The organism is Mesorhizobium sp. 131-3-5 (genome assembly GCF_016756575.1).
GTDB classification, from domain to species: domain Bacteria; phylum Pseudomonadota; class Alphaproteobacteria; order Rhizobiales; family Rhizobiaceae; genus Mesorhizobium; species Mesorhizobium jarvisii.
In genome coordinates, this window is the sequence record NZ_AP023254.1 from 1772672 (window position 1) to 1822500 (window position 49829).

Sequence of the window (49829 nt, forward strand, 5' to 3'; positions counted from 1 at the left end):
TGAACCGTTGTTGTCGTGGGTATCGCCGATCGCTTGAGCCGGTTCAGGACACATAAACATACATGACTCGCCTTGAGAATTTCATCAGCAGGATGACCGCACAGCGCGACATTCTCGACCAAGTCTGCGTCGAGGTGGCGAAGATGGAGGGGCTCGTGCTCGAGCTCGGCCTCGGCAATGGCCGGACTTTCCATCATCTGCGCGAGCGCCTGCCCGGACGCCGGATCGTGGTGTTCGACCGCGAAGTTGGCGCACATGCCAGCTCAATTCCCGAAGCTGAAAACCTCGTGCTTGGCGAGATACGCGAGACGGCGAAGAGGTTCATCGGCATCGAAGCCGCTCTTGTTCATGCCGACATCGGCACTGGCTATGACGATCGCGATGCAGTGACCTCTACCTGGCTTCCCGATCTGATTGCGCGCCTGCTTCGCGTCGGCGGCTTCGCGGTCAGCGGCACACCGCTCGATCACCCGCAGTTGCAACGCCTCCCTCCGCCGACCTTAGAGCCCGTTGATCGTTATTTCCTCTCCAGGCGCGTGTGAGGGTAGAGACGAGTCATCAGGGACCAAGTCTTCAAGGAATCGTATATATTGCTATTTCTCGCTCGATGCCACGCAGCGAGACTTCGTGGGGCACGGGCGTCAGCGCGTTCCTGCGCAACAGGTCGGCGGTGAGATTGTCGTCGACCACCGTATGCGTGGCGAAGATCGCCTGTGCGTCGGCAAGGTTCTGGACCCGCGAGGCAATGTTGACCGTCTGTCCGAAATAGTCCTGTCGCTCGTTCATGGATACCGCGATGCAGGGGCCGGCATGGACCCCGATCTTGAGCAGAAGATCCTCCCGCCCACTCTTGTCGTTGAGCGCACGCATGGCATCGCGCATTCTGAGGGCCGCAGCTATTGCGCGGTCCGGCGTCGCGAAGGTCGCCATGACCGCATCGCCGATCGTCTTCACCACTGCGCCTGCCTCCGCCGCGACGATCTCGTGCAGAACCTGAAAATGCGCGCGGACGAGATCGAAGGCCGAAAGGTCGCCCACCCGCTCGTAAAGCGCGGTCGATCCGCGCAGGTCGGTGAACAGGAAGGTCAGGCTGGTGATCTGCAGGCGCTGGTTGATGTCGAGAGTATCAGTGCGATAGAGATCGCGGAACGTCTGGTTGGAGAGCAGGCGCTTGGCGGTGAGGAAGGGCCGGCGTTTACCGAGGAGATCATGCAATTCCTGGCCGGCGATGAAGACCGTCGGCAGCACGCGGGTGTCGGTCCTGTTTTCCAGCATAATGCGCAACGGGCCTGGTTGCATCTCCAGCGTCTGATTCTGGACATGGTCGCGGTCGAAGACCAAGGAAAGGCTTCGGCGCTCCTTTGTTGGTTCGCCCCTCACGTCGATGAACTGCGCTGAGTGGGTGACAGGCTCGAACACGATGATGAACTTGGACGGAAGCTGTATGGGCAGAACCGCCTTTTCACCTGGCGCAAGCTCGATATCCTCCAGCGAAAACGCTTCGATCTTTTTTGCGAAATCCTCATCCGGCAGATCGACGCCGGACCCCCAGTAGATCTGGCGGAAATATTCCACCAGCGGCAGTTCGTGTGGATTGTGGGCGGCAATCCTGCGCATGCGGGGACTGACGGTGAATGTCACCTCGACCATCTCGTCGAGGGTCGGTGAATAGCCCTCGGCGCACAGCGCGCAGGTGTATTCGTCCTTCTGCATGGTTTTCAGCGTCGCGTTGGTGTCGAGCACGCCGCCACAGCCAGGACACAGAACATTCCAGGAAATGTCAAAGATGCCCACCCGCGCCGCATGGAGAAAAGCGCCTATGGTGCGTTCCTCGTCGAGGCCATGCTTGCCGGCAAAGGCTGGCGCGTTGATTCGGCAAAGTTCGCGGTCCTTGCCCTCCGCGATTGTTCGCCTGATCGCGTCGATTGCCTGTGGATCGACATCGGTCGATTGCCGCAGAAGCGAGAACAGATCCTGAGCTTCATTCATCGTGCAGGCTCCGGAAAATGCGCCCCCGCGGCATGTTCACCGGACCGCTCTTTGATCCGAGTTTTCTATTTTACTGCGAAACGGGCCATATGGCCATTCGAGTAGATGAGCCCGGTGACAGTTCATTTCCATTCGGCCGATTTTCAGCGGCCGCGAGTGGCACTATCATGGGTCATGGGGCATTCATCTTTGGGACCTTCTCCCATGCCGACATCCGACAACCCGCCATTTCCCGCGGCTCTGCGCCTTTTCTCGGCAGGGGTTATCATCGTCCTGATCGTAGGCGCAGGCCTGTTTTTCGCGCCGGCACTGGTCAAGCCGCGCTGGCCCTGGCCCGTCACGCCATTCAGTGCCCGCTTCCTCGGCGGCTTCTACACCGCCGAAATGGCGGTAATGGCGGCGCTCTTGTTCTGGAATCGCTGGTCGCCCGGCAGGCTGGTGCTCGTCATGGCTTTCATATTCACCGTCATCGTGTCGGCGGTTTCGTTGATCAATCTCGGCTATTTCGACTTCGAGCGAAAAGCGACCTGGCTCTGGTTCCTGGTCTATCTTGCCTCCGCCGCGGTATCCGGCCTGTTCCTGTGGCAGGCCAGGGCCCGTCCTTTAGCAAAAGGTGTGACCTTGAATCCCCCATGGCGCGCATACATGGTGATGGAAACGGCGATCCTTGGGCTCTATGGCGTCGGCATGCTGCTGTTTCCCCGGATGGTCAGCAGCTCCTGGCCCTGGTCGGTCGATCCCTTCCACGCCCAAGTCTACAGCGCCATCTTCCTCGCTGGCGCTGGCGGCATCTATCTCGTCTGGAAAAGCGCGCCGCGCGAGGAACTGCTGGTGCTCGGCCTGGCGCAGTTTCTGGTTGGCCTGCTTGCCATCCTTGGCCTCGTCATCACCGACGCCGCGGTGCATCGGATCGACTGGACGGCGACCGGGACATTGTGCTGGATCGCCCTATTCGGCTGGATCGGCGTCAGCGGCGCCTTCAAACTCTATGCCGCCTTCCGGTCTTTCAGCTCGCAATCGGCATCATAGGCTGTAGAGACGGCTGGATTTTCAGGTGAAGTCCGGTGCATCGTGCCGTGCCGATCGCCTTCGCCGGGAACGCCATGACCAGCACCACCTCGCCATCCCCCGAGAAAATCCAGCCGCAGATCCGGTCCATCCGGCCAAGCGATGCGGAGGCGCTTTGCGCCATGTTCAACATGCCGGGCTTCCGCGGGGGCACGCTGAGGATGCCCTTCGAGAGGGTGGAGCAGGTGGAGCGTCGCATCGCCAAGTCCGGCCAGGAAACCACCTGGATCGTTGCGGAATTGGACGGCAGGGTCGTCGGCCATGGCAGCCTGGTCGTGCAGGGTTCGCCGCGCCGTTCGCATATTGGCGAGATCAATATCGGCCTTGACGATGCCTTTGTGGGCAAGGGGATTGGCTCGGCCATTCTTGGCGCATTGCTTGATGTGGCCGACAATTGGCGCGCCCTGAAGCGGGTCGAATTGACCGTCTATGCCGACAACGAACCGGCCATCCGTCTCTACGCAAGCCAGGGCTTCGAGGTCGAAGGCAGGCATGTGAAGGCCGGATTTACCGACGGGCAATATCACGACCTCCTGAGCATGGCCCGGCTGCGGTTCTGATGACCGCCTTCTTTGACCCAACCCCTTCGCCTCCGGTGGAAGTTCTCGCTGCGCTGTCGCTGCTTTGCCCCGGAGTCGTGCGCGACATCGAGCTGAACTGGAATGCACCGGTTTCCGATTACGCCCGCCATCTGTGGCGCCCGGTGGCAAGGCCTGCATCGGGCCTGACGGTCGCTGCCCGCTCGATCATGCGCGAAGTCCTGCATCAGCGCCTTGGTGTGATCATGCAGCCTGAAGAGATCGGCAAGGTCCTCGACGAATTCGAGCACAGACCGGTGATCCAGTCCGGCCTGCACTGCCTGCTCCTGATGGACCGGATCACCTTCGATGCGCTCCTGCTTGCCTGGCTCGGCGCGGTCGAAAACGGACTGTCGGCCTTCTTCGCTTTCATGGGAACGACGATGACCATGGAGACCATTGGGCGTGAAGGGCCGGGATGGCTCGATGTCGGCGAAGACAAGGTCAACCTGTTTGGCATGGGCCGCCACAAACTGTGTCGCAAAAGCACCTGCGTGGCCGGTCCCGTCTCCCTCAACAAACGCGCACTCGAAGCGGTGGGTGATGAAACGGACGCCAGCCGCTGGCTGGGCACACTGCTTGCCAGTCAGGACAAGGTGTTTAAAACCGCCGCCGATGCGTTGACCTCCCTCAACGAGGATCTGGTCGCCGATTGGGATCACTCCGGCATGGCCCTGCCGATTTTCATCGATGATCGGCTCGCCGCTTCTGCCGTGGCGCGTCATCTGGAATATGACGGCAGCCTTCTTTCCAGACTGCTCCTCGAGCCCGCAAGACGCCAGCGTCTCGAACATGCGTTGGAAGAGGCCGCATCGGGACCATTCGGCAGATTCCTGCCCAATGCCACGGACTATTTCTGGGGCATTCGCGAGGAGCGCGTGCGCAAGCTCGTCCTCGACAACGGCCACCTGATCGAGCCTGACAGGCCGCATGGTCTTTCCATCCCGTTCGAGCGGCCGCATCTCAGGCAGGCGCTGCTGGACGGCGTGCTGTTGCCGAACTTGTTCCTGACGTTCCTCGTCCTTGCCATATTGCCGCGCGTGCGGGTTGTGGGCGGCCTGAGACAGATTGGCTATGTCGCGCTTTTCCATCAGGTCCTGCTGGCTGCGCTGGATCAAAACGCGCCGGAGGAGCGCGATCTGGCCGCGGAGCTGCAGGTTCGGGAAAATGCCTGGGGCACACGGGTCATCGATGAAAAGATCTCGGTCCGCGAGCAGCTTGCCGGCCTGCCGGAAGGGGCGGTCTTCCCGAACCTGCTCCGGCGATACCGGTTGCGGACATTTGCCGAGACGACCGACAACCTGAAGCTGGTTCGCGAAAACGCCCGATGGCGCAAGATTGGCCAGGCAGGGATCAAGGCGGGTTGAGCCTCACCTACACAAGGCCGGCCCTTCGGAGCCCGTCGACCACCAGATCGAAGTCGTCTGGGTTCTTGTAGGGCAAGACTTTACGACGGTATTCCAGAGAATAGTCAGGGTTGACACGGAACACTTCCTGCCATTGCTCGCGCGCCTCCGCGAAGCGGCCCAAATGCCCATAGCTCGCCGCCAGGAGCACACGTGAAACGTCGGTGTCAGGGTTACGAACAAGTCGCCGCTTAAGAGGAACGACGGCCTCTTCGTACTTGCCCAACTGGAACATCGCTTGTGCCTGGAAGTGCAGGAACATGTCCGGATAATACGGGTTCAGGGCTATTGCCCGGTCAAAACACCCAAGCGCCTCCTCGGACCTGCCCGAATAGTGCAGTATGTTGCCAAGGCTTTCGTGGCCCTCCGCAAGATTTGGGGCAAGCGAGATCGAACGTTCAGCCTCGCGGATAGCTATATCATGCCGTCTCAAATGCAGACTGATGATGCCCAGCGCCCAATGCGCGTAAGGATTTCGATCATCGAGCGCCACTGCACGTGTCGCAAACTTTTCCGCTTGTTCGATTGATGTCGACGGGGACCTGCTCCATCGGTTTATGTAGTCCAGCCCGTGTGCGATAGCTAGGATCGCGTAGGCGGAAGCGAATTTCGGGTCCAGCTCGATAGCACGTTCCAATAGTTCCCGACTTTGCGTGTTTTGCTCTCTCTTGAACCGCCACAGCTGCTCTCGGCCTCGCAGAAAGCAGTCGTACGCTTCCAAATTGTCGGTATGCTCGGTCGCTATCCGCTGCTGATCACGCTCCGTCAGATTGAGCGCCAGCGCATCGACGATCTGCTGCGTCACGTCGTCCTGCACAGCGAATATGTCGGTCAGGTCGCGATCGAACCGCTCCGCCCAAACATGGCCGCCCGTGGTTGCATCGATGAGCTGGGCGGTGATGCGCACCTTGTTCCCCGACTTGCGGACGCTACCCTCGAGGACATGCCGCACGCCGAGCTTCGTGCCCACCTCCTGCACATGGACGTTCTGGCCCTTGAAGGTGAACGACGAATTGCGCGCGATGACGAAGAGCTGCGACAGTTTGGACAGCGCCGTGATGATGTCTTCTGAGATGCCGTCGGCGAAGTAGTCCTGTTCGGCGTCACCGCTCATGTTGGCGAACGGCAGGACGGCGATTGACAGCTTCGGCGGCGGCGCAGCCGGCCGGCTCGTCGCGGTTTCCGAGGTCGCGGCCGCCTTGGTCCCGACGCTGCCGACTTGCAGCGAATAGACGCGGATCGGCTCGGCGATGTTCTTGAGTTGCGTGCTGCCGAGATCGCTGACCGAGAGGTCGAGCCTCGCCCTGACCTGGCGATAGGCATCCTCGGACAAGCAGATGGCGCCGGGCGCCGCGACGCCCTCCAAACGCGAGGCGATATTGACGCCGTCGCCCATCAAGTCGCCGTCGCTTTCTTCGACCACATCCCCCAGATGAATGCCGATCCTGAACTCTATGCGGCGGTCCTGCGGCACGCCGGCATTGCGCTCGACCATGCCATTCTGAACCTCAATGGCGCAGCGCACGGCATCCACCACACTGCGGAACTCAACCAGCGCCCCATCCCCGGTGCGCTTGATCACACGGCCGTTGTGCACTGCGATGATTGGATCGATCAGATCGCTGCGCAGTGCCCTCAACCTCGCCAAAGTACGATCTTCGTCCGCGCTTGCGAGCCGGCTGTATCCAACCACATCTGCAGCCAGGATTGCCGCCAGCTTACGATTCTCGCTCAAGGGTCCGTCTCCACATCCCCACGATAGCAGGAAGACGGCAGCAAGAGGGAACTTTCGCAAACGACGCCACGCACCGCCGGCAGCGCTCCGCCACAGGACCACACCGCGCTTGCCGGTCGACGGCTATCGGTTCATCCTTGCAAATACCCTGGCCGTGAAGTGCGTGGCGAGATCGCGCCGACACGGCCCCTAGAGCCGGATGATTTCAGGTCGAATCGACCTGAAATCTGAATCCGCCTCTAAGTCAAAGAGATAGGGCATGATGTGTCCGAAAACCGCTTCACACTTTTCGGCATCATGCTCTAGTGAGGTCTTGTCCTATGGATTGCTCGGGCTGCGGTTTCGAGGTTGATGGCGGCTTCGCTTTCTGTCCGAGGTGTGGCAGGCGCCAGCCCGTGCCATGCGCCAGTTGCGGCTACCTCTGCGCGCCGGATTTCGAGTTCTGTCCAAAGTGTGGGGCAAGCGTCGGCGCGCCCGCAAAAGCCGTCGAACGGCCTGCTCCGACAGCAAGCCGGACCATTGTGCCGCCTTCTCGAACTCCGTCGCTGCTTGCGAACATCGAAATCGAAGATGGGCTGCATCCCATCTCTGACGCCGATCGCCGGACGGTAACGGTCCTGTTCGCCGACCTTTGCGGCTTCACGACGCTCAGCGAGCAGCTCGACCCCGAGGTCATGCAAGCGCTGCAGAACGAACTGTTCAAGGAATTGACGGCGGCCGTGCGAAGCTTTGGTGGTTTCGTCGACAAATTCATCGGCGATGCGCTGCTCGCTTTGTTCGGTGCGCCGGTCGCGCATGAGGACGATCCGGAACGTGCGCTTCGCGCGGCTCTCGACATGATCGCCCGCACGGCGCGGCTCGGCGAGAGTGCCCCCCAATCCGGGACGCCTCTGCTGCTCCACATCGGCATAAACACCGGTCCAGTCGTCACTGGCGGATTGGGCATCGGCACCGCCAAATCCTATTCGGTGACCGGCGACACGGTGAATACGGCGCAGCGCCTGCAATCGCTGGCCGCACCGGGTGAGGTGCTGGTAGGCGAGCTCACGCACAGGCTGACCCGCCATGCCTTCTCTTACGAACCGCTGGGCGATGTCGTGCTTCGCGGGAAGGCTGGCAGTGTGCTCGTCCATCGACTGGATGCACCGCTTGCGGCGCCGCGTGCAGCGCGTGGGCTTGAGGCGCTTGGCCTTAGCGCGCCGATAATAGGTCGCGGTGCGGAGCTTCACAGAATGCTGGCGAGCCTTGACCAGGCGTGCGGCGGCTCGGCACAACTTGTGCGCCTCGTCGGAGAAGCCGGCATCGGGAAATCGCGGCTGGTGAAAGAGTTCGTCGCCCGCGTCGGCGACGATGATCGCTTTCGCAACGTCGCCGTGCGGCAGGCCACGTGCTCACCCCTGGGCGAACAATCATTCGGCGCTCTGGGCGCGGTGGTGCGCAGCGCTGCCGGGATGATGCAAAACGACAATGGAGATGAAATGCGGGGGAAGCTCGCAGGCTTGCTTACCGATCTCGGCCTGCAAGGGGAGGAAGCGAAGCGGCTGATGCCATTGCTCTACCACGTGCTTGGCCTTGGCGACCCTGATGGCACCTTGCAGCATGTCGAGCCAGAGCAGCTGCGGCGGCAAATTCTCTACGCGGTCCGCACAATCATCGAACGGCGGCTTGCGTTGTCGCCGCTGTTGATCGTCGTCGAAGACCTGCATTGGGCCGACGCCGTGTCGCTCGAGGCACTGCGTTTCGTGATGGACAGGTTGGAGCGCACGCGGTTGATGTTGCTGGTCACGCATCGTCCAGCGCCGGACAATGGCCAGCTCGATTCAAGTCGGGTCAGTCACACAGCGCTCAGGCTTTCGCCGCTCAACCGTGATGACGGACGCAGCCTGCTGGCGGCGCTTTTCGGCGAGGGTTGGGTAAACTCCGCAAGTGGGCTTCTCGACCAGATCCTCGAGCGCGCGGGCGGCAACCCGCTTTTTGTAGAGGAGATCGTTCGCGGCCTTATCGATCGCGGTTTACTAATGCGTGAGGGCCAGCGGTGGCGGACTGCGGCGGGCGAAGTCGCAACCGGCATTCCCGCCACCATCCAGGCAATGTTGCTTGCTCGCGTCGACCGGCTGCCCCAGGAGGTGCGCCGGTTGGCCCAGGAAGCCGCGGTAATCGGCCCGCGCTTCGATGCCACACTTCTAAAAACCGTGACAGCCGACCCCGGCCGGCTGGAAGCCGGCTGCGAACTGCTTTGCGATGCGGAGATCATCGAGGAAGTTGCCGGATCAGGCTCGGCCTCATCGCAGAGCTACCGCTTTAAGCAAACATTGCTGCAGGACGTGATCTACCAGAATCTGCTCCTGCAACGCCGGACCGACATCCACGGGCGGGTCGGTGTCGCCTTGGAGCACCTGTACGGCGACAAGCCGGAACGACTCGAGGATTTGACCGTGCTCGGTCATCATTTCGCACTGAGCGCAGAGCGGGAGAGAGGCGCTCATTACCTGCAGGAGGCAGGCGATCGCGCTCGCACAATATACGCCAACGACGACGCCCTTCGTTTCTACGAGCGCGCACTGACTGCGTTGGGCGCGATCGGGCAGACACCGCTCAAACTGGCAATAGCAGAGCGCATTGCCGATTTGAGCGGCCCGGCAGGCCGCCGCGAGATTGCGCACCAGCACTACGAGACGGTGCTGCAGGCATATCGCGAGTCAGCCGATCGTGTCGCTTCGGCGCGCGTTATGCGCAAGATCGGTCGGCTGCTCTGGGACGTCGGCAAGCGGGACAACGCAGAATCCCGCTATGCTGAAGCGGCAGCGCTTCTGGATGGAGCGGATGCCCCGATCGAGCAGGCACATCTGTGGCAAGAACGTGGCCGACAGGCATTCCGGAACGGAGATCACGCTCTCGCGGCAAAATGGGCAGACGCGGCGTTGGATTGCGTAGGCGCTCTGACAACGGAGCAGGTCTCCGAGGTGGGGGCTGATGCCACTCTTGTGACCGCCGAGGCACTCAATACCAAGGCTGTCGCTCTGGCTCGCCTCGGGCGAAACCATGAGGCCGTGCGTCAGGTCGAGCGCAGCATCGAATTGGCCGAAGCCGCCGGTCTGCTGGGCGCGGCCTGCCGTGGCTACACCAATCTCGGCGTGCTTTACACGACCATCGATCCGGCACGGGCGATCGAAGTCTGTCGGCGCGGTCTCGAAGTGGCGCGCCGTATCGGTGATTTGGGCTTCCAGGCGCGCCTGCTGGCCAATCTGGCGGTCGCTTGTTGTACTTTCACGGATCGGTGTCCGACAGAGGGCGTGCCTGCCGCAGAGAAGGCCATCGAGATCGATCGGGCACTCGACCAGCGCGAGCACCTGCCGGTGCCGTTGATCGTTCTGGGGCAGATCCACCAATGCAACGGCCGTCCGGAACTGGCGGTTGGGTTGTTCCACGACGCGCTGGACGTGGCCCGTGAAACGGGCGAACCCCAACTGCTGTTTCCATGCTATGATGGCTTGGCAACGCTTAATCTCGACCTCGACAACCTGGCCGAGGCCGAACGCTACTTTTCCCTGGCGCAGGATATATGCGCCCAGCACGGGCTCGACCCGGAATCGCTCGTGGTACTGCCTTTTCTCGACTAGCCGGGATTGGAGGTTGAAATGTCCGCGCCTAGTGATTTGGTACCGCTTCAACCGGGTGACCGCGCGCCGAACGTGATACTCGACGCCATTACCCAGGAAGGCAAGATCGCGCTTGACGACTTTCGTGGGCAAAAGCCGGTGCTGGTGGGCCTGTTTCGAGGTCTGCATTGCGCGTTTTGCCGGCGCCATATCGCCGCCCAAGCGCGGCTCGATCCGGAGCTGCGCGAAAGAGGCGTGGAGAGCCTGACGGTGGTCAACACGCCGATCGAACGGGCGCGCCTTTATTTCCGCTACCACCCGATGCCCAATCTGCTTGCAGCCTCCGATCCCGAACGCGCCTCACATCGTGCTTTTGGACTGCCCAACCTCGAATTCACCGAAAAAGAGACGAACTGGCCGTACAAGGTCTCGATGGCCGCGGCGAAGGACATGCGGGTCGACATGCCAGGCGAGTTGCCCGGTCCAATGGATCCTATGGCGGCCGGCGAAATCCTCGACAAGAAGGACCATTACGAACTGACTGAAGCCGACAAGCAGATGATGGCAACGGGATACGGACAATTGGTCGGTCAGTTCCTTCTGGACCGGCAAGGGATCGTCCGCTGGAGCTTCACGGAGGTTCCGGAGGGTGGGCGATACATGTTTGGGGCGCCAAACCCCCGGGAGCTGATGTCGGCCGTGTCGCAAGTCGCCCAATAGACAAGTTCACCGCTGCTTGAGCACGGCCTCGACAGTGGCAGCAAAGTCATCGAGCGAGCGATCCCCACGAATCTCGATGCGCGGAAGGTCGATGGGATCGCAATCAAGGTCCGCCGGCCCGTGTTTGGCGCCGAAGCCGATCCGATAGCCGCACTCCTTGGCCAGCCGGCCAAGCCGTCGGTCAGTGACCGAGAAGGGCGCCGTGAATGCCGTGGTTGGCCGACCGGTCCAGCGTTCGATGAACATACGGGAGCGCAGGAGTTCGGCGGCCAGGTCAGAGCTCGACAGACCATCGATCGCGCGATGTGTCGCCAGATGGCTTCCGAAGAAGGCACCTTCGGCGGCGAGGCGTCGCACCGTCCCGGCGTCCATAAGCGGCGTCGGCGGACCGCTGTCGGCGTCCCACCGTGCACTTTCACCCACCAAGTCCGTCACCAGGAACACTTCCGCGGTCAGGTCGTTGGCGCGCAAGATCGGCCAGGCATGGTCGGCAAAGTTCTGGAAGCCGTCATCGAAGGTGATGAGCACTGGGCGGCCAGTGAAAGGTTGACGGTTGGCGATGAACTGTTCCAGCAGCTCTGAACTAATCGCGTGAAACCCATTGGCGCGCAGCCACGCCATCTGGCTGGCGAATGCGGCGAGCGTGAGCCGGAAACGGGCGAGGGCGGCCGGACCATCATCGCAGACGCTGTGATACATGAGGACAGGGATATGCTGCCGCCGTTCGTTGCGCGCGACGTCGCGGCGCAAGGCCCGCGCCCCACCCCAGATGATATTTCGCGCGACCCCGATTTCGATGGGCGCGCGGATTGGCACATGATCGATCATCGGTTCCGGCACCAAATCGTCTGGCGACAGGCGAAGGAAGCGGTCTATGCGGTAGAGCTCCGTCTGGATCGATTGCGCGAGCACGAGGCCCTCGGTCGCTGCCAGCGTGTCCGAGATCGCTTGGGCACCGAATGTGTTCCAGTCGAAGCCCGTCCTTTCAACATTGTCACGTAGCACGAACGCGTGTGCGCTGATGAAACTGCCGCCAGGCGCCAACGCCTCAGCGAATTTTTTGGTGATGCGCCGCAACTCCGCGAGATCATCCAGATAGTAGAGCACTTCCGAACAAAAGATCAGATCCATCTCACCCGGCAGCGTGTCCGCAGCGAAATCCAGCACGCCGAACTCAATGTTAGGCTGATCACTGCATCGCGCACGAGCCCGTTCGATGGCTATGGCGGAGATGTCGGTTGCGGTCAAATGGCCCACACGCAGCGCCAGCTGTCGCGTGAAGTGGCCCTCCGCGCAGGCCAGCTCAAGCGCCCGTCCGATAGGACCGGCGGGCAGGATCTCGAGCTGCCGCTGATATTTTTCCTGCTCATAGAGCGAGCCGTAGTTCCACGGATCCTCGGTAGCGAAATAGCTGTTCCAGAACGCCGTGCGATCATTCCTGTCCGCGGACCGTGCTCGGCGCGGCGTGGCAGGAGGCTGTGCTGGTTCGGCGCTCGACCGGACCAGCTCCCGCGCTTCAGCGGCCAATTGGGCGAGCTTGCCGAAGTGACTGTCCGGATCGGACGGGCGTTCGGCTGGGGACAACAACGCCTCGGCTGCAAGCGTGTTTAATGTGTCGGCACCGGCGCCCCCTTGCGGCACAGTTGATCTTCCTGCAAGCCTTGCCGCACTGTCAGTAAGCCGCTCAGCGGGCACGACATTCTGGATCAACTCAATCAAATGATCCCTTGTCACTGTCCCGAGCGCGCCAAACTGCACGACAGCCTCGATCTGGCCGTCGATCATCAGATAGGCATAAATTCGATCGATGCCTTCCGGGAGTTCGATCGCGGTCGGATTGCGAGCGTCGACGCCAATTCCAAGTGTCCGCGCCAGCTTGCGCGGCGCGGCAAGATCGTCGGCATCGAGAAGCATTTGCTCAAGCTGATACTGGACGCGGCGAGCTGCTGCGGGATTGTCCCAGACCTTGCCGAGTTCGATGATCAACTCGGTGATGGCCCCGCCGAACCTGTCCCACCTGGCAGCCAATTGCGCCGGCACCGACACGCTTCCGGCCATAAGGCCGTCGAAGACCACCTTGGCGATCTCATATATCCACTTACGTCCTGCCGGGAGCGCGCGCAGGGACTGCGGATCGATCGAGCGCGAGCCGCGGCCGCAATCCGACGCGGTGTTCCGCAACGCGGTCCACGCAAAGGCTTCAGAAGCGGTACCGCCGTCACTATCGTTGGCCATCGAGCTTTCGTTTTCTTCGGCAAGAGTCGGCGAATGTCAAAATCGGATGACGGCATCGGATGGCAGCACCGCTCTGTCAAGGTCGGTGCGGATTAGAGGCAGGCAAAAAGGCTTGGCGACAGGCTGAATAGCAAGCGCTCATGCCCCTCGTGTATGGCCTGGGATCCTGGTGCCGGCGTTCTGTGCCCAGAATCACCGATGCCCGTTCATGGAAACGCCCGGAGGCCCGAGACGAGGTCGAAATACCTCCCCTGGCGGCTAGTAGACACCGCCAAGTACCCGGCGCAACGGTCTAGCCCGCACCGATGACGCCTTGCGCCACAACATTGGCTTGTTGAAGTTAGTGTCAACGACGGACATAGATGTCGTTGCTTGCCGATTTGACCGGAAGGTTACAGCACGATGCCACGCATGATTCGACGATTGGGAGCCAGGAATCTGGCACGCCGGGCACGACGTCTCGGATATCTGACTGCGATGTTTGTCCTGATTGCCGGGCCGCTCGTCTGGGGTATCGCCCTCATGCTGGCCGGTCCGGCGCAGGCGCAGGCAGCGGCGAGCGTCCCGCCTGAAAGGGTCAAACAGCTGTTCGAGCTTCTCGACGATCCGTCAGTGAAGGCCTGGGTGGCCGAACAACGAAAACAGGACGCCGGGCCAACGGCAACGCCTGCCGCGGCAGGCGCTTCGCCAGCCGACGCATCGTCCGGCGCCGTGGCCGCACCAGCCCAGATGAATACGATGGCATCCTCGACGCTCGATCGGATCAAGCATCATATCGAAAGAATCGTGCGAACTTTGCCCTCGCTGCCAGGCCAGTTCGCGCGCGTTCGGGAAGCGACCATGGAGGATATGTCCAGCAGGGGGCCAGCCGGCATATTTCTGCTGATTGCGATTTTCATCGCCGCCGGCCTGGCGCTGACCTGGGCCACGTACAAACTCACCCGTCCATTTCGTCTTTGGATTATCGCACAACGGAAGGATACGCCCATCGGGCGGGCCAAGAAGATTGGTGGTCGACTGCTTTATTCCAGCCTGCTGATTGTCTCGTTCGCGGTCGGCAGCGCCGGCGCGTTCATGTTGTTCGACTGGCCAGTGCTCATCCGTGAGATTGTGCTGACATTTCTGATGGCTGCCGTCGTTACATGGGGTGTGCGCACGTACGTCATAGCCCTGCTCGTCCCTTCCTTCATGCGTGTCGAGAACGCCGTCGAGGTTCGTGCCTTGCCGATCACCAACGGGACGGCCGACCATTGGTCCTATTGGCTATCGCGGATCGTCGGCGTCTTCGCCTTCTTCGCAGCCGCTTTTGTCCTCCTGCCCGGTCTCGGCATCGATCGGGACGGAATGATGGTCCTGTTTCTGGGCGCCGATTTCGTGCTCCTGTTTCTGTGGCTGCTTGCTGTCTGGCGCCGGCCAAGAATGCGGCGGGACGATGGGCACGGTCACACGGCAGCAACATGGTTGTTGACTGCTTATTTCGTCGCTCTGTTTGTGGAGCGTATCGCCGGCCTGTACACATGGTTCTGGTTTACTTTGGCCGCATTCGTCCTGCCTTTGGCAATCGTGCTGACGCAGCGCGGGGTCAATTTCGTCCTACGGCCGGGTTCGGAAGATGTCGGCCGGCCTACCATCCCGGCGGTGACGATTGCGGTCATCGATCGCGGAATCCGGATGATGTTGATCCTGGCGGCGGCCTACTTCCTCGCGCGTGTCTGGGGCCTGGACATGCAATCCATGCGCGACAGCGATACGACGACGACGTTCATATTGCGCGGCTTGATCAACGTCGTGGTCATTGCCCTCGCAGCTGATTTCGGCTGGTCGATCATCAAGGCTTTGATCGAACGAAAGCTGGGCATCGAAATGCCGCACCCTGTGATCAGCGAGGAGGACGTTCCGATCCTCGATGCGCAGCAGGCACGGCTGCACACGCTCTTGCCGATCCTCCAGAACATGCTGCTCGCATTGATCATCGTGATGGCGGTGCTGATGATGCTCGCCTCTCTGGGTATCCAGATCGGCCCGCTGATCGCCGGCGCTGGCGTTGTCGGCGTCGCTGTGGGCTTTGGCGCACAAACAGTCGTCAAGGACGTCATTTCGGGCGTGTTTTTTCTGCTCGATGATGCGTTTCGTGTCGGGGAATATATTTCCTCGGGCAATTACAAGGGTACGGTGGAAAGCTTCTCGCTGCGCTCGGTGAAGCTGCGCCACCATCGTGGTCCGCTGTTCACCATACCGTTCGGCGAACTCGGGGCCGTCCAGAACCAGAGCCGTGACTGGGTTATCGACAAATTCAACATCACCGTCGGCTATGACACCGATATCGACTTCGCCCGCAAGCTGATCAAGCGGATCGGCCTCGAACTGGCGGAAGATCCCGAGTTCAAACACTGGGTGCTCGACCCGATCAAGATGCAGGGCGTACAGGAATTCGGCGAGTACGGCATCGTGTTGAGAGTCAAGGCCATGACCAGACCCGGAGGCGCCTTCGGTATGAAACGCAAATTCTATGTACGCATCCGCCAAGCCTTCAAGGAGCAGGGCATCGAACTGCCATTTCCGACCGTCCACGTCCAGGGCCTCCAGAACCCACACGAGGCAGAGAATGCGCCGTTGGAGATCCCACCCGAGTTGCAAATGGCCGTCGCCCAGTCGCACACCAATCGGCGCAGAAAAAAAGCTGGCACTACGGAGTAGGAAAGCTGTGACACCTGCCGGTCACAACGCGGCTTTTCGCGCATCGGCCGTGACCGGGAACTCTCTTATCTTCAACCGATTGAGATGAAGAAAGTGCCGTCACGAACCTCACTGGCCCCGACGGTACTTTGAAATGTTCGGCCGGGAGTATGCCGGAGGTCCGTTGGACGTGACGTTGGTGTCAAACTGTACGTGCCGACAGATGCCGAACGCCAGCGAACGGATTTATTCAATGCTTTGTGGCGCACATTCTGAAAGTCAGGTTGAGTGGCCTTGATCACGCCCCTGCGATGCGGTCTATTTCGTCGCAGCCGCGGTAAGCGCCGTTTGGTTAGTAGAACACGGCGTCTTCGTGGATTGCGGCTAGCTCACGACTCTCGCTCAAGGTCCGTCTCCTCATCTCCACCGATAACAGGAACACGCAGTGTAGGAGGGGACTTTCGCAAACGACGGCGATGCAGCCGCCCGGACCGGCAGCGCTCTTGCACAGGATCCACATGCACAAGATCGCGCAACGCTGCGCAATCTGGAGGCCAAGTTCGGTGACCGGAGAACGGCATCCGCCGCTCGCTGAGGTCATTCGGCCTCCGCTTGGGCGAGGTCGGACGCGGGGCCTTCGAGCAGGTGGAGCGCCGGGCGATCCGCTGCCGGCCGAACTGATAGACGCCATGCTGTCGGCGCGCGCGGCACTGTGGAGGCAGTATTTGCTGGGCTCACGAAATCGTGTTTAAGATCCTTGGGCGTATTGGCTGATGTGCAAGTGCCATCGGTGGTCAGGAATACAATAGCCGACGTCCGCGACGCTTCCGCTTGCGCTTCGGCCTTTTCCATTCAGATGCAGGGAACCAAAAACCCAGCTTCAACACTTCGTCGACGCTTGTGCCACTCAGAACGGGTGAAAGCGGGCTGAGACCATGGCCAGAATTCGAGAGGACCGTTGATCCTCCCCGATAGTCACCTTTGCCCTGACGCTTCGGCACCCCACTCCCCCAAGCCAACAAGATTGCAATATTAGCGCAGGCTTGAGGGATGAACCAGACGCGCCAAGCACCTTTTCATGGCGGAGGGCAGCATCGAGGGCGAAAAGGTCGCGAACTGGTAGTCGCGAACACGTTGTGCTTGGTGCGAAGCTATGTGGCACCAAAGCGAAGGAAGTCATTGATTGACAGCCGGATTGAATACGCGAAACAGCCCGCCTTCGGAGCCACTTGTCGGTGGCACGGGGCGGGCTGCGGAAGCTTTGGAGTGTCCGAGCTCGTCTGAAATGCTTGCTTCCTGCCGCGCAAACTTCACAAGAGCGAGCTTGTTCCATCAGCCTTTGCTGAGAGTTGCGGAAACATGCTTCTGAATATCAGGTACCGCTTATGAAGCAAAAATGCCCGCCAGCTTTTGGTAGCGGCAAGCTCCAACAGAAACATTGCACTGAATGCGAAAAGTGCAGCGCCGGAAGCGATTGGGCGCGCTGTGTCCCACAGACACGCTATATGCCGACACACCTTGGTATGAATCCGTAAATTGTCTTGAAGGGGCAGGCTTTAAGGCACATAGTTCTTAGCGCCGGTCTCTCCTTCCCTGGACTGGTCCGGTGCATGGCCCGGCCTGCGAAATGCTCTCCTTTTCATTGCGCAGGCCGAGGTCCCCGTACACTTGCCCGCACCGTGTTAGGCCCGAGCGTCTCCTGGAGGCTTGCTCTGGCCCCGATGCAGCACAGAAGGCCGGCGTTGATTGAGGGACTGGTGCAACTGCGTCCGCGGCGGCGCGGCCGAGTGCCGACCCCGTTCGCCGTCCTAGGGGAGGACTTGCTAGCCTGCCACGCGAACAAGGGCAGCTAGACGGCCGGCGAATTTGCGCCGGCCGGACCCATGACTGCTTGATAGCCCATAGTTGGGGCAGGGCGAGCGTTGATACGTGGAGCGTCGGCTGCTCGGCGCCTGATGTCGGCCGTTAAAGTCGTATGAGGGCGAAGCTCCGGGAGATCAAGGACCGGCTGCGATGGTTGAGAAACCAGCCAATTCGCGAACAGCCGAAATGGCTCAGGCAGGTCGTCCGCGGATACTCTGACTATCACGCGGTGCCCGCCAACCTGCGATCACTTCGGGCATTTCGGGAGCATGTCATCTTCCTCTGGAAGCTGGCTCTGAGACACCGTGGCCAAATGGACACGACGTCGACATCCCGAGTGGAAAAGCTCGCAGCGCAATAGCGAAGACGCGGGTCGAGCAAATCCCGCCGAAGACGAAGAAGCGGCTAGGGCCTTTGCCGTCACCACATCCTAGTTGATTCTGCAAGGAAGTGCATATTGTTTCACATATGCGATGATCTCATCTGCTTCGTCTATCGGGTATTGCTTAGGCAACTCCGCCCTATCGCTAGGTTCTGATGGCGGCATCGACCGCTGGAGCGTGAGAAGTTCTGGACGGCACTCGGACACGATCTCGCGTACGATTAGGTCCGGGCGCTCACAAAGATCCTTGAATTTACTTTCCGCGATCGCCAGGCAGACTTCATACGTCTCCTTCGGCGTCTCGGCTGTTGCAGTGCCGATAGGTATTGCCGCGACAACTAAGAGATAGACCGCTGCTCTCATGATGCAGCATCGCGCGCAAGCTTCGCCCCCGCAAGGGAGCGCTTGACGATTGAGGCGAATGAGAGCGTCGCTTTACTTCTTGGCCACTATTCCATCCGAGAAATAATCCTACTCGGGGTCCACCGACATGTTTGTGAAAGGAAGCACCGCCACCGATGGCTTGAACGGGAGCGGCAAATGCTCCGCTGGTCGGCAATCCCCCGCGTTCGACATCACTCCTTAATTGCGCCGCGAAGGAAACGACCGAGGACGCTCGGGTACAATAGCGTGTTACTGCGTAAAAGGGGCGGTGGCTGGGGTCTTTTGATCTTTTTGAACTTTCTGGGGCGCACCTCAGCCCGAATTACGAGTGGGACACTAGATTCGGTTTTTGGATAGCTTTGAGGGCATCGACTTCTGGCACATGAGCCTGATAGCGCATCAGCACGAACCCCCACTGGTAGAGGGCCACGAACCCGAAACCAACCTTCTCCGGCTTAGGAGGTCGCGCGACGTTAATCGAACCCGATTTCCTCGGCCTTGATGTGAATGGCAGGTTCGCGCCGCATGTCTGCCGCAGGGACAGGTTTAGCCTGCCCTGACGCATACACCTTCTGGACGACACGGGAGGCCGTGAGTGGCCCGAAGCGTCAAAATGAACTTCAGGTCACCAAATAAATGGTGCTAAGGCTCTTTGATGTATGAGATTCTTCTAATATACTATTGGTGGAAGGGATCAAATCGCAAATGCGCGACGGGATGCTTTCTTGCTCTATTTACTCGATAGCTCGACTCATGCGCGGGGAGGGAACATGGGCAGCTTGGACATCGCAAAGGAGGGCTACGAAGCATTTTCGCGTGGAGACATGGCCAAGTTCATGGCCCTCTGCGACGACGACATCGAATGGATCTACTACGGATCCGTGCCTTGGCCGGGCTCTTTCCGAGGCCACGGCGAGGTCATGCGTTTCTTCGGAATTCTGGCTGGCGCTATCGAAATCAGTGCGTTTGGACCTGACGAATTCATTGTGAGCGAAGATGATGTAGCTGTCACAGGGCGCACATCAGCGCGGATCCAGTCGTCCCGCGCCCTTTATGAGAACCGCTGGGCTCACTTCATGAAAATGCGTAACGGCAAATTGGCGCGCTGAAGGAAGCTGTCGAGCAGCTCGATCGCGCGCTGGCCTTCATCGAAGCCGACCCAGAATGTGCAGACGAACCGACGCTTGCCGAGGTCGTCGTCGACCGCATGCTTGTCTGCTGCTGGGAGGCCGACTTCGCCGGCATGATCCGCCACGCGGAGCGCTGGCTGCCGCAGATCGAAAAACTCGGGCCGAGCCGCGCGCTTTCGCGGACGCTCGCCTGGCTGGGCGAGGGCTATCTGAACGCGGATCGGTTCGAGGAAGCCGAGGCGGCGCTCGACCGCGCCCTGCAGATCGGAACGACGATTGGGGACCGGGAGAGCATCGCCTACGCGAAATGGGATCAGCTCTGGCTCGAGGAATTGCGCCCCGATGGCAGGGCGTCCGAGACTTTCGATGAGACCGCAAATGAAATCCTGGCCACCGCTGACGCGCTCGGCGATGCCTACCTCGAGACCCTGACCTGTTATCTCGCAGGTACGAGGGCGCTGCAGTTTGGCGACATTGCCACGACCCTCGCCTGGGCGAACCGCTCGCTCGCGCTCGGCGAGCGGGCCCATTATCCGCCGGCCCGGTCCATGGGCCATATGCTTACGAGTTTCGCTTTGGCAGTGGCGGGCAACGGCGCCGGCGCTCTCGCTAGCGCCGAAGCGGCTTCCTTCGCCTCCGGTGGCCGCACCGAACAGATGGGCGCGGCGGCCGCGACCGCCCTCGCGCTGTTGACACTTGGCCGTTTCGCCGAAGCGAACGAAACCTTCACTCGCCTCTATGAAGACATCGACAAGGCGGGTTTCCGCGCATTGCTGCCAGCGGTGGAGGTGCCGAAATGGGCTGCGATCGCCGCGATCGGGCGCGTCCGAGAGGCGATCGCGGGTCTCGAAAGCGCCATTGCTTTGTTTACGAGGTGGCGCAATTCCCGGCTGGTCGCCTGGGCTCACCTTATGCTCGGCGATCTTCACAAGATCATGGTCGAAATGCCGACGCCGCCAATCTCGGCGGCGTTCCGCGATCCGATCCTGGCGTTCATCTTCATGACCGCGCGCGCGAGGGCCCGGCGCCATTACGAACGCGCCGCTGACATAGCGCGCAGTGCAGCGACGCGGGGATTTCTCATGCAGGCGCTTATGGGAGCCGCTCTGCCGCCGATCGGGAGAGGTGACAAGAGCGATCCGAGGCTCAAGGAGGCGCGCTTAATTGCGGAAGCTCTCGGCGCTTCCACTGCGATCACTCGGATTGACCAGGTCACTCAATAACGTCGCGAGATCGTTCAGAGCCCGAGGGCGTTGCTCTTGGATCGCTTACGTGCCACAGGCCTTGCAGGCTGTATCGGGATGTGCGTAGTCCAGGACGAGTTCTCATCTTTGTCTTCTCCGGATCCCCAATTTCAACATGAATATCAAATATTAGTTGATGATCATTTTGGCGAGTGTCCCCATGCTTTTCGCGCGGAAGCACCACGGAAGCACAAGAGGTCGGACCAATTTCGATGCGATAATCCTTGGGCGTATAAACCGGAATTGCCACGCGCGGGGGGCAGCCAAAGCGCGTCAACCGACAATAACCGCTCACTACCGAAACACCTTACATTTAGTAGCTCAGAAACACCCCTTGCCAGCAATCCCGCCATCGGTAGGCTTGGCGGAATTTTGAAGCCTCAGACGTTGCCCTCGTCAAAGCCATGGCGGGTAGCTGGGGGATTTTTTTGATTTGGTCTTTGGCACCGGCTAAATTCCCGAGCACAGCGAACTGAAGCAATGGCCCAGGGGCGGACCTGCCCTCAACCAGCTCATTTTCCGGGCTTCATATTCAGGGTTGTTGCTTCACTCTCCTCATGGCCTGCCGACATTCGAGCACCAGTCGCGGCTATTTGGGCCTCTATCCGATGGACAAGCGCGACATAATGGGGATGAGCGCGGAGCGAGTCGAGGTCACTATCCCGACGCATCCAAGGCATGCGCAAAATGAGGTAGGCATGTGATGCAGTTAGCTGACGTTCCAGGCAATCGATAGCCTGCTCCGTCTTGCCCAGCTTCGCATAAAAACAGCCTATGTTGTACTGAACCGCAATGTTGTCTCCGGCGAACATTTCAGCACGGGAGGCCCACGACAGGGCGTGTTCAATCTCGCCAATTTCCGCCAGCATTGTGGCGCCGTAACATAGCGCGGTGGCATTGTCGGGGTGCGCTTTGACTTCCTTTTCCACTCCCAGCACACCTTGCCTTGCTGCTTCCTTGGCGTCGTCGCCGCGGCCAAGTGAGAAACATAGACCATCCCTAGATTGGTCCAGACCCGATAGTCATCAGGTGACAACGATGCGGCACGCTGGTACAGAGCGGCAGCTTTCTCGTATTGACCTTGAATGAAACAATTCCGGCCGTAAGAGAAATAGGTATCGGAAGAACTGGCGTCTAACTCTAAAGCTCGCTCGAACTCCACTTCCGCCTCGGCATACCGGCCACTTACGAACAAGGCCCCGCCACGTGATGCGTGCGCGACCGCGCGACCGCAGCGAGAAGGATTGAACGATGCGCGCTCGCCGTCCGTCGACGAGCCATCGCGGTGCGCCCGGGCCGCTTCGTGCTGCCCGGCGCATAGCTCTGCTCCTCCTTTGCGGCCTGTCCGTTGCGACCGTCATACCTGCGGCGACAGCGGCGCAGGACTTGGCCATCGCACGATCGTCGCAGCGCGATCCGTTCGGCGCGCACATCAGCGAAGCCTCGCAGCGCTTCGGCGTTCCGACCGCGTTGATACGCGCCATCATGCGCAAGGAGAGTGCGGACGATGTGCGCGCCGTCTCCAGCGCGGGCGCCCGCGGCTTGATGCAGATCATGCCCGGCACATGGGACTATCTGCGCGCCCGCTGGTCGCTTGGCCGCGATCCGTTCGATCCCCGGGACAACATCCTGGCAGGAACGGCGTATCTGCGAACTGCACGATCGCTTCGGCTCGCCGGGGTTTCTGGCCGCCTACAACGCGGGACCTGCACGCTACGAAGCCTACCTCGCTGGGCGTCCGTTAACGGTCGAGACCCGCGCCTATGTCGCGACGCTCGCACCCCTGATCGGTGAAAGCGAGGGTATACGCCCTTTCGCCGTTACGCCTGTCGAGGCCATTCCTTGGAAGCACAGCTCGCTCTTCGTAGGTCAGCTGGATCACATACAAGCTGTCGGTCTCGTGCCGACGAGCCACCACCAAATGACGCGAAGTCTGCACCCATCGTGCGCGATGTCTCCGCCATCGTGCCGCTGTCCGAAGTCCTCTTCGTAGCGCGAGCGGGCGAAGGGATCCAGCCATGAGCGCGTATGGGCGTTTTCGCGCAACCGCAAGCTCCAGCGCACCGTGGCGTGGGTGGAGGCGGAGGGTGGGCAGAATGACCGGAAGATTGCCGCCCGTAATCGGGGCGAGCGCCTTGCCGAGCAGCAAAACTGTGCGTCGGCCGCGGGTCAACTGGCGATCGCCGGCGACTCGGCGGCAGAATCTGCTCCTGTGAAGCAACGCAGGAGGCGAACGATGGAATTCTTTTGCGGACTGGACGTAGCGATGGACGAGACAGCGGTGTGCGTCGTCGACGATCATGGCGTGGTGCATCTTGAGACGACAGCCGTGACTGATCCCGACGCGCTGTTTGGCGCGTTGAAGCCGTTTCTGCCGCGCTTGCGGCGTGTAGGCCACGAGGCTGGCGCGCTGTCGCCCTGGCTGCATCCCGAGCTCAAGAAACTTGGCCTTCCGGCCGTCTGCCTGGAGACGCAACACGTGCGCGCCGCACTGTCGGCGCAGCGCAACAAGACCGACAAGGCCGATGCGCTCGGCATCGCCCACATCATGCGCACCGGCTGGTTCCGGCAGGCCCATATCAAGTCGGAAGGCTGCTACCGGACGAAGCTTTTGCTGACGCACCGGCGCAATCTGAAGGCCAAGTTCTTCGACCTGGAGAACGCCATCCGCCATTCGCTGAAGGCATTCGGCATCCGCTTAGGCAAGGTCGGACGAGGAGCCTTCGAGCAGGCAGTGCGCACCGCGGTGGCCGACGATCCGATGACCAGCGAGCTGATGGACGCCATGCTGTTGGCGCGCGCAGCGCTGTGGAGGCAGTATTGCCGGCTGCACGATCTCGTCGTCAAAATGGTGGCACGTAGCGAGCTGTGCCGACGCTTCATGGCAATCCCCGGCGTCGGCCCCGTCACGGCACTTTCGTTCATGACGGCCATCGATGATCCGTCGCGCTTCCGCCGCTCACGCGACGTCGCGGCCTACTTCGGGCTGACCTCGCGGCGTTGGCAGTCGGGCACCTCGATCGACGTTCAGGGTCGCATATCAAAGGCCGGCGACGCTGATGTGCGACGCTCGCTTTACGAGGCGGCTTCGGGGCTGATGACGCGCTTCAAAGGCTCCGACAAGGTCAAGAGCTGGGGCCAGGCGATCGCCAAACGTTCCTGCCACCGCAAGGCCTGTGTCGCCGTGGCGCGTAAGCTGGCGGTGATCATGCACGCGATCTGGACCGACGGAACGTTCTATGTCGGCGATCCGGCGGCAAGCCAGGCGGAAGCCGGCCGGCGTGCCCATCACAAGGATCGCAAGCTGCTCGGAGCGCATCGATGAGCAGAAGACCGAGAGTTGAAACGCATGGCGCCGGCACGCTGACGGGCGCCATCTGACACAAGGAATCCGCTCCGGCGGATGAGAACCGATGCAGACCAGGAACGACGGAACGCACGTTATCTTATGGGATGGCCCGCCCCTCCGGTTGCGGACAAACTGCTAGTCCGTGTCAGAAGGAGGAAGGAAAATGAACATCGTCGTACTCGGAATCGATCTTGGAAAGACGCTCTGCAGCATGGTCGGTCTCGATCGTGAAGGAGCGGTTGTGCTGCGTCGTCGGATACGCCGTGCGTCGCTTGCTGCATTCGTCGAAAAGCAATCGCACTGCATCATTGGCATGGAGGCGTGCTGTGGTGCTCATCACTTCGCTCGTCAGTTTGCCTCGCTCGGACACAATGTCCGGCTAATGCCACCAGAGTATGTGAAACCGTACGTGAAATCGCACAAGAAGGATGATCGCGATGCGGAGGCAATCGCCGAGGCGGCGACACGGCCGACAATGCGCTTCGTGCCGATCAAGTCGGAAGAGCAACTCGATGTGCAGACTTTGCACCGTGCGCGCGAGCGGCTGGTCGGCACTCGGACGGCGCTGATCAATCAACTGCGCGGTGTGCTTTTCGATCGCGGCATCGTCATCGCCAAGGGGCGCCCAAAGCTGAACCTGTGGCTGCGCGAGAACCTACCGGACAACACGCTCCTAACCACCAGGATGCGGCAACTCGTTGATGACATGGTCGACGAATTGCACGCGCTCGATCGTCGGATCAAGCAGCTCGATCAAGAGTTCGAAGCGCTCGCGAAGAGCGATCAACGGGCTCGTCTGTTGCGCAGCGTGCCAGGCATTGGCGCGCTCAACGCAACGGCGCTGGCGGCAGCGGTTGGCGACGTGTCGGCGTTTGCAAAAGGGCGTGACTTTGCTGCCTGGCTGGGGCTTGTTCCGCGTCAGATCACGACCGGCGGCAAGCCGCGGCTGACGGGGATCAGCAAGCGCGGGAGCACCTACATGCGCGTTCTGTTGATCCATGGCGCGCGAGCGGCACTGCCATATCTGGCGCGAATGGACACCCAGCTCGGCGCCTGGTTGCAAGCGCTGCTCCAGCGCGCCAAGCGCAACGTGGTGGTGGTTGCACTCGCCAATAAGCTGGCCCGGATCGCCTGGGCCGTGATGTCGAACCAGCGCCCCTACGAAGCCGTCGTGGCCTCGAAGGGGTAACGAGTTTGGCCGAGCAGGAGCGTCCCGGCTACTGCTCGGCCGCATGAAGTCTGCGGGAGGATGTGCAGAGAGATGGCCCAACGGTTGATCGGCGTTCGGCAGACCTGTCGGCAGGCAGCGGCCCTTTCGAGGTCGTGTATCTTGTTAGGAGCCGGGCGCGCGAATCTCCATCTTGGCAGGGCGTCCAAAACGCCGAGGCCGGATACATTGGTGCAGACCGAGTGTGCCTCTCAAAACATTCCGCTTGCAGACGGGGCGGGCCATACATTGCCTGCGGCCGCGCCGATCGCAAGACGGCCGGACCGCGCCGGATTGCCTGTGACGATGCTCCGTCACTCCGATGGAAAAGTGCGCCACGACGGTTCCCGTGCTGCAAATAAGCAGCGCTGCTACCCCGTCGCAGAGCGCGGAAGACTGCACGGCGCATCGGAACTCGACCTCGGAATTCCGGATCGTGACGCAGAGAATAGATTCGTATATTGTCGCACTATAGAAGAGGAACGACGATGTTACAGAGGTCTCACGAAGCACAACCGATTAAGACGGCAAGATAAAAGGCCGCACGTTGTGCGGCGATCGGTTGGTTGTTTTTGCTGGCGTTTTCGCCATTTCTCGCACGTTGTGAGCCTTTGCTGCAATGTGCGATTTTATAATATGTTATTGATTTAGTGTGAGAATCTACAAGGTGCCAAGCGTATCCGCTGGCTATACCGGCTTCCCCTCTTGTCTTTCAAACGTCTGCACCGGGGCCGCAAGCGGTCCTTCAGCTTACCGGATCATGTTGTTTGGAAGCGGCCGTTCCGTCTGCGGGCCCCTATCGGTGATTTTCGTACTCGTCAGTCCGAAATAAACGTTCGCTGACCACAAACGATCTGTTTGCGATTATGGTCGCTTCCTGAGAATCGCTACGAGGTTTCCCAGCATGGACAGACTGGCATGCGACCGGATGTTCGTCGCGGTCGTCGAGCGCCGTAGCCTGTCCGGCGCGGCGCAAAAGCTCGGCGTGAGTTCGGGGCAGGCGTCCAAGCTGGTTTCCCGGTTGGAGGAAGAATTGGGCGTGCAGCTGCTCCACCGCACCACCCGCTCCGTATCGCCCACCGAGGCCGGGCGCGCCTATTTCGAGCGTATCAAAAGCCTGCTCGAGGAACTGGATGAACTGGATTCCACCATACGCAGCGTTTCAGGGGAAGCACGAGGCCGGCTTGTCATATCCGTGCCGATTACCTTCGGCACCCAGGTCCTCGCACCACTCTTGGCCGAGTTCGCGCAGGCGCATCCGCTGATCGAACTCGACGTGTCGTTCTCCGATCGTGTGGTCAACCTGGTGGAGGAAGGTTTCGATCTCGCCCTGCGCATCGGCACCTTGCGCGACAGCAGCCTCATTGCGCGAAAGCTCTGCCCGATCCGCCTGGTGACAACGGCAGCGCCATCCTATCTCACCGCATTCGGGGTTCCGCATCGTCCCGAGGACGTGACAGAACATGCCTGCATCCTCGACACCAACCTCGCCGACGGGGCCAGCTGGCGTTTTGCCCGCGGCTTGTCGGTGCCAATCCGTGGCCGGCTGCGATTCTCCAACGCCGAGGCCTGCGCGGCCGCGGCTGCGATTGGCTTGGGTCTGGTGCAAGGTCCAAGCTTCGTCGCCGGCGAGCGCATTCGGACCCGCCAGCTCATTCCTGTGCTAGCCGATCACGAGGCCGACCCGATGGCTCTCTGGGCCATCTACACCACCGGCCGGCACCTGGCGGCCAAGGTGCGTGTGATGGTGGATTTCCTGGTCTCGCATTTCCAGGACAGTCCGCCTTGGGATCAAGATTGGTAGACTTTCCAATTTGGAAGGTGTCTTCTGCATTTTGACTGGATAGTTGTCGATGTGGAACAAGTCCATATTCCCGTCATCGCCGCAAGGCAAACGATAGGAGTACAGAAAATGACCCTCGCAATCATCGGTACCGGCAATATGGCCAAAGGCCTCGCCACAGTATTTTCGACCGGCGGCAACGCCATCGTCCTCGGTTCGCGCGATCCCTCGGAAGCCGCCTCGGTCGCCGGCAGCTTCGGCGACGCCGTCTCCGCCGCTTCGATCCCGGATGCCGTCGCCAAGGCCGACATCATCTTCCTCGCCGTGCCCTACGATGCCGCCGCCGAAGTCTTGAAGGCGGCTGGCGACCTGGCGGGCAAGATCGTCGTTGACCTGACCAACCCAATGAAGGCCGATTTTTCCGGCTTGGCCATCGGCTTTTCAACCAGCGCTGCGGAAGAAATTGCGCGGCTCGCCCCGCGGGCCAAGGTGGTGAAGGGCTTCAACACGCTGTTTGCGTCGGTGCTGCAGAATGGCGGCCAGGTTGCCGAAATCCCGGCAACGGTGCTGTTGGCCGGCGACGACGCAGACGCTGTCGCCGAGGTCGAGGCCCTGGTGAAGTCAGCCGGCCTCAAGGCCATCGTCGTCGGTCCTCTCACCGCCTCGCGCAACATCGAGGCCGTGGCCGCTCTCAACATCGGCCTCGGATATGGCCAGGGCAAAGGCACCAATATCGCTCCGACCTGGGTCGGCATCTAACCCAGGAATTCATCGCTCTGTGGCTTCGGTGGCTGGGGAGCGACATGGACGAACAAATCGGCAAGCAGCAACGCGTCACTTGATATCGGTTGATATCGGTCAAGTGGCGCGCCGCTGCGCCCTTGGCCAAGACCTGGCGATTGCAGTGAAGGACGAAGCGATGCTCATCGAAGGAAGATGGACGGCCAACTGGCAACCCGTGCAGGCAACCGATGCTAAAGGTGGCTTCGTCAGGCAGATTTCCGGCTTTCGCAACTGGGTGACGCCCGACGGCTGCGCCGGGCCGACGGGTGATGCCGGGTTCGCCGCCGAAGCGGGCCGCTATCATCTTTATGTCGCGCTCATCTGCCCCTGGGCATCCCGCACACTGATCGCGCGCAAGCTCAAGCGGCTCGAGAACGCCATTTCCGTCAGCATCGTCAACCCGCGCCTGGATGATGAAGGCTGGGTGTTCGGCGGTTATCCCGGCACTGTGCCAGACGGCATAAATGGTGCCCGCCACCTGCATGAAATCTACACCAAGGCCGACCCGCTCCATACCGGGCGTGCCACCGTGCCGGTGCTTTGGGACAAGCAGCTTGGCACGATCGTCAACAATGAGAGCGCCGATATCGTACGCATGTTCAACTCGGGCTTCGGCGACCTCGCAAGCGGACCGGATCTCTATCCCGTACAGCTACGGGCCGAGATCGACGCGCTCAACGCGGAAATCTATCCACGGCTAAACAACGGCGTTTATCGCGCCGGCTTTGCCACCACGCAAATCGCCTATGAAGAAGCCTTCGACGACGTGTTCTCGATGCTCGACACCCTTGAGGTCCGCCTCGGCAAGCATGGGCCTTTCCTCCTGGGCGATGCCCTGACCGAGGCCGACATCAGGCATTTCGTCACCTTGGTGCGGTTTGACGCCGCCTATCACGGCCTGTTCAAGTGCAATCTGCGGCGCATCGCCGATTATCCGGCGCTGAGTGCCTACATGGCTGCGATGCTTGCGGTGCCTGGGATCGCTGAAACCGTCAGCATCGAGCACATCAAGGCCGGCTACTACTCTATCAAGACGCTCAACCCTAACGGCACGTGCCGAAAGGACCCGACTTGCCGGGCCTCGTCCCCGTCTTCGTGAAAGGACTGTGCTGATGGATCGCGGCTTGGTCATTCTCTTGCATGGCGTCGGTAGCAACGGCGCCAACATGGCAGCGCTCGGGCGGGCACTCGCACCCTCACTGCCCGCCCTCGAATTCGAGAGCCCTGATGCGCCACATGGCAGCGGCCCGCACCGCGAGTGGTTCAGTGTCATCGGCATTACCGAGGCAAATCGGCCAGGGCGCGTCGTTGCGGCGCGGCCTGGCTTTGACGCCGTTATCGCAAAGCTGATCGAGGAGCACGGATTTTCGAATGCCCTCGACCGCGTCGTGCTGCTGGGGTTTTCTCAGGGCTCGATCATGGCACTCGACGCGCTTGCCAGCGGGCGCTGGCACGTTGGCGCAGTGGTCGCCTTCTCGGGACGTCTGGCATCGCCAATGCCACTGGCCCCTGCAATGGACACCCGATTGCTCCTGGTGCACGGCGACGCCGATCCGATCATGCCTCCGGGTGAGAGTGTGCGGGCGGCAGAGCTGCTGACGGCGGCCGGTGTTCGGGTTAGGATCTCAATTGAGCCAGGACTCGGCCATCAGGTTTCAACCACCGGCCTAGCCGAGGCGGCCAAGTTCCTCAATAGCGCGCTTGCCTGACTGTCTTGGTCGCGTAGGGTCAGAGCGCCAGATAGTTCGATTATGTCGGAAAGTGAGGCCACGGCCAGTGCTCCATTCAGGATGTCCATGATCGATGCGCATCAGCCTCCCTTAATCGCTATATTGGTGAGCACTTTTATCATCTGAATAGGGGCGAGAAAAACTATGGCGAGAGAATTGGAAGGGAAGGTTGCCGTTGTAACCGGGGCGGCTTCCGGCATTGGATGGGCCAGTGCAGAAGCGATGCTGGCTGCAGGTGCGCGGGTTGTTATGGTCGACCGCGATCAGGCTGCGATGGAGCAACTCTGCAGCAAGTACGATTCCCTTGTCCCACTCGTCATCAACCTGCTTGACCCCAAGGACTGTGCTACACTTGTTCCAAAAGCTCTGGAGAAGGCAGGCCAGATCGACATCTTTCATGCCAATGCAGGCACGTATGTGGGCGGCGAACTAATCGATGCCGACACCGGGGCCATCGACCGCATGATGAATTTGAACGTGAATGTCGTAATGAAGAATTTGCACGACGTGCTGCCTCACATGATCGAGCGGCAGACGGGCGACATCATCGTAACGAGTTCCTTGGCAGCTCATTTTCCGACGCCATGGGAACCGGTCTATGCGTCCTCCAAGTGGGCAATCAACTGCTTTGTCCAGACTGTGCGCCGACAGGTGTTCAAGCACGGTATTCGCGTGGGCTCGATATCGCCCGGCCCTGTCATAAGCGCACTGCTGGCGGACTGGCCTGCAGAAAAGCTCAAGGAAGCGAGAGACACTGGCAGCCTGCTCGAGGCAAGCGACGTGGCCAATGTCGTGATCTTCATGCTGACGCGGCCGCGCGGTATGACAATCCGCGACGTTGTGATGCTACCCACCAACTTCGATCTCTGAACCGCTCAACTGTCGGTGCTAGCCGCCGACGTCCCATCGTCTCTTTAGCCAAATCAACTCTTTCGAAATGCAGTCGGCGTGCCACCGGCATGTTGACGATATACCCGGCTAAAATGCCCGGGATTTGGAAAGCCACACCTGTAAGCAATTTCACCGATTTGCAGGTCGCTAGTCCCTAGTAGCGTTTTCGCATACTGCAAACGCAGCGCAAGATACGCGGCCATAGGGCTGATTTGTATTTCTGTAGCAAACAATCGCTCAAGCTGACGACGTGAGATGCCAAGTTTGCTCGCTACCTCGGTTACAGTGATTTTTTCTTGCAGATTACTCTCCATTAGGAGTAACGCACGCCTGATGTGGCGGCTTGTAGCCTTGGGAAACAGCGCTCCGTTAGGCTGCGCGTCACGGCCGGTTCTAATTCTATCGAGAACCAAGATCTTAGAAGCTTTCTCCGCAGCCTTGTTATCAACATGCTTGGACACAAAGTAACTCGCCAAGTCGGCTGCTCCGGCACCTCCGGCGCAGGTGGCCCTATTTCCGTCGATTGAAAACAACGTGTCTGCGTGCGCACGAACGTGCGGGAATGCGTGTCGAAATTCCTTGATGTGAAACCAGCTCACGCAGGCTCGATAGTTGTCGAGCAGACCATAATGCGCCAACACGAAACTCCCAGTGCATAAAGCCGTAAGAGGCACATCTCGCTGTGATGCCCGTCGCACAAAGGCCTCCTTTTCCCCACTGAGGTACTGGGTGCCGTTTAGCAGTCCACCGACAACAACGATGTTGTCGTAGTCCTGTGGGTCAGTGATTTGCTTCGTGGGCAGTAACTCCACACCGCAGCTTGAGCGGATTGGAAGGCCGCGCTCACCAATTATCTGCCAGTCGAACCGCCCTCTCCGGCTGCGGTCGCCGTCATCGCCCGCAAGGCGCAGTGTATCGATGAAAAGCGACATTGGAGAAAGTGTGAAATTTCGGGCGAGCAGGAATCCGAACCGCACAGCCAGCGCTCCTATTCCCCAGGCAGGATATGGCTCGCATCGGCGCGCCAAGACATCCAGATCTTGGCGCCGGGCGTCAAATTCAGCCGCTCCAGTTCGTCATGGCTCTTCTGCGCCTTGAGCTCCAATCCCTCGGCGCCCTCAAGGTGGATGACGGCCGTGGCGCCGACAAACTCCTCTCCGACCACCGAGGCCTGCATGCCGTTGACACCACCGGCAGGCTTCTCGTTGGTCAGCTGCACGCGGTCGCCGGAGACGACGAAGGTCGCCTTGTCGCCTTTGACAAGCGCCTTGGCCGGATTGCGGGCGACATCGAACTCGCCTGACGGCGTGACAATCTTGATGGCGTCGCCGTTCGCCGCCGAAACCTTGCCGGCGAACACATTGGATGAGCCTAGAAATTCCGCGACGAACCGCGTTCGTGGCGCACGATAAATCTCCTGTGGGTTGCCGATCTGCTCGATGCGGCCACGGCTCATGATGACGACACGGTCGGCCATCGAAAAGGCTTCCGACTGGCTGTGCGTGACATAGACGAAGGTGATCCCGAGCTCTTTCTGGAGATTGGACAACACGGTCTGCATGCGCACCTTGAGATGCGCGTCGAGCGCTGACAGTGGCTCGTCGAGCAGGAGGATTTCGGGTTCAGTCACCAGCGAACGGGCGAGCGCCACGCGCTGGCGCTGGCCGCCGGAAAGATGGGCCACGTTGCGATCGGCGAATTCGGTGATCTGCATGCGCTCGAGCCACTTGTCGACGCGTTTCCTGCGTTCGGCCTTTTCGACGCCGCGCATGCGCAAGCTGAACTCGACATTCTCGCGCACCGTCAGGAACGGGAACAGCGCCAAGCTCTGCCACACCATCGGCGTGTCGCGCCGCCAGGTCGGCAAGTCGTTGATGCGCTTGCCGGCAAGGCGGATCTCGCCTTCGGTAGGTGCTTCGAGGCCGGCCAGCATGCGCAGCGTTGTCGTCTTGCCGCAGCCGCTCGATCCCATGATGGCGAGAAATTCGCCCTTGCGGATTTCGAGGTCCATGCGTTCGACGGCGTTGAAATTGCCGAAGCGTTTGACGACGCCGTCGAAGACGACGAGGGCTTGATCGGTCATGGAACCAACTCCGGCGCGTTACTACCTGCCTTCGGCAAGGCGCTGCGCTTCATCAGAAGAATCTGGGCGAGGATCACCAGCGTCATCGATGCAAGAAAGACGAAGGTGCCGATGACGTTGATGCGCGGGCTGACCTGCCCCTGCAGGAAGCCGAGCACTTTGACTGGCAGCGTTTCGTGCAGTCCCGACACGAACCAGGAAACCGCGAATTCGTCGAAAGACACCGCCATTGTGATGAACAGCGCCGCGAAGATTGCGGGCCGGCAGAACGGGACGATGACATGCCGCATCGCCATCCATTCCGACGCCCCGAGATTCCAAGCCGCGGCTTCCAGCGATGGATCCATCTGCGACAGGCGCAGCCTGCAGATCGCCATGGCGAAGGGAGCACACATCACCACATGCGCGATGATGACTGAATGGACTTCGCCCGACAGGCTGACATTGGACAAGAATGCGAGCATCGCCAGGCCGAGGATGACGACCGGAATGGTCGGAGGCAATAGCGCCAGCGCCAGGTAGAATGGCTTGCCGAAGAATTTGTAGCGGAAGTCGGTGTAGGCGGCGCCAAAGCCGAGCGCCGTGGCGACGACCGAGACGACGGCGCCGACAACCAGGGTGTTGCGCAAGCCCTCCCAGACACGCGGATCGGCATAGACGGCCTCGTACCAGACGGTCGAGAAACCGCCTAGCGGCAGCGAGGGAAAACGGTCGACGTTGAGCGAAAAGACGAAGCTTGCCGCGATCGGCGCGAAGATGAAGGCGAAGGCCAGCACAATGTAGAGCCTGAGCGCCCAGTCGATCAGCGGATTGCGGTTGAACTCGTTCATCGCCCGCGCTCCCTATAGGCGTAGCTCACTGCCGCGAACGCGACCGCCAGCAGGGTCCCGATCATTGTCAGCGCGATCACCGCCGCGCGCGGCCATTGCTGGCCCGACTTGGTGGTGTCGGTGATGAGGATCGACAACGTCGGCGGGTCTCCGCCGCCGAGATAGAGCGGACTGACGAAATCGCCAAACGTCAGGATGAAGCAGAACAGTGCCGCGATCACCAGTCCGACCTTGGCCGCCGGCACCACAACCTCGAACACTGTGCGCAGCCGGCTGCAGCGCAAATTGTGCGCCGCTTCGATCAGCGTGCGGTCGACAAACATCAGGCTGAACAACTGCAGCAGAACGACTAGCGGAAAGCTGAGTGTCAGATAGCCCACCATGATGCCGAACACTGAATTCAGCATGCCGAACGGCCCTATCCCGATTTTTGCCAGCAGCGCATTGATGATGCCGTTGTCGGAAAGGAAAATCTGCCATGAATAGACGCGCACCAAGTAGCTGGTGAAGAACGGGATGACCATCAGGAACACAGCCCAGCGCCGCGCCGTTTCCGACAGCTTGAACGCAATGGCGTAGGCACAGGGGAATGCCAGCGCGCTGGTGAGGACGGTAGCGGCGGTGGACAAGAGCAGCGTGCGGAGATACGCGTCCCAGAACACGCCCCGGCTAAGCATCTTTGTCCAATTGCTTGGATTGAAATCTGGTTCCACACGGAAGTTTCTGACCGTCCAGAAGCTCAGGGCGGTTAGGAAGACCAACGGGGCGAGGAAGAACATCGCCTGCCACACCAGCATCGGCAGCGAGAAGGTAAGTCCGTAAAGTGTGATCGACTTTCGCATTGAAACAGGCCCGCCCGCGCAACCACGGCTTGGTTCATCGGCCGCCTCGGGGGCTCGCCGTGATGAAAGGGCGGGCGCAGTGTCCCGCCCCAAAATCCGAACCTAGCGATGCGGAATTCTACGATCCTTTGTAATCGGACCAGAAATCGTTCCAGTCCTCGAGGGTCTGCTGGACCGGCAACTGCCGGTATTTGATCCGTCCGGCGCGGATCATGTCCATGACATTGCTCTCATTGAGCAACATGCCCTGGCGTTTAGCCTCTTCAGGGGTTTCCTTGGCCAGGAGCTCCCAGCCCTTGCGGTTCGGGATCAGGGCCGGATAAGCCACCATGTTGGCAGACTTGACCTGGCCCTTGGCCGAAGTGATGTACTGGATCCACTTCTTGGCCAGGTCGGCCTTGGACGACCCCTTGCCGATGGAGAAGGATTCAGTCCACTGCAGGCCACCTTCTTCCGGGATGACACTTCGCACTTTGGCACCGCTCTTTTCAAGCACACCCGTGATCCAGTCACCGATACCCGCCATGGCCAGCATCTGGCCATTTTGAAGTGACGAGAAGGTGCCACCGTAGTCGAAGAAGCCCCCGATCTGCGGACGCAGGGATTTCGTTTTTACCTGTAATGCGCTCCAAGCCGACGCGTTGATGTCGTAGGGAGAAGCATTGCCGTTCAGCAAGCTAACCTGGCCAAGATTGGGCAAATGCCAATCGAAATGGCCGACTTTACCCTTGAGTTTGTCTGCCCAGTAGACGTCGTAGGTCGACGCTTCCTTTTCGGTGATGGCCTCCGTGTTGTATGCAACGCCGAGGAAGCCGAACCGCGTGAAGACTGAGTACAGCTTGCCGTCCTGCCAATGGCCGACGAATTTCTGGAACTCTGGAAAATAGTCATCGAGAGGATAGTCGTGGGGATCCAGTTCCTCGATGTACCCGGCGGCGTTCAGCTGCTGGACGTATTCGGCATCGGACAGGATCACATCGAAGGTTCCAGGGGGCGACTGGGCTATGAGGCCCAGCATATTGTCGCCGCCGGTGTAGTATTTCGGTTTGAACTTGACGTTATTCGCGGCTTCAAACTCGGCAACCACGTCAGGCTCGGCGTGTCCGTACCAGGCGAGCATATTGAGTTCGACCGGCTCGGCAAACGCTAGCCGACTGAGAAATGGCATAGCCAGAACGCCGCCACCCAGAACACTAGCACCCTTCAGAAAATCGCGGCGCGAGCGTACGCCGGACAAGCTTTTTTTGATTGTCATGGTGTTCCCCTTTGGCTTGTGGTTTCCGCAACCGTACGAAGGGGCCACCTATTTGGAAAATTAATTCTCATAATAAATGCATTTACAGCGCTTATTGACGATCCAACTCTATCGGCCGACGAACTGGGTCGCCGGAGACACCGGCTTCATCCAAACGCGCGACGATATGGTTGACGAGCCTGATTCCCGCATCGGACAGGCGGGGATGCTTGTAGAACAGACCAACTCGGATTTCAGCGAGCGCTGGAAACCCGTCCGTTTCGTCGAGAACGCGCATGCCAGGCAGCATCGTGTAACGGGTCAGCGCGCTGACGCCAAGGCCGTTCACCACGGCGTTCTGCAATCCCGCAATGCCGGAGCCGGTATAGGCCACCCGCCAGCGGATTTGTGCAGCATCAAGAGACTGGATCATGCGGGCGCGATAGGCACAACCTTCCGGGTGCGCCGCCAAAGGCACGCCAGTCCCCAAATCAAAACGCGCCGTTTCGGCGGCAGCCCAGATCGGCCGCTCGATCCATGAACGGGACAGGTATTGCGAACGCTCATTGTTGACCATCGCCACAGCCAGATCGAGTTCGTCCGCGCGCAGCCGATCGAGAATGTCGGCGCTCCAACCGCAATGGATTTCCAGCGAGATGCCAGGATGCTGGCTGGTGTATTCGGTGATCACCCCCTGCAGGAAGGCGACCGCATAGTCGTTCGGCAGTCCGATGCGTAACACGCCGGCTATCTTCGAGCGGTTGAAATAGGAAGCGGCCTCATCGTTAAGCCGCAGCATCTCGCGAGCGTAGCTCAGCAGCATCTCCCCCTCACTGGTCAGGAGCAGCGTGCGTCCGACTTGCTTGATGAGTGGCGCGCCGACCAGTTCCTCGAGCCGGCGGATTTGAAGGGAGATTGCCGGCTGGGTGCGCCCAAGCGCATCACCAGCCTTTGTATAGGCACCAAGATCGATAACCGACACGAAGGTCCGCAGGAGGTCGGTCTGGAAGTTGATTATGTTGCGCATGGATAAATATTTCTCATACGTGGATCATGAATATAAATTTTCCATATCATCTTTTCCACCCCTAATCATCAACGGAGAGCCAAAATTGGGAGGACGTCATGCCGTATGACACTGTTTTTGCCGCAGAGTTGCCTTGGCCTGACTATGACAAAATTGTTCGTGGCGGCTCGGTGCCCATCCTCCTGCCGGTTGGCTCGATGGAACAGCATGGGCACCATATGCCCATGCACGTCGACGTGCTCTTGCCGGTCGAATTCTCCCGCCGCGTCGCTGAGAAAATCGGCGCGTTGGTCGCCCCACCCTTTACCTATGGCTACAAGTCGCATCAGAAATCGGGCGGCGGCAATCACCTGCCGGGCACGACCAGTCTGGACGGCGCGACGCTGGTAGCGGCGCTGCGCGATGTCATCAAGGAATTCGCACGCCATGGCGTGCGCAATATCTGCTTGATGAATGGCCACTTCGAGAACTCGTGGTTCATCGTCGAAGGCATCGATCTGGCGCTGCGCGAACTGCGTTGGGGCGGCATTGGCGAAATGAAGATCGTAGTGCTGTCCTATTGGGATTTCGTCGACAAGCCGACGATCGCGCGGCTCTATCCAAACGGGTTCACCGGCTGGGATCTGGAACATGGCGGCGTGCTCGAAACATCGCTGATGCTGGCGCTCTACCCGAACTTCGTTCATCTCGAGCGCGCCGTCGATCATGAACCGGCCAGCTTTCCGCCCTATGATGTGTACCCGCCCAAGCCTGAATGGACGCCGGCGAGCGGTACATTATCGTCGCCCAAGGAGGCCTCGAATGCCAAAGGCGACATCTTGCTGGATGTCTGCGTGACGGGCATCGTCAAAGCGTTGGAGGTCGAATTTCCGCGCTGAGGCTGGCATCCCACCAAGTGGGCACCCAGTTGAATAGCCGACAGAACTCTGATCCTGGCTTCTGCGTCCGCAAGCTGGAAGCACGGAAGCGTTTGTATTCCAGCGGCCTCTGCGGCTGTCTCGGCCATCGGATGGATGCGTATACTGCTAGGCCGTGAGCCCATAAATCGCCCCGGGGGAAGGGCTTGCCGGAGTCCGGTATGCAACGATAGCGACCAAATTCCGCAGCGTAGCGAAATGACGCGATCTGCCATGAGCGGAATTGATCCGCATCAATTACAGGGCCGGCTTCCAGTGAGAATCATTATGAGCACACCCATGCTTGGCGGTGGCGGCACCATCGGCAAGCGTGACGTGTGCTCCTTGGAATAAGAGATGCAAGGATTCACGTGTGATCGAACCGCGCAACCGCGTCGTTCAAGTCAGGCGCTTCGGCGGTCCCGAGGAGTTGGAGGTGGTCGACGCGCCGATGCCGACCGCTGGTCCGGGCGAAGTGCGGGTCCGCGTGCTCGCCTCGGGCCTTGAGTATACCGACACGCTGATCCGGCGGCATCTCTACCCGCAAACTGCGTCCCGCCGCCCACCGTTTGTAATGGGCTACGATGTTATCGGGGAAATCGATCAGCTCGGCGACGGCGTGAGCGGATTTCAGCTTGGCGACCGTGTGGCCGACATGACGGTGCTCAGATCGAATGCTGTCTATCGCACGCTCCAGGCGAGCCACTTGACCCCAGTGCCGGCTGGCGTCGACGCGGCGGAGGCCGCAACGCTGATACTGAGTTGGATGACCGCGTACCAACTCCTGCACCGAGCTGCGCAGGTGCAGCGAGGGCAACGCGTACTGGTGCACGGAGCCGCGGGGGCAGTCGGTCAGGCGCTGCTCGTATTAGGCAGCATGGCCGGGCTTCAGCTATGGGGCGGTGCCCACGGCACGCACGCCGCGCTGATCCGCGCGTTTGGGGCCACGCCGATCGACTACCAGCGCGAAGATTTCGCGCGTGTCCTGCCAGGCGGGTTCGACGTCGTCTTGGACGGCATCGGGGAGGAAGGCTATCGCCGCTCGTTTGCAGCCCTCAAGCCTGGCGGTGTGCTATGCGCCTATGGCTACTCAGCAGGCGTGCAGGCTCAGCGAGGCATGCTCACCATGTTGATGTGGATTGCGCGCCTATATCTCTGGAGGTGGTTGCCTGGCGGAAGGCGAGCCTTCTTCTACTCCATCAACGCAATGCGGTTGCAACATCCTGAGTGGTTCCGGGAGGACTTGAAGCGCCTGCTCGCTCTGCTGGCCAGTGCCGCCATCCGGCCGCGCGTCGCCGAGCGGATCTCGCTGGATCAAGTTGTCGAGGCGCACCAACGTCTCGAAGACGGCGGTCTTGAGGGCAAGCTCGTGCTGTGCCCGGATCTGCCGTCGTGACGCGGCCAGCGTGCCGCCTGGCGACCGCGGTTCGGATCGACGATTTGAGACATCGCCTCTTCATCGCTGGCCGTGTGATCAAGGAAGAGACACTCAATTCCCGAGTTGGGTCAATCGCGACCGGGCCGCGCCAACCGCAAAGTAGGCCATGACCGCATTTGACTACGCGTTTATGAGTCCACGCCCTACGCAGCTGCATCATCAAATACCGCCTCCCCTGTCCTGATAAGCTCATCAGTATGGAAAGGGCCAGTTCGGTGGCGCCTGCACTGCCTCGTCGCTGGCATTATTGTCAGGTAGCCCCAAAGAAGCATCCTTGCGCTCTACGAGGGTGTTAGCAGTGAATACTTTTATCAGGGAGATGACCACTTCGTGGACGAGGCCAACAGGCGACGCTGAGTATGGGTCAAGCCGGCTTGTCCGGCCCGACCTCCCCGGATGCCAATCGTGTGGGATGTAAAACACGTCATCAGCTTCCGACGATGTTATGTTCCGGGCCGAAGGGAAAGCCGGTGATGTTTTCCGCTCCGTTATCCTTCACGATCAGGATGTCATGTTCGCGATAGCCACCGGCGCCCGGCATACCTTCCGGCAGCATCACCATCGGTTCCATCGAGACGACCATGCCGGGTTGCAGCACCGTGTCGATGTCCTCGCGCAACTCCACGCCGGCTTCGCGGCCATAATAATGGCAGAGCACGCCGAACGAATGGCCGTAGCCGAAGGAGCGATACTTAAGCAGATCCCATTCACGGTACATATCGTTGAGCTCGATTGCGATGTCCTTGCAGCGCGCGCCCGGCTTAATCAGTTCGATCCCGCGGCGATGGACGGCGACGTTCTTCTGCCAGATGTCGAGGCTGGCGTCGTCGACATGGTCGCAGAACAGCGTGCGTTCGAGCGCGGTGTAATAGCCAAAGATCATCGGGAAAGTGTTCAGCGACAGGATGTCGCCTGACTGGACGAGGCGGTTGGTGACCGGATTATGGGCGCCGTCGGTGTTGATGCCGGACTGAAACCAGGTCCAGGTGTCCATCAACTCGACATAAGGGTGCGATTTCGCAATCTCGCGAATCATGGCACTGGTTGTAGCGATCGCCACCTCGTGCTCAGGCACGCCGGCCTTCACGGCAGCCACGCACGCGGCACCGCCGACGTCGCAGACGCGTGCCCCCTCGCGGATCAGCTTTTGCTCTTCCAGCGACTTGATGGAGCGCATCCACATCGACGGCTGAGCAATATCGACGAATTCGACGCCTGGCAGAGCCTCCTCAAGCTGACGGCGGAAGTCGAGGTTGACATGGTCAAACTCGATACCAATGCGCTTGGCGCCCGCGGTGAGTTGGCGCACTGCACGGTAAAAATTGTCGCGGCGCCAGTCTGTGTAGGTGATGTTGTCGCCAAAGCTGCGACGGTAGGGCTGGCCGCCATCAATGCCGGCGGAAATCGTTGTCGCCTTGTTGTGGTCTATGACCATGCCATACTTGCGGCCGAAGTAGCAGTAGAGCCAGCCCGAGTAATAGTTGATGCAGTGATAGGAGGTGAATAATGCCGCATCGACCTTGTTCTCAGCCATCCAGCGGCGAACGTCGTTCTGGCGGCGTTTCATCTCCGTGTCAGAGAACGGCGAATACTCCTTTTCGCCATTGTGCCATGCTGTCACGTGTAACATGTCTTCGGTCATCGTGCTGCCTCCTGCAAAATTGATGCAGGAACGTTACGTGTAGTACGATCATCAGGAAAATTTATTCACCTGATATCAGCATTTCAAAAGTTTATGGAACGCATAGGGGGCGGCAACCGGTCGAGCTGAAAGCTCAATGTTGGGCATGTCCACGCGCATCAGGTCGCGCATCTTTTGCCGCGCCCAGGTGGCAAACCACGAGCCGTGAACCACAAGAACAGTGCTCATTCACGTTCTCCTTGGTGGCCAGCGTCTGCCAAGCCTGCCGGCAAGACGTTATGGCAACTCCCCAAAGCGGCCGGCAAAGCTCGCGCTTGGACTGTCCGCTTTGGATCGATACGCGACGGTTCTGACGGCGACCCCGTAGGTCCGGAGATGTGCAACCTCGACTCAGCGTCGGCACCAGCAATGTCCGCTCTTGGTAGGCGGTCAAGTCGGCCGGAATGACCGACATGCGGCGGTGGGTTCAGCCGGTCGTCGCAACACGCTTTAATCTGAGAGGATGAAGAGGTGTTGCATGGTGACGTCACGGATCTGGTTTACGTCAGCGCAGAAGGTCGAGCTTTGGGAGCGATGGAAGCGAGGTCAGAGCATTTCGTCGATCTCGCGGGCACTTGACCGCCGGAACAAGACCGGCGTTCAGCGGATCGTATCCTTACGCGGCGGCATTGCTCCCTCAGCTAGGCGTAGAGCGGCCTTGGCGCTCGGGCTGGCGGAGCGCGAAGAGATCTCTCGCGGCATCGCGGCGGGTCTTGCGATCCGCGCTATTGCACGAAGTCTCGGGCGATCCCCATCGACAATATGTCGCGAGATCTCGCGCAATGGCGGTGCACAAGCGTATCGTGCAACCCGGGCCGACAAGTATGCTTGGGAGCGAGCGCTGCGCCCGAAGCAGTGTCGCCTGGCATGCTCTGGGCGGCTACGATGGCGGGTGGCGCAAAAGCTAGCGCTGCAATGGTCCCCGGAGCAGATAGCGGGCTGGCTGAGGCGAGAGTACCCAGGCGATCCAAGCATGCGGATATCTCATGAAGCGATCTATCGCAGTCTATTCATCCAGTCGCGAGGGGTGCTCAAGAAGGAACTTACAGCGCACCTGCGTACCAAACGACAGATGCGGCTCGCCAAAGGCGCACAGAGCCGGACGGGGCAAGGACAAATACTCGATATGATCTCCATCCGCGAGCGCCCCTCCGAGGCTGGAGGATCGCGCCATCCCAGGCCATTGGGAGGGTGATCTGCTCACCGGGGCGAACGACACGCACATCGCCACCCTCGTCGAGCGACACAGCCGGTTCACGATGCTTGTAAAGGTGGCGAGGAGGGACTCGGCCACCGTCGTGGCGGCCCTTGCCCAGACGATCGGCACATTGCCCGAAGAGTTGCGGCGCTCGCTAACGTGGGACCAGGGCAAGGAGATGGCTCGGCAAAAGAGCTTCACCGTTGCAACCGATCTACAGGTCTACTTCTGCGATCCGCGCTGCCAGGGACTGCGCCAGTCGTAGGAGACGCGGCTGCCGTCGCCTGGGCCTTATGGCACTAGCCGTTGCCGATGATCTTGCTGGCGAGGGCCACGCCATCGGCCATTAGAAATATGGTCAAAGCGACAGAGATGCGGAGCATCAGGTAGCTCATGGTAGCATCCTCCTTTGGAGCGCTGCCAGGAAATGTGGGTATTCTAGTCGGCCGTGCAAGTGTCACCCTGCGGGCGCGCCTGTCCTGTCGCGGCCCCGCTCCTGGGTCCGTCCGGTAAGCATAAGATATCAAAGCCCGGCCGCCTGCTTGCCTAGGCCAAAGGATTCGTGAATATGGCTCCCGGGGTTGTGTAGGGGATTACCATGCGTCGCGTGTGCAGGGTGGGCGTTGCTGCGTTCCTAGTGGGGATTTCTTTTCCTGCTATGAGTTCGGCATCATCGCTTTCCGAGTTTATGCAGATCATTCAAAGTGGCCAGCAGATAACGCGGTCAACGGCCTTTAGGCCTCCGCAGTCAAATTCACTTTGGCTTGTCGTATCCAGCAGGCCCACAGAGGAAGAGGCGATCGCTCTGGCGCAATCATACGCGCCGACACTGGGGCCGACTCTGGTCATCCACAGCAGAAATGGGGTGTTTGCTGTCGTCGCCGGAACTCTGTTCCAGGATAAGGCGAAAGCGAACTTAACGGCGCTTAAGGAGCTGCGCATCATTCCTCAGGACTCGTTTCTCTCGCGTGGGGACGGTTTGGACGGACTGGTCTGGATGTCTTATCAACAGGGAGCCTCGTTCGACTTCGCCACCCAACCAAACTATCTAAGGGTCGTCCAAAGGCTCCAGGCAGCGATGGCTCGGCTTGGCCTGTACGATGGTCCGGTCGATGGCCTGATCGGTCCATCGACCGTCAAATCCTTCAGGTCGTATCAGGCACGTTTCGATCTGCCATCAGGCGAACTGCTCACGGACTACGGGCTGGCGGAAATCGAACGCAACGCCGGCGACGGCTTCCGCAGCGACCAGGAGCGAAGCGCCGCACAAGCTCTCGGCTACACAGATGCTCAGAGCTACACCGATGCAAAATCAGGAGGTTTCACATCCGCGAGCGCATTTGCCCAAGCAAAGAGGATGGGCTTCACCACCCAACGCGAATTTGATGCCGCGGCGGCGGGCGGGTTTCGCAGCCACGACGAGTATCAGCGCGCCCAGTCGGGTGGGTTCACAGCGGCGGATGACTACCGGGCAGCAGCTGGGCTCGGCATTCAGACCAATGCGGAGTTGGTCGCGTTCCGCGCATCAGGCTTTTCTGATCCCGGCGAGTTCCGCGACGCGAAGCAGAAGGGCTTCACGGACAAAGCATCCTTCGATAAGTCCGAGGCCCGCAGGCTCAAGGCTGCGCGAGCCTCCGCAACGACTTTGCTCTCGGATGCCCAGACTTTCTTGAAGCTGAATCCCCAGACTTCGAACCTGGTAGAGATTGCCGGACAGGCTGCTGCGCTAAACGCGCAGGTCCAGACCGTCTCGATTGATGCGCTGAACGATTCGACGCTCCGATTGACGAACCTGCTTATGGCTGTGCCTGGCTACGCCGAATTTTCGGCTTCGAGGGACAAGGAGCGCGCTCAGGAAATCGAAAAGAACCGGGCGGAAATCTTCGCCGAGATCCAAGCGAAACGACAAGCCCTCAAACGATGGATGAGCAGCCATCTGACATCGGCCAAGCTTCCTGAGGTCGTTCAAGAAGTGAAGTCCCTCGACGACGTTTCCGAAGCCAGCGACCTGGAAACGCTCACGGAGACCAGGGAAGGCCTGCGGGCTTTGATCGCCCGGCAAGCGCTGGCGGACGAATTGGATGCAATCAAGGCCGCGAACAGCCAGTCAGGAAGCAGCGCAAGCCAGGAGAGCAACAGCGCGGCGTACGCGGTGACCGATCTGAACAAAGCGCTCCTTCGCGGCAGCCTGGATGAGGTCGTCGTTCTTTACAATGCCGGGCCTAAGGCGCCTTCTCTCCTTCGCACGATATCAGGCCAGTTCTCGCTGACGAAGAATGAGGCCTGGGTCTGTCTGCTCGGCCCAGAACGCACCCCAGCTTTGGACAAGGCGCTGATCGAGGCCATCGCCCCGCTGGGAGGCCAGGCCCTAAACATCAGTTCGGACTGCGGGGCGGACGATCTCGACCATGCCGACCTCTTCATCGTCCAGCGGAAGAAATTCTTGGAGGCCCAGCCGACATTGCAAGCTGCCTACCTCGAAGCGATGGAAGCCAAAAACATCCGCGTCTTCGATTCAATCCGATACGAGGACATCAAGGCCCACATGGAGTCAGACCAGGCATTGGCCTCGAAGATCGCCCAAGAGATTTCGTCCGGAACGCGTGAGGGATATGGCGGCATCCTGCTGACGAATTCGTCGGTCAGGATATGCAGCGTAGTCGACGGGCGCCCGGACGTTCATGCGACTACCATCGACAAGATCGCCAAATACGCGGCGGTGGCGGGTCCCGAAGTGCTGTATCCGTCCATCGATAAGGCCTATGAGGACGTGCGCCACGAGCAATGCCGCGTGCTCTATACGTCGGCCATCAATCTGAAGGCCATTTCTGAAGCGCTGGCACGGGATGCTGTGCAGTTCACCTTCGCTCCGGTGTGGCTAGACGAGACTGATGCCGCCAACGCGGCTGCCAAATTGGATGCCGCAAAACAGGCAGAGGTCAAAGCTGCAGAGGCCAAACGCGTGGCCGCAGAAGAGCAAAAGAGGATCGCGGCCCAGCGGGACGAGGACGAGAAGAGTTCGAAGGCAGCTCGCCAGGCTGATCTGCGTCGGAAGAACGGGCCTGCCGCGACCGCCCTTCTGAACATGTTCTCGGACGGGTTGAAGGAGACCGTTCTGGGCAATGCCACGGACAAAGCAAACTCGTCATCGCAGATCAACATGGAAAGCCTGTTTCCTGAGTTCGCAAAGTGGAATGCAGGTCTTTCGCATGACGACTGGAAAGCCACCAACGTGACCTCGGAAGTGCAGGACTACGGCACCGTTGCCTGGATGGGCCGGAGCCTGGACGGCATCGTGGTCAGGGCGACCGTGAAGATGGCAAGCGCGGAACGCGGGCAGTATAAGGACGAGTGCTTCCTGTTTGGTGCCGTCATCGATAGCGAATTCAAGATGGTGCGCGATCCATATGAGTCGAAGTGCGATGATACGGATACTTCGGGTCGTTGGGCTGTCGGTCACTCGCTGACGAGTCTCTGGGTCGTAAATTAACCCTTGCGTGTGTCGAACGCTCTCACCTCGTTCTTGGCGCTCGCCTTTAGTCCTGGCAAGCGACCTTGACGAGGCGTTCTGCAATCGCAGGGCTGCATGGACGAATACGCCCGAGCTCAGCAGCGGTTGGCAAGGCCGCCTGCCCAAATTGACCACAAGAAAGGACCCGCTTCTGTTTTCATCAGAAGCGGCCGAAGGCCCGTTGTCCCGTCGCGACGGCTGCGCTCATTTCGCGATCGTGGTAGGGTGGTGATCATGCGATGCTGCGAAATCTACGCGTCTCGCCGGGCCACATGCTGAGCGATATGACGACGCGCTTACGCCCGCTCTAGTAAAGTTCTTACGGACGAACGCGTGTGACCGTCTTCCCAGTGTGTCGCTCGCCGGTTGCCGCTAGGGTCTGCTTTCAGTGGTTGGTAGGACTGGGTTCTACAGCCAACATGGGGCGCAACCCCGCTGCTCGCTCGCTACGGCGCTGTTTAGGGCGCGCTCGCGAGCGGTTACGCGCGGACCTATTTTGAATGACTGCTTTTCGCCTTGCGAATGAGTGCTTCCGGCTCCATTCCTAGCGCGTCGGCGATGCGCCCGAGAACTGTGACGCTTGCCGAAACATCAGCGCGTTCAATGGCACCTATGTAGCGGGCGCTCAGACCGGAGCGCTCCGCCAATTCCTCTTGAGTCATGTGCCGGCTGTTTCGGGCTTGCCGCAAATTAAGAGCAAGATTCTCTCTCAGATCCATCCCGAGAGATAACTCGTGAATGGAACGATCATTCCAGGAACGATAGTTCCTATTCGTCATTGAGTATGCTATAGAACGACACCCCGTCGTCAGCACACGGTGATTGAAAATGAATGCCTCTGAGATTTCGGCCGGTAGCGGTAGCTCCCCAGATCCCGCTTTTGCCTTATGGGCCGACTGGCTACAGGCTCGATATACCTCGCTACTGCTGTGTCGGGTGCAGCAGCGGTTGGAGGCACGAATGATCGCTAATACCGGAATTCAGGTATTGACTGCATGTGGATCCCGCCCGGCGCGAATGGCAGTTGATCGATTTGATGTCGGCTTAAGGCATGCCGTAGCTTGTGAAGCTGAAGTCTTTGCAATGACCGAGGCGCTCAAACTTCAGGACGCGACACCCGAGCTCACTGCCTCATCCCTTGCCGGCGTCATCGCCAAGTTAGAAATGATCGTCGGTGCCGATCGAGATATTGGTGACCCAACCGACTTCCCGTGGCCGCACATAGCTTCCGTACTGCGTGACCTAAAGGCGATCGCGGGAGGTTTGCCGGTTGGTCGCCGGAGCCGGGAAAGGACGAGGAGCGATATCGCCAAGCATTGGGAGTCCGCCGTCAAGCTGGTCGCGGCGCTGGAAGAGGAAGGCGCGGCGGAGTGTTGTGGCGATTCGGTCTTGTGACTCGCCCCGTACCCACTTGTCGCCTGCAACTCGACCTTGACGAGTGAGGCGAAACCGCCCGATGCAAGTCATTGCACGCTGTGGCTCTACGACACGAACTTCGTGCTTTCCTTCGCCCACCGAAGGCCTCTGCTAGCGGGTCGATCCACCATTGGGAGCGCGACCGCGATGGCAGAGGGAACCAGGACTGGCTCAGAGGCTTTGATTCCGGCGAACGACAACGGCGACCTCGCCAGCCCCGAGGGTCGCCCAGAAAACAATGCAGCGGCCATGCTGGATCGGGTGGTGCTAGATATCGCTCAGCTGATCGGCAGGCACCTGGCGCGGGAGGCATTCGAGGCGGGGCTGGCGGCCAACGACAATCGGCCGGGCCGCCGAGAGGGACAGGGCAGGGAGCAGGACGATAAGCCCCTTGGGAACAGGAGAGAGGATCCGCCGTCATGACCCGTGTCGCACTCTATGCCCGCTATTCTTCCGACAGCCAGCGGGATGCCTCCATCGAGGACCAGTTGAGGCTGTGCCGCGAGCAGGCGGCGCGTGAGGGCTGGAGCGTATCGGGAACCTATGAGGACGCGGCGATCTCCGGCGCCAGCACGGTGCTGCGGCCCGGCATCCAGCATTTGGTGCGCGACGCCCAGCGGGGCCGCTTCGAGGTGGTGCTGGCCGAGGCGCTCGATCGCATCAGCCGCGACCAGGCTGATGTCGCCACCCTCTTCAAGCATCTCAAATTCGCCGGCGTTGCCATCGTCACCTTGGCCGAGGGCGAGATCAGCGAGTTGCATGTTGGCCTCAAGGGCACGATGAATGCTCTGTTCCTGAAAGACCTTGCCCTCAAGACCCATCGTGGCCTGCGGGGGAGAGTGGAAAAGGGCAAGGCCGGGGGCGGGCTGTGCTTCGGCTACCGGGTGGTGAAGAAACTGGACACCGCAGGCGATCCCATTCGGGGCGACCGCGCGATCGTGCCGGAGGAAGCGACCGTCGTGCGCCGCATCTTCCGCGAGTTTGCCAGCGGTAAGAGCCCGAAGGCGATCGCCGTCGACCTCAACAAGGAGGACATTCCCGGCCCACTCGGCCGGCATTGGGGCGACACCAGCGTGCGCGGGCACGTCATCCGGGGTACCGGCGTCATCAACAACGAGCTCTATATCGGCGTGCTGGTTTGGAACCGCCTGCATTTCGTCAAGGATCCTGCCACCGGCAAGCGGGTCTCTCGGGCCAATCCGCCAGCCAAATGGATCCGCACCGAGGTGCCGCATCTCAGGATCGTCGAGGATGAATTGTGGCAGGCCGTGAAGGAGAGACAGAAATCCATCGCCAGTCAGTTCGAGGCGGTGGCGATCGCCACGCGCAAGGCCCGGGCGAGGAAGCTGCACACCATGAGGCGGCCGGTCTCCCTCCTCTCTGGTCTGCTCACCTGCGGGTGCTGCGGCGGGCGCTACGGCCTGTTCACCCGCGACCGCTATGCCTGCCTCAACCACCAGCGCCGCGGCATCTGCGGCAACGCCCGCTCCATCTTACGCGAGAAGATCGAGCAGCGAGTCCTCGCGGGCCTGAAGGAAAGGCTGGTTTCGGCCGATGCGGTGGCGGAGGCGATCAGGGCCTATGCCCAGGAGACCAACCGCCTGAATCAGGAGCGTCGCGCGCAGGGCGAACAGGACCACAAGGCGCTCGACAAGGTCGAACGCGCCATCGCCGGTATCATGGCTGCGATCGAGGATGGCCTCTACCAACCGTCGATGAAAGCGAGAATGGAAGACCTGGAGAGGCAGAAGGCGGAGATCATTGCGCGTCTGGCGGTAGCGCCCACCGACGTGCCCGACCTGCATCCCAACATCGCCACTCTCTACCGCAAGCGGGTCGAGCAACTCACGCAAGCACTCGCCGACCACGACGATGGACGGCCGGCCGCCGAGGCATTGCGCTCATTGATCGGAGAGATCGTGCTCACGCCTGGCGACAAGCGCGGCGAGGTTCATGCCGAGCTACGCGGCGAACTCTTCGGCATCCTCGAACTCGCCAAAGCCGACCCAAATGAACAGCCCGACGATGTTATGACAAAAGGGGTTGCGGGTCCCCGCAACCAAATATAAAAGAGCCCGCCCTCGTGCGGGCTCTTTTATATTTAGCCGTGGTGCCCGGCGAGTTAACCCTCATCAGCCGTCCGCAACGAGGCCTTGCCGACGCCGCAGGTCAGAAACGCAAAGCCTCTCCCCAAAACCAAATCATAAACGGCCCGCCTGGCTCAAACCAGCGGGCCGTTTTGCGTTTGGGCACGATCGAAGAACGCCCGGCAACGACCGAAGCGAACAGCGAAAGCCGAATCGGAGCGGCGACCGCAACCAAATGCGAAGTGAATTTAGCAGGCGGGGGCTACTGTCTCGGCCAGCCTCAGTGCTCGTCGGCTCGCTTTTATGACGGAGAGTGGATCGTCGGAGTTGTCGATCGCGGGCCTGGTTCCTCGATCGCGCCGGCGTCAGCGGATCTGGGGCGATATCTCGGTTGTGCAGAACCGGCCAATCAAGCCCTGCGGAATAATCCGAATCAAAGGCAGAGTACCGCCGAATCGGCTAGTTCTGGCAATAGGTGACATCTATTGCTATCTTCCTATGACCGGACATTCTTTCCAGAGGTTGCCATGCCCAACCACGCCCTGAACGACCATTATGAGAGCTTCATCAGGAAGCAGCTCGAATCGGGTCGTTACAACAATGCCAGCGAGGTCGTCCGCGCCGGCCTGCGCATGCTCGAGGATTTCGAGGCGGAGCGGGAGAGATGGCTGCGCGAGGAAATCCCTGGGCGCCTGACGGATCTCCAGCAGGATCCGGCCAAGGGGATTCCTGCCGATGCGGTGTTTTCCCGGCTGGAGGCGCGCCATCGCGCGAAGCTGGCGAAAGCCAAGTAGGGGATGGAGTACCGGATTGTCTTCCATCCCATGGCGGAAG

36 protein-coding genes and 4 pseudogenes (1 of these 40 cut by a window edge) are annotated in these 49829 nt (G+C 60.4%); 25 read left to right on the forward strand and 15 right to left on the reverse strand.

Features of this window, described 5'->3' with window-relative positions; all coding sequences use genetic code 11:
- Positions 1-62 precede the first annotated feature (62 nt).
- Positions 63-542, forward strand: coding sequence for a class I SAM-dependent methyltransferase (locus tag JG747_RS08675; RefSeq protein ID WP_202361600.1), 480 nt, complete (start codon positions 63-65; stop codon positions 540-542).
- Between the two features lie 31 nt (positions 543-573).
- On the opposite strand, the gene JG747_RS08680 is transcribed toward JG747_RS08675, so the two are convergent.
- Positions 574-1989: an adenylate/guanylate cyclase domain-containing protein gene (locus JG747_RS08680; protein WP_202361601.1), complete on the reverse strand. Its 1416-nt coding sequence runs from the start codon at positions 1987-1989 to the stop codon at positions 574-576.
- 204 nt (positions 1990-2193) lie between these two features.
- Between JG747_RS08680 and JG747_RS08685 the strand changes: the two genes are divergently transcribed.
- Genes JG747_RS08685 through JG747_RS08695 form a run of 3 tightly spaced genes read left to right on the forward strand, consistent with a single transcriptional unit; the run spans position 2194 to position 5002 of the window.
- Entirely contained in the window at positions 2194-3018 is an 825-nt protein-coding gene (locus tag JG747_RS08685) for a hypothetical protein (RefSeq protein ID WP_202361602.1), read from the forward strand.
- A 35-nt stretch (positions 3019-3053) separates the two neighbouring features.
- Positions 3054-3617, forward strand: coding sequence for a GNAT family N-acetyltransferase (locus tag JG747_RS08690; RefSeq protein WP_244748352.1), 564 nt, complete (start codon positions 3054-3056; stop codon positions 3615-3617).
- A complete protein-coding gene (locus JG747_RS08695) occupies positions 3617-5002 on the forward strand; it encodes a hypothetical protein (protein WP_202362251.1) in 1386 nt (461 codons plus the stop codon). The genes JG747_RS08690 and JG747_RS08695 overlap by 1 nt, the downstream gene beginning before the upstream one ends.
- Before the next feature lie 7 nt (positions 5003-5009).
- Here JG747_RS08695 and JG747_RS08700 read toward each other — a convergent pair whose 3' ends face one another.
- Positions 5010-6776, reverse strand: a complete 1767-nt coding sequence (locus JG747_RS08700; protein WP_202361603.1) for an adenylate/guanylate cyclase domain-containing protein — start codon at positions 6774-6776, stop codon at positions 5010-5012.
- A 320-nt stretch (positions 6777-7096) separates the two neighbouring features.
- Between JG747_RS08700 and JG747_RS08705 the strand changes: the two genes are divergently transcribed.
- A complete protein-coding gene (locus JG747_RS08705; protein ID WP_202361604.1) occupies positions 7097-10396 on the forward strand; it encodes an adenylate/guanylate cyclase domain-containing protein in 3300 nt (1099 codons plus the stop codon).
- An 18-nt stretch (positions 10397-10414) separates the two neighbouring features.
- Positions 10415-11095 carry a peroxiredoxin-like family protein gene (locus tag JG747_RS08710; protein WP_202361605.1) on the forward strand — a complete coding sequence of 227 codons (681 nt, stop codon included), beginning with the start codon at positions 10415-10417 and terminating at the stop codon, positions 11093-11095.
- Positions 11096-11101: 6 nt separating this feature from the next.
- On the opposite strand, the gene JG747_RS08715 is transcribed toward JG747_RS08710, so the two are convergent.
- On the reverse strand, positions 11102-13330 hold the full coding sequence (locus tag JG747_RS08715) for an SAM-dependent methyltransferase (RefSeq protein WP_244748353.1): 2229 nt from the start codon (positions 13328-13330) through the stop codon (positions 11102-11104).
- Positions 13331-13807: 477 nt separating this feature from the next.
- Here JG747_RS08715 and JG747_RS08720 point away from each other — a divergent pair, with 477 nt between their 5' ends.
- Positions 13808-16027 (forward strand): mechanosensitive ion channel family protein, encoded by a 2220-nt coding sequence (locus tag JG747_RS08720; protein WP_202361606.1) that lies wholly within the window; start codon positions 13808-13810, stop codon positions 16025-16027.
- A gap of 3378 nt (positions 16028-19405) precedes the next feature.
- A complete protein-coding gene (locus JG747_RS08725; RefSeq protein ID WP_202361607.1) occupies positions 19406-19744 on the forward strand; it encodes a nuclear transport factor 2 family protein in 339 nt (112 codons plus the stop codon).
- Here JG747_RS08725 and JG747_RS08730 read toward each other — a convergent pair.
- Positions 19705-19890, reverse strand: coding sequence for a hypothetical protein (locus JG747_RS08730; protein ID WP_202361608.1), 186 nt, complete (start codon positions 19888-19890; stop codon positions 19705-19707). The genes JG747_RS08725 and JG747_RS08730 overlap by 40 nt on opposite strands.
- Here JG747_RS08730 and JG747_RS08735 point away from each other — a divergent pair.
- Complete coding sequence (locus JG747_RS08735) at positions 19879-20988, forward strand: hypothetical protein (protein ID WP_202361609.1); 1110 nt, start codon at positions 19879-19881, stop codon at positions 20986-20988. The two genes, JG747_RS08730 and JG747_RS08735, sit on opposite strands and share 12 nt — an antisense overlap.
- 533 nt (positions 20989-21521) lie before the next feature.
- Here JG747_RS08735 and JG747_RS36855 read toward each other — a convergent pair.
- Positions 21522-21938, reverse strand: coding sequence for a TPR end-of-group domain-containing protein (locus JG747_RS36855; RefSeq protein WP_244748354.1), 417 nt, complete (start codon positions 21936-21938; stop codon positions 21522-21524).
- Positions 21939-22048: 110 nt separating this feature from the next.
- Positions 22049-22171: pseudogene (locus JG747_RS37770) on the reverse strand (tetratricopeptide repeat protein); the annotation flags it as partial.
- A 224-nt stretch (positions 22172-22395) separates the two neighbouring features.
- Between JG747_RS37770 and JG747_RS37775 the strand changes: the two are divergent.
- The 8 genes and pseudogenes from JG747_RS37775 (at position 22396) to JG747_RS08780 (ending at position 30731) form a co-directional block, all read left to right on the forward strand.
- Positions 22396-22803, forward strand: coding sequence for a lytic transglycosylase domain-containing protein (locus tag JG747_RS37775; RefSeq protein ID WP_446720612.1), 408 nt, complete (start codon positions 22396-22398; stop codon positions 22801-22803).
- Between the two features lie 442 nt (positions 22804-23245).
- Complete coding sequence (locus JG747_RS08750) at positions 23246-24334, forward strand: IS110 family transposase (protein WP_202361611.1); 1089 nt, start codon at positions 23246-23248, stop codon at positions 24332-24334.
- A gap of 187 nt (positions 24335-24521) precedes the next feature.
- Entirely contained in the window at positions 24522-25547 is a 1026-nt protein-coding gene (locus tag JG747_RS08755) for an IS110 family transposase (RefSeq protein WP_202361612.1), read from the forward strand.
- Between the two features lie 922 nt (positions 25548-26469).
- Complete coding sequence (locus JG747_RS08760) at positions 26470-27369, forward strand: LysR family transcriptional regulator (protein ID WP_202361613.1); 900 nt, start codon at positions 26470-26472, stop codon at positions 27367-27369.
- 108 nt (positions 27370-27477) lie between these two features.
- Entirely contained in the window at positions 27478-28107 is a 630-nt protein-coding gene (locus tag JG747_RS08765; protein WP_202361614.1) for an NADPH-dependent F420 reductase, read from the forward strand.
- Between the two features lie 160 nt (positions 28108-28267).
- Positions 28268-29244 (forward strand): annotated as a pseudogene (locus JG747_RS08770) (glutathione S-transferase family protein).
- The gene (locus JG747_RS08775; RefSeq protein WP_202361615.1) at positions 29244-29840 is read left to right on the forward strand and encodes an alpha/beta hydrolase; all 597 of its coding nucleotides are present in this window, start codon (positions 29244-29246) and stop codon (positions 29838-29840) included. The pseudogene JG747_RS08770 and the gene JG747_RS08775 overlap by 1 nt, the downstream one beginning before the upstream one ends.
- Positions 29841-30005: 165 nt before the next feature.
- The gene (locus tag JG747_RS08780; RefSeq protein ID WP_202361616.1) at positions 30006-30731 is read left to right on the forward strand and encodes an SDR family oxidoreductase; all 726 of its coding nucleotides are present in this window, start codon (positions 30006-30008) and stop codon (positions 30729-30731) included.
- Between the two features lie 53 nt (positions 30732-30784).
- Here the strand turns inward: JG747_RS08780 and JG747_RS08785 are convergent, their stop codons facing one another.
- From JG747_RS08785 to JG747_RS08810, 6 genes are all read right to left on the reverse strand, one after another.
- Positions 30785-31729, reverse strand: a complete 945-nt coding sequence (locus JG747_RS08785) for a GlxA family transcriptional regulator (RefSeq protein ID WP_244748355.1) — start codon at positions 31727-31729, stop codon at positions 30785-30787.
- 11 nt (positions 31730-31740) lie between these two features.
- A complete protein-coding gene (locus JG747_RS08790) occupies positions 31741-32835 on the reverse strand; it encodes an ABC transporter ATP-binding protein (protein ID WP_202361617.1) in 1095 nt (364 codons plus the stop codon).
- Positions 32832-33665: an ABC transporter permease gene (locus JG747_RS08795; RefSeq protein ID WP_202361618.1), complete on the reverse strand. Its 834-nt coding sequence runs from the start codon at positions 33663-33665 to the stop codon at positions 32832-32834. The genes JG747_RS08790 and JG747_RS08795 overlap by 4 nt, the downstream gene beginning before the upstream one ends.
- Complete coding sequence (locus tag JG747_RS08800) at positions 33662-34444, reverse strand: ABC transporter permease (protein WP_244748356.1); 783 nt, start codon at positions 34442-34444, stop codon at positions 33662-33664. The genes JG747_RS08795 and JG747_RS08800 overlap by 4 nt, the downstream gene beginning before the upstream one ends.
- A gap of 181 nt (positions 34445-34625) precedes the next feature.
- Complete coding sequence (locus tag JG747_RS08805; protein ID WP_202361619.1) at positions 34626-35762, reverse strand: extracellular solute-binding protein; 1137 nt, start codon at positions 35760-35762, stop codon at positions 34626-34628.
- Positions 35763-35853: 91 nt separating this feature from the next.
- On the reverse strand, positions 35854-36768 hold the full coding sequence (locus JG747_RS08810) for a LysR substrate-binding domain-containing protein (protein ID WP_202361620.1): 915 nt from the start codon (positions 36766-36768) through the stop codon (positions 35854-35856).
- Positions 36769-36866: 98 nt separating this feature from the next.
- On the opposite strand from JG747_RS08810, the gene JG747_RS08815 reads away from it, so the two are divergent.
- Both JG747_RS08815 and JG747_RS08820 read left to right on the forward strand, forming a co-directional pair.
- Entirely contained in the window at positions 36867-37646 is a 780-nt protein-coding gene (locus JG747_RS08815) for a creatininase (RefSeq protein ID WP_202361621.1), read from the forward strand.
- Between the two features lie 391 nt (positions 37647-38037).
- Complete coding sequence (locus JG747_RS08820; RefSeq protein WP_202361622.1) at positions 38038-39060, forward strand: medium chain dehydrogenase/reductase family protein; 1023 nt, start codon at positions 38038-38040, stop codon at positions 39058-39060.
- A 469-nt stretch (positions 39061-39529) separates the two neighbouring features.
- On the opposite strand, the gene JG747_RS08825 is transcribed toward JG747_RS08820, so the two are convergent.
- Complete coding sequence (locus tag JG747_RS08825; RefSeq protein ID WP_202361623.1) at positions 39530-40744, reverse strand: M24 family metallopeptidase; 1215 nt, start codon at positions 40742-40744, stop codon at positions 39530-39532.
- A 75-nt stretch (positions 40745-40819) separates the two neighbouring features.
- Positions 40820-40972 carry a hypothetical protein gene (locus JG747_RS08830; RefSeq protein WP_202361624.1) on the reverse strand — a complete coding sequence of 51 codons (153 nt, stop codon included), beginning with the start codon at positions 40970-40972 and terminating at the stop codon, positions 40820-40822.
- 289 nt (positions 40973-41261) lie between these two features.
- Between JG747_RS08830 and JG747_RS37780 the strand changes: the two are divergent.
- Both JG747_RS37780 and JG747_RS08845 read left to right on the forward strand, forming a co-directional pair.
- A pseudogene (locus tag JG747_RS37780) lies at positions 41262-42243 on the forward strand (IS30 family transposase); the annotation flags it as partial.
- 603 nt (positions 42244-42846) lie between these two features.
- On the forward strand, positions 42847-45471 hold the full coding sequence (locus JG747_RS08845) for a peptidoglycan-binding domain-containing protein (protein ID WP_202361626.1): 2625 nt from the start codon (positions 42847-42849) through the stop codon (positions 45469-45471).
- 512 nt (positions 45472-45983) lie between these two features.
- On the opposite strand, the gene JG747_RS08850 is transcribed toward JG747_RS08845, so the two are convergent.
- Complete coding sequence (locus tag JG747_RS08850) at positions 45984-46211, reverse strand: helix-turn-helix domain-containing protein (RefSeq protein WP_123170650.1); 228 nt, start codon at positions 46209-46211, stop codon at positions 45984-45986.
- A gap of 241 nt (positions 46212-46452) precedes the next feature.
- Between JG747_RS08850 and JG747_RS08855 the strand changes: the two genes are divergently transcribed.
- From JG747_RS08855 to JG747_RS08870, 4 genes and pseudogenes are all read left to right on the forward strand, one after another.
- Positions 46453-46887 carry a hypothetical protein gene (locus JG747_RS08855; protein WP_123170667.1) on the forward strand — a complete coding sequence of 145 codons (435 nt, stop codon included), beginning with the start codon at positions 46453-46455 and terminating at the stop codon, positions 46885-46887.
- A 440-nt stretch (positions 46888-47327) separates the two neighbouring features.
- On the forward strand, positions 47328-48977 hold the full coding sequence (locus JG747_RS08860) for a recombinase family protein (protein WP_202361627.1): 1650 nt from the start codon (positions 47328-47330) through the stop codon (positions 48975-48977).
- A 545-nt stretch (positions 48978-49522) separates the two neighbouring features.
- Complete coding sequence (locus JG747_RS08865) at positions 49523-49789, forward strand: type II toxin-antitoxin system ParD family antitoxin (RefSeq protein WP_202361628.1); 267 nt, start codon at positions 49523-49525, stop codon at positions 49787-49789.
- Between the two features lie 3 nt (positions 49790-49792).
- A pseudogene (locus JG747_RS08870) lies at positions 49793-49829 on the forward strand (type II toxin-antitoxin system RelE/ParE family toxin); it runs 274 nt beyond the window's last position.

Excerpts from the sequence above, each read along its gene's own strand:
- JG747_RS08675 (WP_202361600.1), top strand. The coding sequence starts at position 63 with ATGACTCGCCTTGAGAATTTCATCAGCAGGATGACCGCACAGCGCGAC.
- JG747_RS08680 (WP_202361601.1), bottom strand. The coding sequence starts at position 1,989 with ATGAATGAAGCTCAGGATCTGTTCTCGCTTCTGCGGCAATCGACCGAT.
- JG747_RS08685 (WP_202361602.1), top strand. The coding sequence starts at position 2,194 with ATGCCGACATCCGACAACCCGCCATTTCCCGCGGCTCTGCGCCTTTTC.
- JG747_RS08695 (WP_202362251.1), top strand. The coding sequence starts at position 3,617 with ATGACCGCCTTCTTTGACCCAACCCCTTCGCCTCCGGTGGAAGTTCTC.
- JG747_RS08705 (WP_202361604.1), top strand. The coding sequence starts at position 7,097 with ATGGATTGCTCGGGCTGCGGTTTCGAGGTTGATGGCGGCTTCGCTTTC.
- JG747_RS08710 (WP_202361605.1), top strand. The coding sequence starts at position 10,415 with ATGTCCGCGCCTAGTGATTTGGTACCGCTTCAACCGGGTGACCGCGCG.
- JG747_RS08715 (WP_244748353.1), bottom strand. The coding sequence starts at position 13,330 with ATGGCCAACGATAGTGACGGCGGTACCGCTTCTGAAGCCTTTGCGTGG.
- JG747_RS08720 (WP_202361606.1), top strand. The coding sequence starts at position 13,808 with ATGTTTGTCCTGATTGCCGGGCCGCTCGTCTGGGGTATCGCCCTCATG.
- JG747_RS08725 (WP_202361607.1), top strand. The coding sequence starts at position 19,406 with ATGGGCAGCTTGGACATCGCAAAGGAGGGCTACGAAGCATTTTCGCGT.
- JG747_RS08735 (WP_202361609.1), top strand. The coding sequence starts at position 19,879 with ATGATCCGCCACGCGGAGCGCTGGCTGCCGCAGATCGAAAAACTCGGG.
- JG747_RS08750 (WP_202361611.1), top strand. The coding sequence starts at position 23,246 with ATGGAATTCTTTTGCGGACTGGACGTAGCGATGGACGAGACAGCGGTG.
- JG747_RS08755 (WP_202361612.1), top strand. The coding sequence starts at position 24,522 with ATGAACATCGTCGTACTCGGAATCGATCTTGGAAAGACGCTCTGCAGC.
- JG747_RS08760 (WP_202361613.1), top strand. The coding sequence starts at position 26,470 with ATGGACAGACTGGCATGCGACCGGATGTTCGTCGCGGTCGTCGAGCGC.
- JG747_RS08765 (WP_202361614.1), top strand. The coding sequence starts at position 27,478 with ATGACCCTCGCAATCATCGGTACCGGCAATATGGCCAAAGGCCTCGCC.
- JG747_RS08775 (WP_202361615.1), top strand. The coding sequence starts at position 29,244 with ATGGATCGCGGCTTGGTCATTCTCTTGCATGGCGTCGGTAGCAACGGC.
- JG747_RS08780 (WP_202361616.1), top strand. The coding sequence starts at position 30,006 with ATGGCGAGAGAATTGGAAGGGAAGGTTGCCGTTGTAACCGGGGCGGCT.
- JG747_RS08790 (WP_202361617.1), bottom strand. The coding sequence starts at position 32,835 with ATGACCGATCAAGCCCTCGTCGTCTTCGACGGCGTCGTCAAACGCTTC.
- JG747_RS08795 (WP_202361618.1), bottom strand. The coding sequence starts at position 33,665 with ATGAACGAGTTCAACCGCAATCCGCTGATCGACTGGGCGCTCAGGCTC.
- JG747_RS08800 (WP_244748356.1), bottom strand. The coding sequence starts at position 34,444 with ATGTTCTTCCTCGCCCCGTTGGTCTTCCTAACCGCCCTGAGCTTCTGG.
- JG747_RS08805 (WP_202361619.1), bottom strand. The coding sequence starts at position 35,762 with ATGACAATCAAAAAAAGCTTGTCCGGCGTACGCTCGCGCCGCGATTTT.
- JG747_RS08810 (WP_202361620.1), bottom strand. The coding sequence starts at position 36,768 with ATGCGCAACATAATCAACTTCCAGACCGACCTCCTGCGGACCTTCGTG.
- JG747_RS08815 (WP_202361621.1), top strand. The coding sequence starts at position 36,867 with ATGCCGTATGACACTGTTTTTGCCGCAGAGTTGCCTTGGCCTGACTAT.
- JG747_RS08825 (WP_202361623.1), bottom strand. The coding sequence starts at position 40,744 with ATGACCGAAGACATGTTACACGTGACAGCATGGCACAATGGCGAAAAG.
- JG747_RS08830 (WP_202361624.1), bottom strand. The coding sequence starts at position 40,972 with ATGAGCACTGTTCTTGTGGTTCACGGCTCGTGGTTTGCCACCTGGGCG.
- JG747_RS08850 (WP_123170650.1), bottom strand. The coding sequence starts at position 46,211 with ATGGATCTGAGAGAGAATCTTGCTCTTAATTTGCGGCAAGCCCGAAAC.
- JG747_RS08855 (WP_123170667.1), top strand. The coding sequence starts at position 46,453 with ATGATCGCTAATACCGGAATTCAGGTATTGACTGCATGTGGATCCCGC.
- JG747_RS08860 (WP_202361627.1), top strand. The coding sequence starts at position 47,328 with ATGACCCGTGTCGCACTCTATGCCCGCTATTCTTCCGACAGCCAGCGG.
- JG747_RS08865 (WP_202361628.1), top strand. The coding sequence starts at position 49,523 with ATGCCCAACCACGCCCTGAACGACCATTATGAGAGCTTCATCAGGAAG.